Raw genomic sequence first — 57,127 nt, 5'->3', positions numbered from 1 at the left:
TCCTAGCATAGAGCACTATTCACGCTCAGAAGAGAAAGAGAAACGTTACCCCTCTCATCGGTTTATGCTGGTTGTTGATATGAAAAAAGCGATGGTGTTTTCACATCGAGCAGAAGTATTGGGTCTTTATTCAAACAATCGGCTATTAGTAAAAATGATTTCTGAGCACATACATAGCGATATTTACTTGACTGAATATGAGAAATCCGAACCCGAAAAACGCTGTCGTATTGGAACCATTCATGAATTGGAAAATGATATGGTTGTCGATAATAAAAAATGGTTAGAGAATGAAATTTGAATAGCGCGAACATACGCTCAATTTACGGCGTGCCCTCACTGTTGGATGCGACGCGTTCGGGAGCGCTAAGCGGTAGGGTAATAGTGAAGCAGCTCCCACGCGCAGGCTCACTTTTCACCTCAATACGGCCGCCAAGTACGCCGGTGACAAGGTTGAAGGTAATATGTAGGCCAAGGCCCGAGCCGCCTTGGCCGAGGCGGGTGGTGAAGAAAGGATCAAAGATGCGTTTTCTCACGTCATAGCTCATGCCTGCCCCATTATCACGGACGGTGATGTGCACTAAATCGGTTGATGATTGTGTGGCATAGATTTGAATACGACCTTGCTCTTTCGATGCAAAGGCGTGAATGAGTGCGTTGTTGATCAAGTTGATCAATATTTGCGAGAGAGCCCCCGGATAGCTATTAAGCTGCATGTTGTCAGGAATATCGACATCAATTTGGTGTGGTAAACGTTGGAGCGTAGGACGTAACGACAATAGGACTTCATTGACCAGATGGTGCAAGTCGAATTCCCGTCTCAGATCGCTGGTTTGATCAACGGCAAGCTGCTTAAACGCGCGAATGAGCTCGGACGCGCGCGCCATATTGCGCTCAATAATACGTGTACCTTCATCAACGTGAGTAAGAAATTGGTTAAGGTCATCGCGGGTAATGGGCTTTTCGAGCTTGTGTACAAATTCTTGTTTTACTCCCAGAATGGAGGTCGCCGACATCAGTGCGTTGCCTATGGGGGTGTTCAGTTCGTGGGCAACCCCAGCCACGAGCGACCCTAAGGACGATAGTTTCTCGTTTTGCACTAATTCATCTTGAATCGCTTCGAGGCGAGTTAATAGTGACTTGAGTTTATCACCATAGGCATTCACTGCATGGCGCAGCTCTCCTACTTCGTTCATGTTGTCGACCGTCAACTCTTGAGTGGTTTCCCCGTCTATCAACTCCCAAATCTGTGTGGTCGTTTGCTGAATCTTATCCAGTAGATTCCGGGCAGTAATGGCGGCGATAATCCCCACAACGAGCAATAGTCCGCCAATGGCAAACATCAGGAACAGTCCCATGCTGTCAGCCGCCGCGGTCATTTTGCTTTTGGGCACGACGAGACCAATCACCCAATCGACTTGAGGATATTTAATAATATGAACGTAGGCGGCTTCGTTTAGCACGCCATCGCTCTCTATCGTAATCAGTTGGCTATCTTGGAGAGATTGACTTGCTTGCAGCGCTTCTTGCAGCCAAGGGAGTTCCTGCTCTAACTCGGTAGCCGTTCGCAGGGTATTTCGATATGGGTTAAATGTTACTGCCGATTCGGGAAAGCTTATCGCCTTGTTATTGGCGTCCAGAGCGAATACATAGCCGTCGTTTTCTTTGCCATACCGAGCCAGTATGTCGGCAATGCCATCCAGTCTCATGTCGACCGTTGCCACCCCAACAAAGCGCTCATTTTCTTTCATGGGTACGGTACAGGTAATCATCGGCTCTTTGGTAAAAGGGTCAATATAAGCGTTAGACCAACTGCAGCGATCGTTAGGCGCCTGTTTTCCTACTAGGTACCAGCTTTCATTGTGGTAGCCCTTGCCATCAGGATCGTTGTAATCATCATAGTATTCCATCTCGGGTCCTGTGCGGCCCCAAAAAAAGCTACGCCGCTCTACGCCGGGAGTGAAGGTGTTGGGCTCCGGCCAGATCCCGCCACCGGCAATGGTAGGATCGCCATGATTGTTAAAGAGTGGAGGGAAGAGGCTACGGAATAGCGCTTCGTTTTTGGGAAGGTTGGTGCTCTTTAAGGCGATCGTACTGGTTAAAAGCTCGATCTGTCCAAGCTTGGCATCGAGTAAGTCAATTAATGCATATTGGTTGAGGCTGATCCGCTCTTGTCGCTGCTCAATCAGATCAGGTTTTACTTTCCATTCCAGCACCGCAAAAATAGTCAGTAGCGCCAACACCAGAACCACTGCAAATCCGAGGTTAATCTGATGACGGATCATGAGAGCGGGTTTGGCCATTGTCGATACATCCTCTTTTCTCAGCTGACGCAGATAAAAACCAAGTACCTGCGACCAGCCCTGCCAAATCATGCTGACGGTAGTCGAGTCGTTCCTTTAGTGTAGTTGGCTGCTTAGGCTTTGTGATGATGGACGGCGTACGTAACGATACGGGTGAGCAGGTATAAAATGACGAGAATGTTAGATAGAACGATGAGATATCCATAAAGTTGGCCAGCTATTGTGGCCGATAACCTGAACGAATAGATGACCATCTGGCTGATTTAAAACCGCTTAAAGATAATTGAGAATCGTTTGCAGACAGAATTTGTATTATTATGCGTGCAGGTAGTTGTAGATAAAGGACCTGTAGTGCAAAAGGTTGAGTTTGTTCAGTTGTATTTATTAAGGATGGGTATTCCACGCGTGCTTACTCAAACGGCAACTAATCCTATTTCTCGGTTACTCTTCCCCACCGAGAAACCCTTAGTTTTTCAGTCTCCGGTGAGCGTGTTTTTTTATCACGGCCTCGTTTTAGGTTATGTGTGGGGCGCTTGGTTATGGCTCATGTTCGCCATTGTTAAGCCGGGAGAATGGACCATAATGACCTATCTTATTGCCTCAACCTTTTATGGTGTGCTGTTAGGGATGTTTCGAGCACTGAGAGTGGTTTGGGCTCATAAGCGACTGGGGAGGATAAGTTGGGAAGAGTGGTGCCAAAAACATCATGGACTCGCGAGCCAAGACCTTTAAGATCGCATGTCTGAATAAAACCCCCTTAGCTATCCATCGCTAAGGGGGAGGCAGGGTTTTCGGTATTACGAAATAAAGCGTGTGAGCTCTATTTAATATTGACGACCATCTTGCCGAAGTTGCGGCCTTCGAGTACATCAATGAGTGCTTGAGGCGCTTGCTCAAAGCCATCCACCGAGTGTTCACGGTAATGGATTTGGCCTTCGCCGACCCATTTGGCCATGTCGTGAGCGAACTCAGGATAACGGTGTGCGTAGTCATCAAAAATGATGAAACCTTTCACTGTTAGGCGCTTGACCAAGATGGTGCCCATTAGTTGCGAAAGACGATCTGGGCCTTCTGGCAGGGCAGTGCTGTTGTATTGAGATACCAAGCCACACACGGGAATGCGTGCGCCGGTGTTAAGCAGTGGCATCACCGCATCAAATACCTTGCCGCCGACGTTTTCAAAGTACACATCAATGCCTTGTGGGCAGGCTTCGGCAAGCTGCTCGGCAAAGTTATCGGCTTTGTGATCGATACAGGCGTCCACACTGAGGTGTTCACGGGCGTATTGGCATTTGTCTTCACCACCGGCAATCGCGACTACGCGGCAGCCTTTCAGCTTACCGATTTGTGCGACGGTCGCACCAACGGGGCCGGTTGCGGCAGCCACTACCAGGGTATCGCCCTCTTTGGGCTGGCCGATATCTAATAAGCCCATGTAGGCGGTGAAGCCGGGCATCCCCAAGATCCCAAGCGCGTATGAAACCGGCGCGAGATCGGGGTTAAGTTTAAGCAGGGTATCGCCATCGACGACCGAATGGGTTTCCCAACCTTTGTAGGCCAATACCCAATCACCCGTCTGGTAATCGGCGTGGTTAGATTCCAACACTTTACCCACGGTGGCACCGACCATCAGGCCATCAATCGCTACCGGCTCTGCGTACGATTTGGCATCACTCATTCGACCGCGCATGTAAGGGTCAATTGATAGGTGATGGTTTTCAATCAGTACATCCTTGTTACCCAGTGCGGGAATGGCGACTTCTTCTAAGCGAAAGTTCTCGGCAGTGGGTGCGCCAACCGGGCGTGATGCGAGAACAAAACGTTGATTTGTTAATGCTGACATGGATTCCTCCCTTGAAGATGGGAAAAGAGGCGGCTGGCTTAGTACGCCTCATCATGAAATAAAACGGAGATTACAGCGCGGCTTGAAGCACGCGGCGGCAAACGTCCGGCGTCACATCGCCATGTTCACCGAGCTGGGTCATGCCGTGTTGAGTCAGGCTTTCAATCAAGGGCTCAATCGCGGTTTCATCCAGATCGTAATCGCTCATGCGTGTTTTCACGTTCATGCGCTCGAAAAAGTCGCGTGTTTTCTCAATCGCTTGCTGCGCTTTTTCGGCTTCGCTGCCTTGGTCAATATGCCAAACACGTTCAGCAAATTGTGCGAGCTTGGCTTGTTTTTGCTCAAACTTCTCATTGAGCATTGCAGGCAGCACCACGGCAAGGGTTTGTGCGTGATCCAAACCATGTAGAGCGGTCAGTTCGTGACCCAGCATATGGGTTGACCAGTCTTGCGGTACACCCACGCCAATCAAGCCGTTAAGCGCTAAGGTGGCTGTCCACATCAAGCTCGCACGCACGTTGTAGTCTTCTGGTGTTTCCAGCGCTTGTGGGCCAAGCTCGACGAGGGTTTGTAGTAGGCCTTCGGCGAATCGGTCTTGTACCGGCGCATTGGCTGGGTAGGTCAGGTATTGCTCCACGACATGAACAAACGCATCGACCACGCCGTTACCGACTTGGCGAATCGGCAAGGTGTAGGTTTTCACCGGATCCAATACCGAGAACTGCGGGAAGACTAGCTCGCTCATAAACGGCAGTTTCGCTTGCATTGACTCACGGGTCACCACCGAGCCTTTGTTCATCTCAGAGCCGGTTGCCGGCAAGGTGAGCACGGTGCCAAATGGCAGTGCCGCTTCTACTTTACCGCCCATGCTGGTGAGAATGTCCCACGCGTCGCCGTTATATTTCGCGGCTGCTGCAACGAACTTGGTGCCATCGATCACTGAGCCGCCGCCCACGGCGAGAAGGTAGTCATAGCCTTCAGCACTCACTTTCTCGACCGCTTTCATCAAGGTTTCAAAGCGTGGGTTGGGTTCAATACCACCAAACAGGCCAAACTGACGCTGACCCAATGCTTGTTCTACTTCATCCAAGGTGCCTGTTTTTCGTGCACTTTGGCCGCCGAATAACACGAGTACTTTGGCATCGGCCGGGATGAGCCGATCCAGCTCGGCAATCTTACCTTCGCCAAAAACGATACGTGTGGGATTGTAGAACTCAAAGTTGTTCATTGCTCATCCTTCCTTTTATTGTGCTTGATGGTATCAAGCGTTTATTTAAATTAGACCGGTCGTCTAGTTAATGCCGGTTAAAAACCCGCCTTGGCGGGTTTCGGGATGATGGTGGGGTAGCAACCTGTGTTACCGCCACGCATCAACTGCTATTTATTGGTTACTGTCGTGCTGGGTAGAGCACAACATGATTAATCGATCAGTCCGAGCTTTTCTTCAGTGATGGTCATCGCTTGCGCGAGATGACTGTCGTTACGATGCAGCTTGGTCAGTAAGCTGGCGCCGAGCCACAGTTGATATAAGGTTGTCGCGGTGGTCAGCGCCGTTTGGTTATTAAACTGATCGCTGGCTTGGGCGAGCGTAGTCGCCAAGCAACCAATCAATTGATCGGTGCCATCACGCAGTGCCAGCCGCATTGGCTCGGATAAGTCCGCAACTTCTGCACTCAGCTTGACGACCAAACACGTTTGCACCGGATCCAAACTACAGTATTGTGCTTGCCAGCGACTGAAGTAGCTGTGCACACGTGCAATGGGAGAGAGCGAGCTATCTGTCAGTAAGCGATTCACATCCGCAATGTAGCAAGCAAAATAGTGGTCTAACACGGCTTGGCCGAATTGTTCTTTCGACGCAAAGTAGTGATAAAAAGACCCTTTGGGTACGCCCGCTTGTTTGAGGATGGCGCTTAGGCCAACGCCGCTAAAACCAAATTGTGCCATCACGTTCACGCCCGTCTCCAACAGGTGCTGGTGGGTCGCGTTATGACTGGTCGTTTCATGAGTGCTGCTCGATTTCATGTCGACTAGCATAATCAAGATTAGACCGGTCGTCTAGCGGTGAGGGAACATTTTTATTTTTGGTGTCGAACGGTGGCATAAATTGGGCCGGTATGCTGTGCGAAATCCCAGTTTATGTCGGATTTATTACAGTGTTCACAGTTTAAACGTCATGCAGTGGCGCAGGAGCAAAACTGTGCTTTACTCAAAATGTCAGCTGAGCTGACACACAATTTGGTAAATGATCAGCGCGCAGTGACGCGCCAAAAAGAGTTAAGTCCCCGTTGATGTCAGGAACCCATGAAGACACCTTGTTTGCCGCCAGCCAGGCATTTGAACACAAGACCATGCGGTTAGGACGCTCAACATAGTGAGCAAGCGGGGCAGTGCAACAACAAGTTTCATTGACCAACGACCAACAAAGGAATCCATCCGCGAAGCCGCTCGATTGAGCGGCTTTTTATTGTTGTGGGTTGCCGAAAGGTTCCCCAACTGTGTCGCAAGCACACTTCCTCTCCTGATAAGGTTTCCGCAACGTCGCAGTGAGTTATTCTGTTGACCAAACGTGAACAAGGTTGCTTTCTGCAAGTATTTGTAATAAGAATAGAGATAACGTGATTTTCAACACTTTACGTTTATGACTGAGGGGGCGGTTTGTCCATTCCCCATTACATAGACGTGCAATGCCCTACAAAGGTGTTCGGGCTGACAGTTGAATCATCGCGCTTCAGCGCTCATCTCGAGTGCTTATTAAGTTCCGCACTGTTCGTGCTATCGCTGAACGAGTGCAATAACCATAGCGATAAATATCGTTCATTAATCTGATAGGAGAGGTGTTCGATGCACAATAAAAGTAGACGTTTGTGGTATTACTACAAATCTAAAACGGATAAAGCACGTAGCGTTAAAACGCGCAGTTAATTTGTCCAACCGTAAGCAACAAGGCAACCATGGGGTTGCCTTTTGTGTTTTTGGTAAGGGGTAATGTCTTGAACAGAGGCTTTGCTCGATAAATGTGCAGAAAATTTGCTAAGCTGTTGTGCATTGACGAATTTTTATTCTAACCTTATTTACAGGTAGGTAGATAAAGAGACTCACGAACCCTGTCTAGGGTCGCAGGGAGGTGTTATGAATGTACTATCTTGTCAGCACGTTAAAGCGCTTATTGATCAAACCATTACCTTGATTGATGGCACAGACACGGAATATGCGATGACCCTAATCCGCATCGATGAGCATGAGGGCAACGGTGAAACCATTGATGATCAACTGGTGGAAAACTTTAGCTTAGTGTTGAAAGGCCCAGAGGATACCCGATTTCCACAAGGTAATTACTTGCTCTCGCACCCCGATCTCGGCGAGCAAATCTTGCACATGTTACCGGCGGCAGAGGATACCTACACGATTACCATTAACACCCGCGCATAGTGAATCGTTCATCCAACAAGAGGGGTCCCGCGCGCCCTCCTTTCCCGACTCTTCAATCGTCTATTACTCACTGCGCCTCGCAAAATTGATTAAATAACGACCAATCAAGGAGTTATTTGCACCTTCCCGTAGCTTAGTAGCACGAAATAAGTAGAATAGAGCCGTTAAGCTAGCAGTATGGAGGTAGCATGTTTGCCTGGCTGAGTGGCTTATTCGAAAAAGAACAACTGCAGTCAGTTGTCTGGGTTCGGGACATCATGGCCAGTAACCGCAAAGGCAGTTACGCCAAGTACAAGAACTATTACGACCGCCACGTTAATCGTATTTTAAAAAATTATCACAAGGATTTTCTCCGCTTTGAAAAGTTTGCGGCACGCAATTATAAGTACAGTGACCAATCTGTGTTTATGGCGATTAAAACCGCAAGTTATGCCTTTCAACTTGGACAGCTCAAGGTTGCAGCCTGTCTTACTGCAGCCGTGATATCAAAGTGTAATCGCGCAAAGCAAACCGATACGCAGGTTCACCCCAAGTTGTATCGTGCTGCAGTGACACTGCATAAGAAGATCTTGGAAACCGGCAAGTCATCGCGTAAGGCGTCAGACAAAGAGCCGGCTTAACGGGTCGAATTTTGCGCAGTTAATAAAAATGTCATAAACCTATTCAGCCCGCACCACGGCTGAATAGGTGATGTCTGTCACGTTTTTATCGTTAGTGTTCGATGCAATTTATGCTGGTCATTCGTTCGCCACACTGATAGAGTGCCGCCCCTCACACACCTTGTGAGCGAACTAATGCTTAAATCTACACAAAATAACGATCGACTTGTTGCCGTCTTTACTATCGGCTTTGTCGCTCTCTTCCTTGCCTTTGCCCTGTTTGACCTCGAACATTTTTCCACTGTGATTCAGTCGCTGTTTGCTGAATCTGCCAACCTTTTTGGTTACTGGTGGCAGTGGCTAATGGTGATCAATTTCGTGCTGGCGCTAGCCATTGGCGGCAGTAAATTTGGTAAGTTGAAACTGGGCGCCACCGATACCGTCTCAATGAGCCGTTTCCGCTGGGTTGCGATGATCATGTGTACTCTGCTTGCGGGCGGCGGTGTTTTTTGGTCAGCGGCTGAACCCATCTACCACTTTATGACGCCTCCTCCGGCGTTAGGTGAGATGGAAGCCGGCGCGATGCAAACGGTCGCCCCTGCGTTAAGCCAAAGCTTCTTCCACTGGGGCTTTTTAGCTTGGGCAGTGTTGGGCACCTTGGCGACCATCGTGCTGATGTATGCCCACCACCAAGCAGGCGTGCGTTTACGTCCTCGTGCGCTGTTATATCCGCTGCTCGGTGACAAGCTAGAAAATCACTGGTTAGGCTCTGTGATTGATGCGTGTTCTATCATTGCCGTTGCGGCGGGCACGATTGGTCCGATTGGCTTCCTTGCCACCCAGTTGGGTTACAGCTTGGAAAGCTTTGTCGGTATCGAGAACACCATGTCGATGCAAATGCTGATCTTGGCCGCGGTAGTGGCGATTTACTCTATTTCCGCCTTTACGGGAATGGATAAAGGTCTGCAATGGTTAAGCCGGATGAATGTGATTGGTGCGGCTGTACTGCTTGCTGTTGTGATCGTACTGGGTCCAACGGGCTTTATCTTTGAGCAGTTTGGTGCTGGCTTTAGCTATTACCTTAACAACATGCACACGCTGGCACTCAACACCGATAACGGCAGCTGGAATGCATGGTGGACCTGGTTCTTCTGGGGCTGGTTCATTGGTTTTGCACCCATGATGGCCATCTTTATTGCACGCATCTCGAAAGGCCGTTCTATTCGTGAACTGATCTTTGCCGTTGCGATTTGTGCACCGATTGCGACTAACTTCTGGTTCTCAGTACTGGGTGGTACGGGTATTTTCTATGAGTTGCAGTCTCCGGGCAGCATTTCCGGTCCGATGGCGGACGCGGGTTTGCCGGCGATCTTGATTGCGTCGCTATCACAATTGCCGTACAGCGTGGTATTGATCCCAGCCTTTATGCTGTTGACCACCACCTTTGTGGCGACCACAGGTGACTCCATGGCGTATTCCATTGCGATGGCTGTCTCTGGTGACAATCAACCGACACGCGCGCATCGCCTATTCTGGGCGATTGTCATGGGCGTGGTAGCCGGAGTGCTCTTGCTGGCCGGTGAAGGTGGCTTGAATGCGTTGCAGTCGTTCATTGTGATCACAGCTGTGCCTGTCTCTTTCTTGATTGCGTTTACTTTCATTACCGGCCCAATCGCGGTGATGCGAATGCAAAAAGAGAAAGAAGCGAATCTTGCGCTAGAGCCTGCGACAGCAAGCTAAGCGTGGGATACGCCATCGATAAAAAAGCGCCGATTATCGGCGCTTTTTTGCGTTTAGGAGTGGTGATGCTCTGTTACTTCGGTTGCCATTGTCCGCTAGTGACCAGTTTATCCATCACCTTGTCGACCGCGACTTGTGCTTTGGCGACAATTTCATCGACTTCGTTGGGTGTCACCACTAAAGGTGGCGCAAAGCCGAGAATATCGCCGTGTGGCATCGCACGGGCAATTAAGCCTTGCTCCAAGCACGCGGCAGCAACTTGTGGTCCCACTTTCAGGTTGGGATCAAAGTGGCTACGATTGGCGCGATCGGGCGAGAACTCAAGCGCATGGAGCAAACCAATTCCGCGGCTATCGCCAATCAATGGGTGATCCGCAAAAGCGGCTTGCATCTTCATTTGCAGGTACTCACCCGTGGTTGCAGCATTTTGGGTAAGGTTTTCGCGCTCGATGATGTCTAAGTTACATAGCGCGGCGGCCGCGCCCAGTGGGTGGCCTGAATAGGTGTACCCGTGACCAATGGCTCCCCATGCATCGGTACCGTCTTCCAGCACATCCCACACCTTGTGACCGATCATCACCCCAGATAGGGGTTGATAAGCGGAGGTTAAGCCTTTGGCAACGGTGATCAGATCAGGCTTCATATCATAGTAAATCGAGCCAAAGTCACTGCCAATACGGCCAAAGCCGCATACCACTTCATCGGCGATCAGCAGAACGTCGTACTTATCTAGGACCTTGCGAATCGCGGTCCAGTAACCTTCTGGTGGCGGCACGATGCCTCCGGTGCCAAGCACGGGTTCGGCAATCATCGCGGCGACGGTATCAGGGCCTTCCGCAAGGATCATTTTCTCGAGTTCATCGGCACAATGTTGTGCAAACTCAGGCTCTGTCATGCCGCTGTCTTCACGACGATAATAGTAGGGTGCCATGGTGTGCTTGATACGCTCTATGGGCAAATCAAAATGCGCATGGAACAAAGGAAGCCCTGTTAACGACCCGGATGCGATACTGGAGCCGTGATAGCCGCGATCGCGAGAAATGATTTTCTTTTTCTCGGGTTTGCCGCGAGCGTTGTTGTAGTACCACACCAGCTTGATTTGTGATTCATTGGCATCACTGCCCGACATGCCGTAATACACCTTGCTCATGCCCGGCGCCATCTTGATGAGTCGCTCAGACAAGGTCACCAGTGCTTCGTTGGTGTGGCCCACATAGGTGTGATAGTAAGCGAGCTTTTTGGCTTGCTCATAAATGGCATCGGCCATTTCTTCGCGGCCGTAACCAATGTTCACGCAATACAAGCCCGCAAACCCGTCAATCAGCTCAATACCTTCTGAATCGGTGATGCGAATCCCTTTACCTGTCTCAATCACTCGGCCAGGCATTTCGCCGTGGGCGTACTGCTTCAAGTGTGTTGATGCGTGGAAGACGGTATTTCTGTCTTTTTCCAACAAAGCTTTCGTTTCTGGACGCATGATCAGTCTCCTTATCCTTACGCAAACCTCAATTAGCTGCCGCTCACGGTGGGCAGGCCACCCAAACAGTAGTATTTAATTTCACTAAACTCGTCGATGCCGTAACGGCTCCCTTCACGGCCTAAGCCTGATTGTTTGACGCCGCCAAAGGGAATAGGGTGTCCGGTCATCTTCACTGAATTAACGCTGACCATGCCGACTTCAAGACCGCGCAGACAGCGCCAAATATCACGAATGTCATTACCGTAGACATAGGCGGCTAAGCCGTATTCAGTGTCGTTGCCCATGGCAATGGCCTGGTCGAGATCATCATAGGCAATGACCACGGCCACAGGGCAAAAGGTTTCTTCTTGATACACCAACATATCGGGTGTCACTTTGGTGACTAGGGTGGGTGCAAAGAAGTTTTCGCCGAGATTTGGGTTAAGCTTGCCGCCAACCACGGTGGCGCCTTTGGCGATGGCGTCATCCACTAAGGCTTGCGCTTTATCCACCGCGCGAGAGGAAATCAATGGACCAATATCCGTGCTGGGTAACAAGCCGTTACCCACTTCAAGTTCGTCCATTAATGCCGCAAAGGCATCGACAAAGGCTTGGTACTTGTCACTTGGCACCAAGATTTTGTTCGCGGCGAGGCAGTCTTGTCCTGAGGTTTGAAATTTCGCATCGATGGCGGCACGTGCCGCTTGCTGAATATCCATGTCTGGCAGGACGATAAAGGGCGCATTACCGCCAAGCTCCATGGCGCATTTTTTCACTGTGTGAGCGCTTTGCTCGAGCAGCAGACGGCCGACACGGGTTGAGCCGGTAAAGCTCATCGCTTTGACTTTGTCGCTTTGACAAAGCTGAGTTGAAACCATGGGGGCATCACCCATGATCACGTTAAATACACCGGCTGGGATCCCTGCGCGTTCCGCAAGCTCGGCTAATGCGAGGGCGGAGAAGGGCGTTTCTTCCGCAGGTTTAACGATCACGCTGCAGCCAATAGCGAGTGCCGCTGCCGCCTTGCGCGTGATCATTGCGCTGGGAAAATTCCACGGGGTGATCAAAGCGGCAACGCCAATGGGTTCACGTAAGGTCGCAAGGTGAGCGTTGGGAATATGGCTTGGCATAGTGTCGCCGTAAACACGTTTTGCTTCTTCTGCAAACCAACGTATAAAAGACGCACCATAGGCAATTTCGCCTTCGGCTTCGCGAAGTGTTTTGCCTTGCTCGAGCACCATCAAATGCGCGAGATCGTGTTGGTTGTCCATCACTAAGTCATGCCATTGCATTAAGCGTTCCGCGCGGGTTTCGGCCGACTCCGCACGCCACAGATGAAATGCCGCTTGCGCATCGTCTATGGCTTGATTGACTTGTGCAGCGCTCAGTGAGGCGGTATAGCCCAGAATTTCTCCCGTGGCTGGATTCAACACGGGCGTATCGGCGTCGCCATTCACCCACTTGCCATTGCAGTAGGCGAGCTGTCGAAATAAACGCTGATCGTCGAGATACGCGAGTACATCTGAACTTGCTTTACCGGCCACGTCGTGACGCAGAGCATTGGCGGCGGTACCTGTGTAGTTAAGATCGCGTGATTGGAATACGGTCATACTCCCTCCTCATCGTAAAGCAGCGACGCTGCCTATCAGCGCTTGCCTACATTTACTGTATGCAAAGTGCACGCGACAGGTTTTCTGTTAGAACTGGCGATCGGCAAAATTTTTTCTGAAACGAGGGAAAGGCAGAAGAAAATTTTCTGGTGATAACAAAAACACCGATTGAGCGCGATAAATGGCGATATATAAGGTGTCGGTATTTGAAAAATTAGGCGCACCAACCGCAGGGTGCGCCCAACTAAACAGTGATTATTGGTTTACATCGAGGGTGACGCCGCTAAAGGGCCGATATCCCCGAATGCCCATAAATACCTCATCGCCCGCGTTGACATCAAGGCTGCAGGTTTCATTATTACCACTGGTGTAAGGGCGACAGCTAAACTGGTTGAGATCTGGCTTGGTGCCCTTTTCAACGTATAAATCCGCATCGCCGGTTCCGCCATATATACGAATGGTGGCAGTGCCCGCTTGCGGTGCAGTGTATAAGAAGTATTGCCAACTGCTGCGATCGCCACTCAGATCAGTTTTAGGGTAGTCATTGTCACTACCCACCGTGAAGTTTTTACTCGCAGAGCTGGTGAGGCCTTGATCGTCGGTCACGGTGAGAGTGACGGAATAGGTGCCCACGGCGCCGTACTGATGCGACGCTGTCATACCGGTGCCTTGGTAACCATCACCGAAATCCCATTGATAGCTCACGATTTGTCCGTCTGTGTCGCTTGCGCCGCTGGCATCAAACTCACAACCAAGCACAGTACATTGACCGTTGAAGACCGCCATAGGCGCGCCACCGGCTTGATGATCCCCTTGTGGCGGGACATTATTAAACTCACCGGCGACTTGCGGCCAGATTTTATCAATCCGTACCCCTTGGTTCTCACAGCCACCGAAGTGGTGGAGGGCTATCACGTTGCGGCTGCTGCTTGCCAGCACCGGAGAACCTGATGAACCGCCTGTGGTGTCACAGAAGTAACCCGCATCTGTATTTGTGCCTCTGCCATTGGTCGCTGCGACATCAATCTGGCAAATCCCACCATTGTTTTGGTCACTTTCAATGGCAAGTTCTTTCGGGTTTCCGGCGCCGTGCTGAGGAATAAAGATGGTTTCGCCAACTTGTGGCATGCGTACATCAAGGCCCATATAACCAAACTGAGCAATTCGTGCGAAGTCATTGACGCTGAACAGGGTGTAGTCGAGGGTATAATCGGTTTTGAGTAGCTGATCCCCTGTGACTTTAACGATGTCATTGATGGTGCCGCTGCCACAACTTGGACGCTGATAATTAAACCATATTTCCGTGCTCGTCAGCTCAGACTGGCTTTCAACACAGTGATTGTTGGTGAACATGTGATTATCTGGTCCTACGCGCCAGCCAGTACACAGGCCACTACCATTCATAAGCAAGCGTGCGACAGGGCGACTGCGCTCATACTCCTCTGGATGGCTATCTTGCCAACATGCCACATCTTTACGCTCGTTGATTCCGCACGTAGATAGCGTTCCTACGTCTTGAGCTGCCGCCATCAGATTTTCCGGATCACCCGCTTGGTAACGATCGACACTCAGCGCATGCTGAGGTTGCCATTGGGTACCTGTGGGAAGGACGAGCGTCACAATTGCGGTGTCGCCGTGGACGGACATGGCCGAAAACTGTGTCACACCGTCGTCACCCTGAGTGGGATTAAATGTGCGCTTGCCATTGGCTTGATTGCTATAGCGGTAGCTCTCAGTCCCATCGGCGCTTGTCACATCGACATAAGCGCCATCAGGCAGTGAAAACTGTGCGAAGTGTGCCTTGACGAAGGCGGCGTCTGCTTGATGTATTTTTATGCTGTTTTGATACGTTTCACCGAGAGCTGTAGCACGAAATGTTTTTGGAGGCGCTAAATCGGCTTGGAGACTGTACTGGCTTGCGATGTTAATGGGAGCGGGAGTTGGAAGTGTGTCTGCCGCTGATACGGGGAGCGCCATGCCGCTAAGAAGCGCAACGCTGACGGATAGCATAACTGACTTATTCATTATTATCCTCTATCTACAGTGAGTGAGTAAGACATTAATGTCTTCCCGATAGAGGCTAGTTAAGCCGGCGTGAGTCGTGTAATCGCCATGTCTAGAATGATAGACTTATCAAGCAATCATGAAACAGTTGCTTTTATGTTGCTAAAAAGTTAAATGTTAGTCCGGAGAAATCCCAACAAATTATACATTTATCAATAGTTATTAGCGGCGATATCGGGTGTTTCGAGTGGTAATGTCAATGCAGGGCGTTTGACTTGCTTGGTGACGATATAGGTGTAGTACTGTTTTATGCCTAAGTTGTCAGTCAACCAGTTGTCGATAAGCCGTTGGTAGTAGTCAATATCGGTCACGCCAAGCCGAACGATGTAGTCTATCCCCCCGCCTGTGGCCCAGCACTCTTTTACATCTTCACAGGCTTGCATGGCGCGCTCAAAGCGTTGAAAGCTGTCGACATCGTGCTGACCAAGCGTGATTTCCACTAACACGGTATTTAACTTAACCACCGCATCAGGGTTAATTCGTGCGCCATAACCTTCAATGATCCCTGCTTGCTCAAGGCGTTTGACGCGTTCCCAACAAGGGCTGACCGATAAATTAATCGCTTGGGCAAGGTTAGATTTGGTGATCCTTCCATCTTTCTGGAGGATTTGAAGGATTTTTATATCAAATTTGTCCAACTTCATGGCGCCTCCGCTAAACAGGCTCAGCAATAACGGCAAAGGTATCGCCTATGTAAATACGACCGAGGTGGCGCTTAGCCAGCAAAATGCCATCACGCTCGGCATAGTAAGGGACGGGCTCTGTTCCTGTCCGTTCGATGTTATGTACTTTGCCGATTAAATCGCCACGCTTGATGGGATCGCCGAGGTGTACACAGAATTCAATGATGCCGGCATGTTCACTTTGGACGTAACAATGCTTGTCAGGCAACTCCAGTGCGATGGGAGGCACAGGGGGATGACGATAGTCATCTTGCAATACGCCAGAAAAGACCAAGAAATTATGAATACCACGCTGGGTGATTGCGATTGATTCCGGTGTACTGGTGCCACCGCCGCCTAACTCGGTGGTGACGAAAATCTTGCCTTGTTGCTCTACTGCGGTATCGTACATGCTAGTGGCGTCCATTTCGGTGGTCTGTACTTGATAAGGTGCACCGAACAAGCGCGCGCCCTCTGCACAGGCTTCCGCTTGTTGTAGATTTTCTAAACGGTGAGACGCGGCATAGGGAATAAGATCTAAGGTTTTTCCACCCGAATGAATATCAAGTGCCGTATCACACTGTGGGATCAAATAGCGAGTGAAGTAATCCGCGATCTGCTCGGTGACGCTGCCAGTGGGGGAGCCGGGAAACGCGCGATTCATATTGCCTTGATCCCAAGGTGACGTGCGTGTGCCTGCCATCACGGCCGGCGCGTTCATCATGGGTAAGATAATCACTCTCCCTTTAATATCACTTGGCATCAGTTGATGACAGGTATTGAGCAGCGCGGTGATCCCTTCATATTCATCCCCATGATTACCGCCGGTCAGCAGTGCGGTTTTTCCCTCGCCGTTTTTGATCACGGTAATGGGGATGGTGACACAGCCCCAAGCCGACTGGTCGTGCGAGTGAGGCAGTTTAAGAAAGCCGTGTTGCACGCCATCGGCATGGAAATCGACGGTGGCTTCAATCGCGGTAGGTTCCATAACCTCTCCTTGTGATGTGTCTTGGCATGTTATACGGCTTGTCGCAGTAAAGTTTGATGTTAAATCATTACGTTATCAGTGTAGCCAAAAATACCCACTTGGCTGAATAGAAAAGGGCACAATGGCTGTGCCCTGATTGATTTTATCGATAGATGCCGCTAATGCTTGATAAAAAGCTGACGGGGCAAATCACACAGTGTTTGCGCACCATCTCGGGTGATCACAATGCTCTCTGTGGTTTCCATCCCCCAATCTTTCATCCACAATCCTGGCATAAAGTGGAACGTCATTCCCTCACGCAAAATGGTTTGATCGCTGGGGCGTAAGCTCATGGTGCGCTCTCCCCAGTCGGGTGGGTAGCTCAGCCCAATCGGGTATCCACACCGTGCGCCTTCTCGGTCAAACCCATAGCGCAACAACGCATCATTGAGCGCATTGGCAATGTCGCCACAGGTGTTACCGGGCTTGGCGACGGCGAGTCCAGCTTCAATACCGGCTTGCAAGGCTTCATCTGCACGTAGGAACTCATAGCCAGGTTCGCCCAAGAAAATGGTACGAGAGAGCGGACAATGATAACGCCGATGCACCCCGGCAATTTCAAAAAAGGTGCCTTCACCCCGTTTAAACGGACGATCATCCCATGTGAGATGAGGGGCGGCGGCATCACCACCAGAGGGTAGCATGGGGACGATGGCTGAGTAGTCACCGAAGTGACCGTCATGACCGACCACCGCATGCTTATTGATCTCGGCCACCAGTAGGTGTTTGGGTAAGCCGGGCTCAATCATTTCAAAGGCCACACGATGCATGTTTTCTACAATGCGTGCGGCGGTGTGCATATAGGTCAGTTCTTGATCGGATTTCACCGCGCGACACCAGTTGACCAACCCAGTCGCATCGACCAAGGTTGCCATCGGGAGGTTTTCTTTTAATGATTCAAACGCGGTGGCACTGAAATAATAGTTGTCTTTCTCAACACCAATGCGTCCGCGATCCCAGTAACGCTCAGCGAGTACATAGTTAGACAAGTACTCCATAGGGTGGAGCGGGGGATTCATTACGTAGTGGTCAGGGTAATAGGTGATACATTCAGCATTCATATAAACAGTGCGTAATGCACCGTTAGCGTCTTGAATGCGACCAAACCAAAGAGGGTCGCCTGTCGCGCCGATCACAACACATTGAGGTACATAAAACGACCAGCCATCATAGCCTGTTAACCATGCCATGTTAGAAGGGTCATGGACCAACAAGGTATCGATCTCATGCTCTTCCATCGCATAGCGAACCTTCGCTAAACGGGCGCTGTATTCTTCGTATGAAAACTTCAATACAACGTCGCTCATACGCATGACTCCTGTCCAATACCACGACTGTGGCGCTACTAAAACGTACTACTGACCGGTAATCGAACTTGGATCAAAGGCGATTACCGGTACAGAAAGGTGCCGTTTTTCGGTCTTGTTATCGAACAAACGGAGGAGGCTCGCTTGTGTGCACAGCTGTACATCTATGATTTTCATTGTCTAACTTATCGACAATGGCGCACTACTCTCTACAGCAGGATAAGATTTTGTTTCGCCTCTAGTTAAGAGTTACACCATAGAGTGAAATATCGTCAAGTTTTGTTGGAAACAATTTTGTCACTAATGTGACAACTGTTATTAACAGTGCAAACGCGGAGGGAGAGAAAATAACGAAAAGCGGGTATGGCCATAAGGTGGAAGCCGGCCCAGCGCCTTTTCAAAGCACTGAACCAGTCTTAGGCAGCAGATTGCACTAATAGCACCCAACCTGCTGATTGGGTGCTTAAAATGGTGCTTATTGTTTTTTCAGCACGTACATGTCGGCTAAATCGCCGTCGATACGCTCACCGTTCATATCGAGCATGATGATTTGGTTCTCTGCAACAAAGAACTGATTGGGCGTGTCGGTTAGACCTTGGAGGGTGACGATGGTACCCATGTCGCCCCAAGTGAAGGTCCCTTCCTCTTTTAATGCCTCACCTTCTTTACCTAGATAGGTTTTGGTCAGTACATAGGTGTTATCGTCATTCAGCGTCAGGCTGGTTTCGATGCCTTCACAATCTGCACAGGGGACGACACCTTGATACGTGCCATTCCAATCCAGTGACAGTTTTGCATTGTGGTGATCAACCATCTCGTTGACAGCATCGCCTGCTGCATCAACTGCATTCTCGGCGCTATCCATCGCTTGCTCTGCGCCAGCTTGAACATTTTCTACCGCATTTTCAACTTGCGTCTCGGTTGCAGGTTTGTCATTGGCCTGTTGCTCACAGCCCACTAAAACAGCAACAAGAGCGAGTGGTGCTAGTACAAATGCTTTTTTCATGGTGACCTCTTTTGCATGTTCGATACATGATTACTTTAAACGTGATGAGGGCGTTGCCCTTAATGGATGTACTCATTGTAGCGGCAGACAGGAGGGTGGTGTCATTGTTAAGCTAGGCTTAAGTCAATGTTATTCGATGAAAGTAAAGAAACCGTCAACTGATCAAAACTGGGATTTACTTCGTTAGTAACAAGGTTGCCGAATAGCAAAGCGGTCAATGAACGCGTCAAACAACAAGGAGCGATGATGCAACAACACAAAATTTTGATGGTGCTGACATCTCACGATGCCATGGGCGAGACGGGACACAAGACAGGCTTTTGGCTTGAAGAGTTCACCACCCCTTACTACGCGTTTAAAGATGCAGGGGCAACCGTTGTGGTCGCGAGCCCTAAAGGCGGAACGGCGCCGATTGACCCAAACAGCGAAGCGGAAGATGCGCAATCAGACTCCACTCGACGCTTTGATGGCGATGCGGAGCTGCAAGATATGATTAATAACACCGTTAAGCTGAGCGATGTGAATGCGTACGAGTACGACGCGATTTTCTATCCCGGTGGGCACGGTCCATTGTGGGACTTAGCGGAAGATTCGACCTCCCGTCAGCTGATTGAGACTTTCTACTATCACGGCAAACCCGTTGGTGCGGTATGCCATGGCCCGGCCGTGTTCCGCCATACACGTTCAGATCGTGACGAGCCACTGGTGAAAGGCAAACGGGTTACTGGTTTTACCAATAGCGAAGAAGCTGCCGTTGGCTTAACCGAGGTAGTCCCCTTTTTAGTCGAAGATATGCTCAAAGAAAACGGCGGTCTTTATGAGAAAGCGGATGACTTTACCTCGTATGTGGTTACTGATGGCAACTTAGTGACAGGGCAAAATCCGGTGTCGTCTGAAGCGTGCGTCAATGCGGTGTTGGCGTTGCTGAAATAAAATACATAGACTAATTGGTTGAAAAGGCGCGTATAACGCGCCTTTTTTAACAAAACAAAAACATAATGTATAACTATCAAGGCTGGCTGTATGACTAAATTAGTTTATAACTTTTTGTTTTTATTGATAAAAATTGAGTTATTTTTTGGGTAGAAATAATGAATTAGGACTATTTTTATAGGGTGTAAAGATAAAGCACTCTTTTGTTAGATATAAATTTAATTATTCTTCAAAAAGATGAGAAAAAATAAGAAACGTTAGTGGGCGGATATTTATTTAATAGTTTCAAAAGAGGGGGATGATAAGCTTCTTTTGAAATTATCAAGGAGAGCCCAAATGATACGTGCATTAGCAATATTCTTGTTTCTATTTAGCACTCAAGCGATGGCGGTAAATGTATTACTTGTCCATAGCTATCATAAAGAAAATGAGTGGGATAACAGCTTTGCTGCTGTGATACAAAATCAACTAGATAGTAAAGCGAATCTTTACCAATTTGAGCTTGATACCAAACGTATCGACGAGGGTCTGTACGCTCAGCAAGCCCAGAAAGCACTCGAATTTTATCATGAAGTGAAGCCGCTCATTGTCATTTTAAGTGATGACAATGCATTTGATTATATGATGCCATTGCTTCAAGACCAAGACATATCAATTGTTTTTATGGGAGTGAATAAAAACCCACGAAAAGCACTCTCGGATCATACGGGCTTAGCAAGAGTGACTGGTGTATTAGAACGCCCGCTTCTGGTTAGAAATATAATTGAGATGTCTCATGTGATTGGTAAAGAGCCTTTCTTAGTTAAAGTGATGTTGGATGGAGGGGCGACCGCTAAGATTATTGAAAAAGACTTAAGAGAGTCTTGCAAGCATTTTCATGGGAAGATTATATTAGACATTGTTCATCACGATACATTTTCAGGTTGGAAGGAAGAAGTTTTATCTTCAAGCAGCTATGATGCGATCTTTTTAGGACTCTACCAAAGGGTTAAAGATAACAATCAGCCCGTTTCCGAAAAAGAAGTGATGCAATGGACGAATCTAAATGCTCCTAAACCTCTGTTTGGATTTTGGGACTTTACCGTCGGAAAGGGGCGAGCTGCGGGTGGTTTGGTGGTCTCTGGTCCAGAGCAAGGGATGCGAGCAGTTAGCTATGTTAATCGTATCATTGCTGGCGAGTCAGCGCTCTACTTACCGTTAGTGTATGGCGGACAGGGTAAACACGTTTGTAGCCTGTCTGAGTTTGCTCGTTGGGGAATGAAGGTACCTGAGCATTGCCAATTGGGTGAGTAGCATAGACTAATCTTGTCCGCGAAAAATCAATAAGGTGGTGAGAATTGGTACGCGATTAACTAGGATGATAAAAGTGTTTATCCGTTAATGGCTCACCACCTAACATGAAAATACTCATCATTGAAGATGACCACGACCTCAGCTTAGCGATTTCAGAATACTTAGAGCTGCATAATATCGACTGTGATTTTGCTTATAACGGCGAAACGGGGATCCAGCTTGCCAGCCAGCAGACGTTTGATTGTGTGATACTCGATAATATGCTGCCTAACGTTCAGGGTATGGCGGTTTGTCGCGAGCTGCGTGAGCAGGGTATCGATACCCCGGTGTTAATGCTGACCGCGTGCGGCGCGGACGCCGACCAGCTTGAGGGTTTTCGCGCCGGCGTGGATGATTATGTGGTCAAACCTTGCACCATGCCCTTGTTACTCGCACGTTTACAGGCCTTGCATCGGCGTCATCAACCGGTGCGAGAGTGTATTACCATCGCTGATCTGACGATTTATCCCAAAGAGCATATCGCGTCGCGCGGTGATACGCCGCTTAAGTTGACCCCTACCGGTTGGAACATTCTGTTGCTACTCGCGCGCCGCTCACCCACTGTGGTGTCCAAAAGCGATATTGAGGAGGCGATTTGGGCCAGCGATGATGTGCGCCAAGGAACCATTAACGTGCACCTTCACCATTTGCGTAAAGTGGTTGATAAGCCCTTTGCTAAAACGCTGATCCACACCCATGTCGGTATTGGTTTGTCCCTTTCTGAGGCCGCGCCGGTATGAGCCAAAGCCCTGTTCGAAGCCTTGCGGCACAATCGCGTCGCCAGCTTTTGTTGATGGCGGTGGCGATCTTTATCGGGTTGTTGGCACTTGTCACCGTGTTTAGCTTTTATCAAATCAGTCAGGCAGGCAAAAACTACATGCGGCTCGATGCTATCAAGCTAGAGCAGAAGCTGGCCGCCGATCCTAACTATCCATTACCCCAAAGTGACACTGTCAGTGCGTATCGAGATTGGCAGGCTATCCCGACATCGGTGCGTGATTTATTCTCTTCAGAGCCGATACAACCGGATGATCCAATTGAAATTCAGCGCATCAATGACAGTGGAACGCGTGAGTATGGCTACTTGTTGTACTCCGATCAGCACCTATCCCAAGGCCTGTACTTGGTCGAGTTTGAAGCGGCAGAAAAAATCGAAGCATTAGCTGCCATGATTGTCGAGCATTCTTTGGCCGATGCCAGTGTGTTAATTGCCGCTTTTATGCTGGTGCTTGTCACCGTGATTGGGCTTTTGTTTAACAATGCATTGAAGCCACTCAAAGAGTTGGTGGCATGGTCGGCGCGGGTAAAAACACACCCTGATCAAGCTATCGATGTGCGCTTTTCGGTACGTGAGGTTAACCAAATCGCCGACCACTTGATGGCCTCGCTGCAACAGGTTCGTGAACATAACCAACGGGAGCAACAGTTTTTAAAGCATGCCAGCCATGAACTGCGTACGCCGTTGGCGATTATGCAAGCATCCTTGGATACTTTGTCACTGCGCATCGATGACAAGGATGCCAGTTATCCGGCCTTGCAGCGCGCCTCGCGTGCCAACGCCAATATGATGGCACTGTCTGAATCACTGCTTTGGTTGGCACGGCAACATCCAGATAAGGTTCGCCAATCAAAGGTCGACCTTGGCTCTCTCTGCGCAACCTTGGTGGATGAGTTGGCGTATCTTGCAGCGCATAAGCCAGTGACTGTCCATATCGATAATCACAGTGATCCTCTTTCTATTGAGAGGGAATTGTTTCGTATTGCGAGTACGAACCTGATTCGCAATGCGCTCACCTACAGTGCGCCCGGCGCGATTGAGATTAAGATCACCAACGGGCAGTTTTCGATTGCCAACCCTATTGATTCAGACGTGGATGAGAATCAGATCGGATTTGGTCTAGGCCTGCAGCTTGTTGAGCGCATTGCCGGACAGCTCAACTGGCATTTTGAATTTCAGTGCGACGCTCAGATGGCGAGGGCGGTTATCAATTGGGAAGCCGCGCACAAAATGACGGGAGAGTCTTAAGGTTTTCTTAATACCGGTTGTTTCAAGATAAGGGCGAACTCTCAGTTACTATTTCGCCATTATGGAGAATCGCCGGTGAAGCCATTTGTCACACTTATCTGTTTCGTTTTGACCTCGGTGCCCTTGTCCGGGCATGCGCAAACCGACAGTATGTTCGCGGATAATTATCTGACCGTCGGCCTGGTCGGCTATACCGAGCCGTCGATATATCTCGGTGGTGAAGATGACCAAGACATTGAGCTGGTGGTTGAGGCGCAATGGGAGGGGATTTTTTATCGCAACGATACCCTAGGTGTGTATCTCGCCGAGGGCGACAGCTGGTATGTGTCGGCGGGCGTGGGCGACGATGTGTTTGGCGATCACGCCCGCGGTGACAGCAAAACCCTCAAAGATATGAAAAGTCTCGATACGGTGTATACCGCTAATCTAACCACCGGCTGGATAACGTCGGTGGGCTATTTTGAGCTCGGCTACCATCATGATATCTCGGATAATCATAACAGTGGCGCGGTGGTGGGCCGCTATGGCGCGCCGATGGAACAAGGCCCGTGGGTACTTGATCCTCAAGTGTCACTGACTTGTGTGGGTCGCGCGGTGAGTCGTTATTATGTCGGTGTGTCAGCCCAAGACGCCAAAGCTGGCCGACCTACTTATCAACCTGATCAAACTTGCAAATTCCAATCCGACCTCAATCTCTATTACAGGCTTGGCCGCGCGCATCATCTGTTGTTGGGGGTGAGCTATCGCCACTATGGCGATGAAGTGTCAGACAGCCCGATTGTTGATAGAGACGATTTGTGGTCGTTCAATACCGGCTATTTATACACCTTTTAGTGATAATGGGGTGGAAGGAGAAAGGGTATGAAGTGGCTAAAGCGAGGTTTGATAGCGCTGGTGCTGATAGGCACGTTTTTGGTCATAGTCATGGATGACCCAAACGCGGGGCTGACGCGTCAATCCATTCACTTTAACGCCGGCGATAATCAGCTCGCAGGTGAATTAATTTTACCTTTAGGTTCTGAGATCCCGAATCAGTGTGTGGTGTTTGTGCATGGCTCTGGTGACGTGCCGACCGATGCGTTTGGTTATTACCTCCCACTCTGGCGAGTGTTAGCGGCGAATGGGTGGTGTGCGTTGTCTTGGAATAAGCCGGGAGTGGGTGAGTCGAGCGGGGATTGGCGGTCACAATCGATGCAAGATCGGGCCGATGAAGTCGCGGCGGCGATTCGCTATTTGCGCCAAACCTTGGGGCTAAAGGATGGCAAACTGGGGTTGATGGGCTTTAGCCAAGCCGGTTGGGTGATCCCGAAGGTGGCACACCAAGCCGAAAACATCGATTTTCTGATCAGTGTCGGTGGAGCAGTCAACTGGATGGCGCAATCCGAGTATTCTGGACGTCAACGGCGATTAGCCGCCGGATACAGTGAATCCGCTATTGAGGAAGAGCAAGCTGCCGAGGCGACAGTGGATGCCTTGATCCAATCCGGCGCGTCGTATCAACAGTACCTAAACCACGTAAAACAGGATGACAACGCCCCCATGAGCGAAGCTTTTTGGCAATTTGTACAACGTAATTGGGCCTCGGATGTGACTGCTGATTTAATCGATCTCGACGTGCCCACGTTAGCGTTGTTTGGTGCGCGGGATGCTTATGTCGACTCAGATAAAACCGCTTCTACGTATCACCAGCTGCTCGCTAACGCGCCGCTGCCGTTTTATCACGTGCGTGTGTTTGAAAATGCCGACCACAGCCTACTGCGCACCGATAATATCGCCAACGCGCACAGTGAGCGTCACCGTTGGTTAACGCTGGCCCGGATTTGGTGGCAAGGGGAGGCAGCGTTTGCAGATGGCGTGATGCCATGCTTAACGTCTTGGCTAGCGCAGTTTAAGAGCGGGCGGCCAACACAGCCTAATATCTGCGCGCCTGAGCAGCCAAGCGATGTAAAGCCAGTACTAAACGCGGATACGACGCAGGGGTAACGTTTCAATTTGCGGTGAATTGGGGTTTAATGCAGGCATTGACGCTAACGCTAAGAGAACCAGCATGCAAATATGGGTAGACGCGGACGCTTGTCCGGTCGCGATGCGCGAGATGATAGTGCGCGCGGCACACCGAACGCACATTCAAGCCACCTTTATTGCCAACCAGTTTATTCGCTTGCCACCGTCGCCTTACGCCAGTTCACGTCAGGTCGAGAAGGGCTTTGATGTGGCGGACAACCAAATTGTTGCCGAGGCAGAGGCGGGCGATTTGGTGATCACCCAAGACATTCCGCTGGCGGATGAAGTGATTGAAAAGGGCGTGACGGTGATTAACACCCGCGGCGAATTGCTGACCAAAGAAAACATCCGCGCCCGGCTTAATATCCGTGATTTTATGGAAACCATGCGCAGTAGCGGTGTGCACACAGGTGGGCCTGCTCCGCTTGGTCCGCAGCAAAAACAAGCTTTTGCCAACCAGCTTGATAAATGGCTGGTTAAAGCCCAGCGTTATCATGCTGCGCGAGCAAAATCGTCTGATTAAACCTACGAGCTTATCCTCTCATCACTCAATTTTTTCTGCTGACTAAATAGCAACCGGTGCCCACTCGCGATTGGCGAAGTGGGCAATCAGCGCATCCAGCAGCGCACGCACCGCTGGTGGCTGGTTGCGACGCGACGGATACAAGGCGTAGATATCCATTGCCTTGGGTTGCCAATCGGGGAGCACGACCTCCAACTGACCTCGCGCAATGGCACTATGAGCCAGATACACCGGCTGCATGCTCACGCCCATGCCCTGAATGGCAGCACTGAGTAAGGTGGTCGCCTCGTTAGCTGAGAGCTTACCTTGCACTTCAACCGCGGCGTGTTCCTCGCCTTTGTCTAAATGCCAAATCGGTCGATCAAACTGCTTGTAACTGAGACAGCTATGCGCGGTGAGATCTTCCGGGGAGCGGATCGGTGCATGGGCCGCCAAATAATCCGGTGCCGCGACTAAGACGGAATCACACGCGGCGATCGGACGACCAATAAGAGAAGGGTCGGGGTTGGATGCAATGCGGATGGCTATATCAATCCGTTCCGCAATCAAATCGACCGCCTTATCTTGCACTTCAATATCTACATCGACCCCGGGGTGAGAGTCCATAAAGGGCTTTACCGCGGGGATCAGTTGCGCAAAACCAAACGACATACTGGTGGCCACCCGCACTTTTCCGGTCAAGCCCGCGTCTTGTTGCCATTGCTGTGTCAGGGCATTGGCTTGCTCAACCCATTGCTCCAGTTGCGGCAAGCTTTGCTCGCCGGCGGAAGTTAATGAAACCTTACGCGTGGTGCGTTGTAATAAGCGCACGCCCAACCAGTCTTCCAGCGCTTCGACATGGCGAGTCACCATGGGGCGCGACATCTCCAGACGCTCGGCAGTGGCGGTAAAACTTTGCGTTAGGGCGACATCCACCATGACTCTTGCCGCAGTAAGTTTATCCATGAGTGTGCTCCGAGGTTGGCTATAAACAATATCGATCGTGTGATGCATGGCGACGACGTATCAATATGATCGAAATATGAAACAATGATGCAAATTATTAGCTATATATCCGAACAAGTCGAGCCCGTAAACTGCACAGCATCTCAACACCGAATGCAAACAACGGAGCACGACGATGAAATTGATAAAAACCCTAGCCGCCTCTTTATTACTGACTGGCAGCGCAATGGCAGCCAATAATGCTGAACCCTTGAACTTGGACGTATATAACGCGGATGGTAACAGCTTCCACGTAAACTCAACCTTGGTGTATGGCGAAACCGAAGCCATGGTGGTTGACACGGGCTTTACTAAAGCAGACGCGCTACGTATTGCCGCTAAAGTGCTGGACTCTGGGAAAGCGCTGACCACTATCTTTATTAGCCAAGCAGACCCAGATTACTATTTTGGCGCGGAAGTGCTGCACGGCATGTTCCCTGACGCAAAAGTGATCACCACACCGGCAGTGCGCGCCACCATTGCAGAAAAACTGGATGGAAAAATGGCATTTTGGGCACCAAAAATGGGTGACAATGCCCCGCAAAACCCTGTAGTCCCTGCTGCTTATACCCGTTCATCATTGACACTGGACGGTCGTAAAATTGAAATTCGCGGCGCGAAAGGCGAGTTGGCGCATCGTCCGTATCTTTGGATCCCAGCCAACAAGGCGATCCTGGGTAACGTCGCCGTGTATGGCAATGTACACCTTTGGATGGCAGACGCACAATCTGATCAAGCACGTGAAGGTTGGGCTGCACAATTAGAAGAAATGGCAGCACTAAAGCCTAAAGTCGTGATCCCAGGACACATGACCGCGGGCACGGCACTGAACGCTGACACCATTACTTTTGCCCAGCAGTATTTGCAAGACTTTGCCGAGGCGAAAGCAAACAGCAAAGACAGTGCTGAGCTGATTAAAACCATGCAAGCGAAATATCCGAAAGCGGGTTTGCCGATGGCTTTGGAAATTGGTGCCAAAGTACATATGGGAGAGATGGAATGGTAAACGTCCACTATATTTTTGACCCAATGTGTGGCTGGTGCTTTGGCGCTGCCACCTTGATTGAAAGCTTGAGCAACACCCCTGAGATTAACTTGCAGCTTCATCCAGGTGGCATGCGTGAGCGTGCGCCGATTGAAGACAGCTTTCGTCAACACATCTTGGCGGCAGATCAGACCATTGCCGATCAAACCGGACAGACATTTGGTCAAGCCTATCTAGACCGCGTGGCAAGCGACCAGCCAGTAATTTTGGACTCCTTTATTACCGCGCAAGCCATCCTCGCAGCTCAGCAGCTTGATGGTCAGGGTGCAGAGATGCTGAAACGCATCCAGTGTGGCCATTATCAGCAAGGTCGCTCCGTCTATGAAGCTGACACGCTCGCAGAGCTTGCCAGTGAGATGGGGATAGAGGCAGGGGCTTGGCAACAGGCGATGAATCGCGCCGAAAATGATGTGATGCCTGCGGTGAATCAAACCCGTCAATTGATGGCAGCGCATGGCTTACGCGGTTTTCCATCCATGCTGGTGGAGCAAAACGGTCAATGGCAAGCCATCACAGTGAGCCAATACTATCGCCGCCCAGATGCATGGCAGGCGCTCTGGCAAACACTGACTCAGGCATAAAGCAAACAAAACCGGCGAGCATGAAGCTCGCCGTTTTTTGTCACGATCATTGTTTGTACATTATCACTTGGGTGCAGTCTGCGGTACCGGCTTTTTAGGCTCAAAGCCTTCGATAATGTGACGTTCAAGTGGGTGCCCGAGACGTGCTTCAATCATGCGCAAGTTTTTGGTGTTATCTTTTGAGACCAATGAAATCGCTTCGCCTTGAGCACTTGCGCGACCGGTACGGCCAATTCGGTGGACGTACTCGTCGGCCGGGAAGGGCAGATCGTAATTGACCACGCGCTCAAGCGACTCAATATCAATGCCACGCGCGGCGACGCCGGTGGCAATTAAAAATTGGATGTCACCGTTTTTAAAGTCTTCCAGCAATTGGGTCCGCACGGCTTGGTTGCGTCCACTGTGAAAGGCCTCCGCAGCAATGCCCCGTTTTTCCAACTGGGTGGCGAGTTTGGCGGCGCCGTGTTTGGTTTCGATAAAAATCAACGCTTGCGTCCAGCCATTCTCTTTAATTAAATGGCTAAGTAGTGCGGATTTCTTATCTTTATCGACTGGAATACACCATTGAGTAATGTTGTCTTTCGAGGCATCTCGTGCGGCAATGCTGATTTCTTTGCCTTCATCGCCAATGGTCGCTTTGGCTAGATCGCGCACTTTATTAGATAGCGTGGCCGAAAACAGTAAGCACTGCGTGCTTGCCGGCAATCGGTCTAGAATATGTTGAATCGCATCAATAAAGCCCATATCCAGCATACGATCCGCTTCGTCGAGAACCAGCACTTCCACTTCATCTAAATAGACGGCACGTTGGCTGAGTAAATCCCGTAGACGTCCCGGGGTGGCGACCAAAATATCGACGCCGTCGATCAAGGCTTGCTTTTGTGCCTGCTCGTCCATGCCGCCAACCATCGCCAAGGTCTTTAGCTCAGTAAACTGGCTGTCTTGACGTGCGCTCTCAGCCACTTGCAGGGCGAGTTCACGAGTGGGAGCGATGACGAGAGCGCGCGCGCGCTTTTTACGTCCTGCTTCACCGGCAGATAATTTATCGATGATAGGCCAGATAAAACTCGAGGTTTTTCCGGTGCCCGTTTGTGCCGCGGCAATCAGATCATGCCCTTGTTGGATGATTGGAATCGCTTTGGCTTGAATAGATGTTGGCGTGGTAAAGCCTCGTTGGGCTATGGCTTGGCAAAGTGGGTCACTTAAACCCAGTTTTTTAAATGGCATGGCAAACTCAACAAACAATGAACGCGCGTCCACCCTAAAAAGGGTGAATACGCTGAATGGCGTGGAGTCTAGCACGAACCCCACATCCACACGACGTAAAATCTGTTGGTGTCCTAGGTAAGGTTTGTTCTAGGCCGCGTACTTTCTCAGCTCATGCGGGTAAATACGCATGCCGTTTAATGTATTCTCATACACAGCTTGCTCTCTAAGGTAAGACCACGCATGAGGCTCTGTCCCTGTTTGCGCCGCTAACCGGTCGATAACAGCATCAATGTGTCGGCCTGCATAGTCTTTATGAGGAGTAAATAGATCCTTAATCGCTGATAACATAACACGCTCCTTATGTGTAACTAAATTACATGCTGGTATGTTTAGAGCGTAGCTCGCGTTTTATTTGTGATCAATATTAAATTTTAAATCTATCCAAAATAGTATTGTTGTAATTATTTTTCATTTTTGCGGTATTCTCTGTGGTCTCGGTAGTTAAATATCATACGCCAAGCTATCTTTGGCCAAAAATGGCCAATTAAGGCGGTGCGGCTCGGTGTCTGTGCCGTTGAAAAAGTATCCGCGGTGCGGCATCGCATACACGGTATCGCCCTTTTGATACGCTGCGGCTTGCCACGCATGATGGGTCAAGGTGGCCTCCCACAGTTGTTCACTCTCCCAGCTTTGTGGAGCGAGTGAAACCCGCACCTCGGCACCGACTGGATTGATAGAGACCACACGCATGGGCAGCGAGAGTTGGCTATTGGGTTTATCGGCCAGGGTTAACTCATGGCTGCGCACATACAAACTGCCTGACTGTTGGGTGTGCGTGTTTAGTGTGGGTTGAATAAAGGCATTGCCGTTTTGCCAGACGCCTTGTTGATAGGCGCCGGAAAAAACGTTCACGTTTCCTAAAAAATCAAACACAAAGCGACTTTTCGGCGCGGCATAAAGGTCGACCGGACTGTCGACTTGTTCAATTTGCCCATTACTCATCACCACCACGCGATCCGATAGCTCCAGTGCTTCGTCTTGGTCGTGAGTGACAAACACACTGGTAAAAGCCATTTCATCGTGCAGTCGGCGTAACCATTGACGCAGCTCTTTGCGCACTTGTGCATCTAACGCACCGAACGGTTCGTCGAGCAATAAGATCTCCGGCTGGGTCGCTAACGCTCGCGCCAGCGCGATACGTTGCTTTTGCCCGCCTGATAATTGTTCGGGATACCGCTGGCCCAGGTGGCCTAACTGCACGACCTCAAGCAGTTGGTTCACCCGTTGCGTAATCGTGGCTGGGGAGGGGCGCTCGCGACGTGGCATCACTTGTAAGCCAAAGGCGATGTTCTCTGCCACCGTCATGTGTTTAAACAAGGCGTAGTTTTGAAAAACAAACCCGACACGGCGATCCCGCACATGGACGCGGGTGACATCGCGCTCGCCAAATAGGATCTGGCCGCTGTTACTGCTTTCTAATCCGGCAATAATGCGCAATAACGTGGTTTTACCGGAGCCTGAGGGCCCAAGCAGTCCCATCATCTCGCCTTGCTCTATGGTAAGTGATAACGGCGATAACGCTTGGAACTGGCCAAAGTGTTTAGTGATGTTGTTCAGTTGAATACGCATGGCTTACGGCTCACTTTGGTTCGTTTGTAAGGTTAAGCGGGCAGGCGTTGACGCACTGCTTTCATCCATCGGCGCGGTACTGGCGTGCACACGATACTGACGCCATTCCACCAAGGCTTTCAATGCCAAGGTAGCGAGTGCCATAAAGGCAAGTAATGACGCACAGGCGAACGCCGCTTGGGTTTGGTAGTCCTCATAGAGCAGCTGTACCTGCAAAGGCAGGGTATTGGTTTGACCGCGAATGCTGCCTGACACCACAGCGACCGCACCAAACTCGCCGATGGCACGGGCATTAGTCAAAATGACCCCGTAGATGAGGGCCCACTTAATATTGGGCAAGGTGACGCGGCGAAAAAGCTGCCACCATGATGCGCCTAACACCACCGCCGCTTCTTCCTCGGCTTGCCCTTGCTGTTGCATGAGCGGGATCAGCTCGCGGGCGACAAAAGGGCAGGTAACAAAAATAGTGACCAACACAATGCCGGGTAGGGCAAACATTACTTGAAGATCATGCTCAAATAGCCACGCACCTAGCCAGCCGTTACTGCCATAAAGCAGCAAATAGAGTAAGCCTGCGACCACGGGCGACACGGCAAACGGGATATCAATCAAGGTGGTGATCAGTTTTCGCCCCGGAAATTGGAAGCGGGTAACGGCCCATGCCAACATCACACCAAATACGAGGTTGATGGGCACCGTAAGAACGGCCACCAACAATGTAAGGCCAATCGCGTGGCGGGTATCCGGTGCGAGTAAATGCTGAAAATAACTTGTGATGCCATCGGCGAAGGCAATAGAAAAGATGCTTACCAGTGGCACAACCAACACCAGCGCCACGAGCAGCAGCATAAGCGCGATTAAACTGCGCCTGATCCATGGGGTATCACCGATTCTCACCGAGTTTGTGCTCATAAAGTGTCCTTACCGCCCGTGAATACGTTTTAGATAACGGCCTTGCCAAAGGTTAATGGCAAACAATAACGACAGCGATGCCATCAAGATCACCGAGGCAATGGCACTCGCCGCTGGGAAATCAAACTCTTGCAAGCGAACAAAGATCATCAGCGACGTGATCTCGCTGACGTAGGGCATATTGCCAGCAATAAAAATCACCGCGCCGAACTCGCCCAAGCTGCGGGTAAACGATAAGGCCACACCGACTAACAACGCTGGCTTGATGGTCGGCAGAATAATCCGCCAAAATACCGCAACGTCGCTCGCCCCGAGCACAGTACCGGCCTCTTCTTCCTCTTGAGAAATTTCCTCCAACACGGGTTGGACGGTACGCACCACAAACGGCAAGCTGGTAAACATCATGGCAATCACGATCCCAAGCGGCGTGTAAGCAACTTGAATACCGGCGTTGGCAAGCACACTGCCTATCCAGCCGTTATCGGCGTACAGGGTGGCGAGCGTGACACCGGCAACGGCGGTGGGCAGGGCAAACGGCAAATCAACCAGCGCATCGACCAAGCGTTTGCCCGCAAAATCGTATCGCACCAGCACCCACGCAAAGAGCAAGCCAATCACACCATTTAGTAGTGAGGCAATCAGCGCCGCACCGGCTGTGACTTTATAACTGGCAACAATGCGTGGGTCAGTGATGGCAAACCAGTATTCTTGCCAACTCATTTGGCTGGTTTGCATGATAAGGCCGCTGGCCGGTAACAGCAGGATTAAGCTGATGAACAGCAAAGACACGCCCAAACTGATGCCAAACCCGGGCAGCACGCGCTGCTGACGTGCTGCCCAAGGTGTGGATTGGCGTTGATACGATAGCGATGGCATAGCGTCTCAATACCTAGAAAGAATTAACGGCGTTGCAGTTGGTCGAGTTTTCCGCCACCGGCAAAGTGCGTTTTCATGGCCTGCTCCCAACTCCCTGCGATGGCTTCTACGGTCAGCAGTTCGACTTCAGGGAAACGATCGGCATTGTCTTTGACCACGTCAGGGTGATGGACGCGGTAGTTAAAATCGGCCAGTAAGCGTTGTGCTTTTTCGCTGTAAAGGTAAGACAAATACTCGGTTGCCAACTCAGTGGTGCCGTTGCGTTTGGCGTTACGCTCAACCACGGCGACGGGGAACTCAGCTAAAATCGAGGTTTTAGGCACCACAATATCGTATTTATCACTGCCATATTGCTGGCGGATATTGTTGACTTCTGATTCAAAGGTGACCAGCACATCGCCAATGCCACGTTCAACAAATGAGGTGGTTGCGCCGCGGCCGCCGGTATCAAACACCGCCACATTGGCGAGAAGCTGTTTCAAAAATTGGTCTTGCTGCTCGGTGTTATCTTTGCCGAATGCCTTTTGTGCATAACCGAGTGCGGCAAGGTAGGTATAACGGGCGTTACCAGAGGTTTTTGGGTTGGGGAAGACAGAGGCAACGTCGTCCTTGGCTAAATCATCCCAATTTTCAATGTTCTTTGGGTTGCCCTTGCGCACCAAAAACGCGGTGGTGGAGTAGTACGGCGAGCTACTGTTGGGGAAATTCTCTTTCCAGTTTTTATCGATCAACTTGCCGCGATCGTACAATACCTGCACATCCGTGACTTGGTTGAAGGTGACCACATCCGCTTGCAGCCCTTGCATGATGGCGCGCGCCTGCGCTGAGGAGCCACCGTGCGATTGCTTAATGGTCACCGACTCTCCGGTTTTTTCTTGCCAGTGCGCTGCAAACAGCGGATTGTAATCAGCAAAAAGCTCACGTGCGATATCGTAAGATGAATTCAAGAGGGTTTGCTCGGCGGCAGATACCGGCGCCGCGCTGGTGGCAAGCAAGGCCGAAAGAGCCAGAGTTTTGAATACCTTCATTGTTAAATCCTTGATGGCCGTTTGTTGCTGTTATCAGCAAAGAAAGTTGGGATAGGTCACAGAATAAAAGCAATTGAAGGGAATAAAAAACAGTTTAAATATAACCATTTTGTATATGTTAGTGAAAAAATGTCTGCGTGTCGTATCAAGCCTCCTTGTAGGATGTGGCGATAGACAGTGTCTTACGCGGTGTTGAGAGCATCCATCAGGCAGGCAATTCATGAAACATGAAGAGGTAAACAACGTGGCTGATTTCCCCACCCTTGAAGACTATGTGGGTCAGACCCCTTTGGTGCGCTTGCAGCGGTTAGCCGCAGAGACAGGCAGCACTGTTTTAGTCAAACTCGAGGGCAATAATCCGGCCGGTTCGGTGAAAGATAGACCCGCACTCAATATGATCGTGCAGGCAGAAGCGCGGGGTGATATCGAACCCGGCGATACCTTGATTGAAGCGACCAGTGGCAACACAGGGATCGCGTTGGCGATGGCGGCGGCGATTAAAGGTTATCGACTGATTTTAATCATGCCTGAAAACGCCACACAGGAGCGCAAAGATGCCATGCGAGCCTATGGCAGTGAGTTGATCCTCGTCTCTCAAGCGGCGGGGATGGAGGGCGCTCGCGATTTAGCTTTATCCATGCAAGCACAGGGCAAGGGCAAAGTGTTAGATCAGTTCAATAACCCGGATAACTGGCGGGCGCATTTAACGGGTACGGGGCCAGAAATTTGGCAACAAAGCCAGCAACAAATCACCCACTTTATCGCCAGCATGGGCACCACAGGTACCATTGTGGGAACCTCAAAGTATCTAAAAACGCAAAATTCCGCGATTAAAACCATTGGTTTACAACCGACAGAGGGGAGCGCGATTCCTGGTATTCGCCGCTGGCCAGCTGAATATCTCCCCGGCATTTATACCGACGAGCACATTGATGCAGTGATGGATATTTCCGAGCAAGATGCGAAAGAGACCGCGCGCGCCCTCGCCAGAGAAGAAGGTATTTGTGCGGGGGTTAGCTCGGGTGGTGCCGTGTTTGCTGCCCTGCAAGTCGCCAAAGCCGAACCCGGCTCTGTAGTGGTGGCTATTATTTGCGATCGCGGCGATCGTTATTTGTCGTCTGGGTTGTTTTCGTAGAACACCTTCCCGCCAGCATAAAAAAGGTGACCCATGTGGGGTCACCCAGTTGAATTTGAACACAGTGTTCGCACTACGCTGTGGCGAATTTGTAGGTGCGATAGCCACCAATCAAGTTGCGGGCTTTAAAGCCATGATTGACCAGTTGGCGATAGGCGACATTGCCTCTGAGTCCGACTTGGCAGTACACCACAATTTCTTTGTCTTTTGGCAGCTCATTAATGCGTCCGCGCAGCTCGTCGACCGGAATATGCACATCGCCTTCAATGTACTGGCCGTTTTCGCGCTCGGGCGCATTGCGCACATCGAGTAGCACTTGAGCGTCGGTGAGGTTGTCTACCTCATCAAAGTGGATCGGCGTCGCGTCACCTTTAAGAATATTGGTGGCCACAAAGGCTGCTTGGTTAATCACATCTTTGGCACTGCCATACGGCGGCGCATAAGTGAGCTCGAGATGTTGTAGCTGCTCAACGGTCATGCCAGCACGTTGTGCCACGGCCATGACATCAATGCGCTTATCAATGCCGTCTTTACCCACCGCTTGTGCGCCTAAAATCGCGCCGGTATCCGGGGCAAACAGCAGCTTAAATGAGACGATTTCCGCACCGGGATAATAACCGGCATGACTGGCGGCGTGAACATAGACCTTTTGATAGTCGATATCAGCGTGCTTGAGTTGTTTCTCGTTTTGGCCCACCGAGGCGACGGCGAGATCGAACACTTTACAGATGGCGGTGCCTTGGGTGCCAAGATAATGCTCAGTGCTTCCTAGCATGTTGTCAGCGGCCATCCGCCCTTGACGGTTCGCAGGTCCTGCCAGTGGCACTAACGTCGGTTTATGGGTCACAAAGTCGATTTCTTCGACTGCATCGCCGACCGCGTAAATATCGGGATCTTGGGTCTGCAGAGTGCTGTTGACCACAATGCCGCCTTTTTCACCAATGGCAAGGCCCGCTTGTTGCGCCAGCGTGACTTCAGGCTTAACGCCAACCGCCATGATCAACAATTCAGTATGCAGCGTGTCGCCATTATTTAGCGTGAGGTTCAGTGAACCTTCTAAGTGTTGCGGCTCACTGGGCTCGCCGGCATCATCACTGGCGACATGCGTGGTAGGAATAAACTCGGCGGACTCCAGTGCTGTGCCTAGGCGTAAATCCACTCCTTGATCGCGAATGGTTTGATGAACAAATCCCGCCATTTCTCGGTCAACTGGCGTCATTACCTGATCGGCCATCTCCAATAGGGTGGTTTTAATCCCGCGTTGATGCAGCGCTTCCATCATCTCAAGGCCAATAAATCCTCCGCCAACGACAGTCGCATGGCTGGGGTTATTCATATCAATGGTATGCAAAATCGCATCCATATCTGGAATATTGCGGAGCGAGTGGGTCAGCGGGTTATCTAAGCCAGGAATGGGCGGCATGATGGGGGCCGCACCTGGGCTTAACAACAACTTGTCGTAGCTTTCTTGATAATTGCTACCATCGGTACGAGTGACGGTAACGGTTTTGTCCTCGCGATTAATCGCAGTGACCGTACTGTTGATGCGCACATCCACATTAAAGCGGGCGCGAAAACTGTCTGGGGTTTGCAGCAAGAGTTTACTGCGATCGGTAATATCTCCGCCGATATGATAAGGCAAACCACAGTTCGCGAACGAGACGTACGGGCCACGTTCGAACATGATGATTTCGGCTTGTTCACTTAAACGACGGGCGCGAGCGGCGGCAGAGGCGCCACCAGCGACGCCGCCAATAATTACGATTTTGGTCATTATGACTCCATCAAGCGTTGCTTAGTCCAAGTTTTTTCAGGAAAAAGGCAGCCGGACAAATCCCTGTAAACGCACTTTGGATCAGGTTTACGCCAATGAAGACGGTTAGCCAAATAAATTGGCTGTGAACTGTGAGGGTAAGCACGACAGAAAGTAGCACCATCATGCCAGCGATTACGCGTACGCCATTATCAATTGTCATAGCAAGACTCCTTTGCATCCTCTATACGATTACCCGACAGACCGAACCGCTTTGGCTCGAACGCCTTCAGTATTTGTCGGCACTCGGATCACTCTAGAAGTTGTATTTAGAAAAGTCTAATAATAATTTATCTAAATTAGAATTGACTAAATAAAATGCCACGCTAAGCTATGAGTATTGGCGAGAAAGGAGTGGGTGATGGCAGAGTCAACGGTGCCGTTTGAGGCAGAAAGCGTACCGGATATGGACATCAGTGCCATGCGTGAGCAAGCGTCTTTGGTGGCGACCATGTTGAAAGTGATGGCCCATCCTGAGCGATTAATTGTGCTGTGCCAGCTTTTGGCCGGAGAGCGCTCCGTGGGGCAATTGCTGCAAGGGTCGTCGCTCAGTCAGTCGGCGTTTTCTCAGCATCTTAGCGTGTTAAAGCGGCATCAGCTGGTTAAGGTGCGCAAGTCATCCCAGCAGGTGTTTTATCAGCTCAATGACCCCCATGTCGCGGCGATTATCGCCACCTTACAGCGGCTTTATTGTGCCTGATGTGTCTGAATCTGAGAGATCAGCATACATTCATTGCCCGTCGATGCGCTAAGTTAATTAACATTCAGCCATTTTACCTATCGTTTTCTTGTCGTTACTGACATCAGCCAAAGGATCGAATATGCGAGATGCCCAGCCACAAGGTCAGCTGATCACCCGAGTGATGAACAGCTTCTTCCCGCCCATTCTCATTGTGCTCGCGCTGTTGGTGGGCGCGGCGGCACTGTGGCTCACTCCCAAAGAAGAAGATCCGCAAATTGTGGTGCCAATGGCAGATGTGGTGGTACAAGCGCCCGGTTTGAGTGCCACGCAAGTGGCAAAGCAGGTGACGCAGCCGCTCGAGAAAAAAGTCAGTCAAATTGATGGGGTGGAGTATGTTTATTCCACCACCCAAGCAGGCTCCGCGTTGGTTACGGTGCGCTTTTACGTGGGTGAAGATCGCGAGGCAGCCTTGGTGAAGCTTTATAACAAGCTGTACGCCAATCAAGATGCGATCCCAGCTGCTGTGAGCGCATGGGCAATCAAGCCGGTGGAAATTGATGATGTGCCGATTGTGATTGCGGCACTGCGTAGCGAAAACCCTGACCAGCTCGACCATTATGCGCTGCGCCGTATTGCCGAGCAGGCCACCTTGGATCTCAAAGCCCTTCCCGAAACCAATGCGGTGAAGGTGGTAGGTGGTGTGCCGCGTCAGGTGTTGGTCACGCTCGATCCTGCCGCCATGGCTAGCTATCAGATCAGCGTGTCTGATCTCACCAATGCCTTTTCGCTAAGCCATCAAAAGCGTGATATTGGCGATATTCAGCATCAGGGTGAGCGCTATGTATTAAAAACCGGCCAGTGGTATCAAAGCCTTGAGGACATCCGCCATTTAGTGGTGGCGGTGGTCAATGGCAAGCCTGTGTATCTGCAGGATGTGGCCGAGTTATCGGACGGCGCGCAAGAGCCCACCACAGATACCTGGATCCAATCGACCGATGATAGCCAGCCGCATCCAGCGGTGTTTCTCTCGGTGGCCAAGCAAAAAGGCTCGAACGCGGTGAGCGTGGCCGAGGATGTCACCGCCACGCTCAATCATCTGGTCGCCACACAATTTCCCGAGGGCGTGAGCGTTGAGATTATTCGCAATTACGGTCAAACCGCCGATGCCAAAGTAAAAAACTTGGTGTCCAGCCTCGGTATTGCGGTGCTCACCGTGGTGGTCTTTGTTGGCTTGTTCTTAAACTGGCGCAGTGCCTTAGTGGTAGCGATTGCGATCCCAATCAGTTATGGCGCGGCATTAGGGCTGGATTTAGCCTTTGGCTATTCGATTAACCGCGTCACCCTGTTTGCGTTAATTTTGGCGCTGGGACTGATTGTCGACGATCCGATAGCCAGTATCGACAACATTGAACGGCACCTGACCCATGATAATAAGCCGCGTGGACGCACGATTGTGCTGGCGATGTTGGAAATCAAACGCGCATTGATCATGTCGACGGTGGCGATTGTGATTGTGTTTACCCCGATGTTTTTTATCACCGGCATGATGGGGCCGTATATGGCGCCCCTTGCATTCAATGTGCCGGTCAGTGTGGTGATCAGTACCTTGGTGGCGTTTTTAGTCACACCTTGGCTTGCCAAAAAAATTGTCCGCGCTTCCAATAAAGGTGATGACTATCGCATAGAGACCACGCCGCTGTACCGTGGCTACCGACGCGTGTTGCTGCCATTGCTCGAAAGTAATCGTCGCGCCAAAGCGTTTTTATGGCTAGTGGGCGTGTTGTTTGTCATCGCTGCTCTGCTGCCTGCTTTGCGCTTCGTGCCACTCAAACTCTTGCCGTATGACAATAAAAACGAGTTTCAGGTAGTACTGGATTTGCCGGAAACCGCCAATCATGTTGATACCTCCAACGTGCTGCGAGAAATGAACCGTTATCTACAAACGCAAGCCGAGGTGGTGTCGGTATCCGGCTTTTCCGGGCTCGCCTCACCGATGGATTTTAATGGCATGGTGCGCCATTACTTTACTCGCCAAGCGCCTTACCAGGGTGAACTGCGTGTGGTGCTGGTGGATAAGCACCGGCGCACGTTGCAATCGCATGGCTTGGTCACCCGCATGCGTGATGAATTAGAAGCCATCGCAGCAAAATATGATGCCGAGGTGCAATTAGTGGAAATGCCGCCGGGGCCGCCGGTGCTGGCAACCATTGTCGCGGAAGTGTATGGCTCACCAAGCACGCCTTATTCAACCCTGCAAGCGCAAGCGACGCAGGTGGCCGAGCGATTAAAGCGTGAAGCCTTGGTGTCAGAAGTGAGCACCAGTATTCAAGGGCCTCTTTCGAGCTGGCAGTTTGTGGTGGACCAAGAAAAAGCCGCCTTGTCGGGTATTGCCGTGGCCGATATTAACCAAGCGCTCAGGGCCGCGAACCAAGGGGTCACGCTGGCCCATTTAGCGGATGCCGATGAAATGGATCCCTTGCCCGTGAGGCTGCGACTTGCGCCAGATTCCCGTGATCAGCTTGATGCGCTGCTTGCACTGCACGTGCGCGGTCGGGCTGGGGTGGCTAAACAATCGATTCAAGGTGCCTTGGTGGATGCGCCGCAGCCGCTGGTCGCCTTGAGTGAGATCGGTCATTTTGAGCGGCAACCGGTTGATCAGCCTATCTATCATAAAAATTTGCGCCCGGTAGTGTATGTGTACGCCGAACCCACTGGACGCGTGCCGGGCGAGGTGGTCGCCGATGTGATGGCCGACTTTAATCAACCTGAATCGGATAGTGCTCGCCCGCTATCAGCGCGTAGTTATCTGGATAATGGCGCGGGTGATGGCTGGCAAGTTGATGAGAATATCGAGGTGGTATGGAGTGGTGAAGGAGAGTGGAAGATCACCATTGATGTCTTCCGTGATCTGGGGATTGCCTATGGCGCAGCACTGCTGGGCGTCTTTATAGTGATGCTGATACAAACTGGGCTACCGGCGGTATCGGGCATTATTATGCTCGCGATCCCGCTGACCGTGATTGGCATCATGCCGGGTTTTTGGTTGCTCAATGGCTTAAGCGGTGAGATCAACGGCTACCCAAATCCGGCGCTATTCACCGCCACCGCGATGATTGGCATGATTGCATTGGCAGGGATTGTGGTGCGTAACTCACTGGTGCTGATTGAATTTATTCAACAGTCACTTGCACAAGGCATGGCGCTGAGTGAAGCCCTAGTACAAGCAGGCGCGGTGCGAATGCGGCCTATTCTGCTCACCGCCGGCACCACCTTATTGGGGAATGTGATTATCACCCTCGACCCTATTTTCAATGGCTTAGCGTGGGCAATTATTTTCGGCATTGCCGCGTCTACCGTGTTTACCTTGCTGGTTGTGCCTGTGGTATACAACCTTGCGTATCAACATCACCCGACCCATGGCTTATCAGTAGAAGGAGAGGATGCATGAAGGCAAAAAAAGGCTTACTCGCACTGGTGCTAGGCACTGGGTTATTGGTGTTATTTTTGGCGATGGCTGGCGCCTTTACCGAGAAAGTGGCGTCAGAGTCGCCCCCAAAATCTGTCGCAAGCGATATGAAAACGCTAACACTGGAAGCGGTCGAGCAGCCGCAAACGCGTACCTTCTCGGGTAAGCTAGTGGCACGACAAAACGCCACGCTGGCAGCGCGGATGACGGCCACCGTCGCGGAAGTGTTGGTTGATGTCGGTGACCGCGTTGAGCAAGGCGATGTATTACTGCGTTTAGATAATGCCGACCTCAGTGCCAAAGTTCGCCAAGTGCAACAAGCCTTGGCCTCGGCGCAATCGCAACTGAATACCGCGCGCAGTGACTACCGACGAATGGAGACCTTGTTAGCGAAAAAGCTGGTGCCTCAATCTCAGTTTGATGAAGCGGAAAATCGCTTAAAAACGGCGCAGTCTGATTATCGCCGCGCTCTTGCTGCGGTGGACGAGGCAGAAACCCAATTTGGTTTTAGTCTGGTGCGAGCGCCTTTCTCAGGCGTGATCACGGAAAAGATCATCAACCAAGGTGATACGGCAACACCGGGCGCGGCGATGTTATCCCTGTATAACCCTGCCAGTATTGAAGCGATGGTGAATATGGCTGAGTCTGTTTTGCCTTTTGTGGCGATTGGCCAATCGTTAACGGTTGAATTGCCCACCTATGATAAAACGTTGACAGGTATGGTGCGCACGATGACGCCCGCCGCCGATACGAGCTCACGCAGTTATCGTGTCGTGGTGACACTGCCGCATTCGGATCCTAACGATAGCTTGCTGCCGGGCATGTTTGCAAAAGTGACCGTGTCACAAAAAGCAGAGTCTGAGCTTTACTTACCGAGCAATGCGTATTATCAAATTGGACAACTTAACTATGTGAAGGTGCTCGACGCGGGTAAGGCCAAGACTCGGCTGGTATCGCTCACACAGCAAGGACGTGTACGTAAGGGGTTAAAGCCTGGCGAGGTAGTTATATTGAATCCGTAAAAAATGCAGTGATTAAGGTCGCGTTATCGAGAATATCATCAATACTTAGAGTGAGGTTTCCTAATAGGAGTTCACTATGAAAATTGCGATACTTTCTGCAACTGCCCTTGTTGGCACGCTCGTCGCTAGTCCAGCATTAGCGCTTGATACTTCCTCTATCAGCGCCTGCGGTGATGGAGCTGGCTGGCCACCTTTCCACTATAAAAAAGGTGATAATATCGAGGGGTATGATGTTGACGTTCTGAACAATATCTTCGGTAAAGAAGGCGTTAACGTATCGGTTGAAATGCCTCCTTGGAAACGTTGCGTATTAGAAACGAAAGCAGGCAATTATGATATAGCGTTGAGCGCATCGTACAATGAAGAGCGTGATCGGGATTATCTACTTACCGACTACTACTATACTCTTCAACCCAGTTACATCTACTCAACTCGCCAAAATCCTAATGGCCTGAATATAAGCTCAGTAGAAGATTTAAATGGGTTGAGAATGTGTGGCCTTCTTGGCTATAACTACACAGGCTTTGGTGTTGACGACAGTAAAGTCAGAAAATCAGCAAAAAGCTTTGATCAATTAGTGCAAAAAACCGAAGCAGGCCGTTGTGATGTATTCTTGGCGCGTTATGAGATATTGGCTGGATTTAAAGTTGCGCAAGGCACTGATTATCTCGCTGGCGGAATGCAAGTAGAGCCAATTCCTGGAAACAGTGGTGATAAATTCCACATGATGATTTCTAGAGAGCACCCAGAAGCGAATGCTATCAAAGCAATGCTTGATGAAGGTGTGAAAGAAATGCGTGAATCAGGCCAACTGCAAGAGATATTGGATAAGTACTTAAATTAGTCTACCAATAGATATTTAAAGATACATTTACCAAGATAAAAAAGAGGTGTGGCCACCTCTTTTTTATTCTTATTTCAGAGCTTGCTCAATTTATCTTTTCTTTCGTGGGACGTTCACGTTTTCCCAATGTCTTGACGCGATACATATCATGGTCAGCGGTAGCCATGACTTCGTATAGGCTTTGTGGTGACTCATGATCGTATAGCGCGTGACCGATACTTAATGACGGATAGAGTTTATAGGTTTGCCATGCACATGCACGGGATTCTACCGAGGTCTTGATGCTGTTGATAATACTATTTACATCGCCGGGTCGAGCATCTCTTAGTACGGCAATAAATTCATCGCCCCCCATTCTCGCGACAATATCTGAGGCTCGAACACTCTGACGCAGGCGTAAGGCCACGTGGGCGAGTAAAGCATCTCCGGCTTCGTGGCCGTATACGTCGTTAGTCAACTTAAAGTCATTTAAATCGATATTCAGCAGTACGAATGACTCCTTTCGTTCAGTCGTGAGCTTTTCTAACAAATCAATGGCAAAACGACGATTAGGCAGTGTGGTTAGTTGGTCTTGGAACGCTTGCTCCTTCGCCTTTAAAAAGCTGCGATAAAATAGGCCGATCATACCGTAAGTTGCTAAGACAAAGGAAATACAGATGGCATAAACGAATACACTTAATTGTTTGACTTGAGGTGTTTGTGCAATCGTATATTGCGCAGCCAAAGTCCATTCGCCATTGGGGAGACTAATGGGGACCACAAAGTCGGCATTGAAAAAAGTGTCTTGCGAGCCATAAAAGTAATCTAGCGTTTCTGTATTCTTTATGGCAACGGAGGCCCCTGCGAGATTAAAGAGGCCCGACTCTTCAAACAGTTTGTTGTAATTGATCACGACACTGACGCCACCCCAGTAAGAACTTTTATCAATGGGAGATAAAAAAATGGGGAAGCGCGCGATAATCGCCTGTCCACCTTGCACAAGGTCCACCGGGCCTGCAATATAAACGTCTGCGAGGTTTCTTGCCCGAAGTACCGTTCGATACTGTTCCGGCCGAGCGCGGAAATCGAGCCCTATCGCTGCTTCATTTCCCTTTAGTGGATAGACGTGGCTAATCACATCATTGGGTGCGAGCCCAACGTTTCTCACATAACTGGCTTTGGTGAGGAGTTTACCGGCAACGTCATCCCAACTTGCCATGGCGAATTCGGGGTCAATCGCAACAACGGTCGCAAGGCTATCGGCGAGGTAAGTGTCTCTAAATATCGCCGCTTCAATACGGGAGCGAATGAGTGTGGCCTTACGGTTGATGTCTTCTTGCTCCTCTTTAATCACTTGTTCAATGATATAATTATGCGTGCTGACAATGGCCAGCCCAGCAAGCAGTGCAAAGCCTAATGAAAACACTAAAAACCATCGATTGAATTGTCGCTTAAAAAGCATCGCACACCCTACAAATAAAAAAGAAGGGGCTGGTGCATCCCTTCTTTTAGTGTATCCGATATTTTTACTTTCGATCACTTAATGCCATATTTTTCAACGATTTTATCGAATGTCCCGTTGGCTTTTATTGCTTCGAGTCCTTTGTTATAGGCATTAATAAATAGCGCACCGTCTGGATTCGCTTTACCGGAGGTGACGTGAAGCGGTTTCGATGACAGGGGCTTATTCGTAAACGCAAACGCATTTGCGCCCATACCTTCTTCTTTCATCACGGACAGCGCGACAACCTTGTCTTCTAAGGTGAGATCGATACGATTAGCGAGTAATTTCTTCAAATTTGTGACTAGGTTATTCGCTTCTGGCTTATCAAAACTGTCTGAGGCAAGAAACGCATCGCCATACCCATAGTCGCGGATGATACCAACCGTTTTTCCGTCTAGCCCACTAAGGTCGGAAAATTGGAAGCTGTCACCGGCGCGCTTGATAAATGTCAGCTCATTGGTGAGATAAGAATCGCTGTAGTGTAAAAAATCAGTGCGAGCTTCGGTGTACCAAGTGGCCGGCAGCAAATCGATGGTGCCTTTACTTACCGAATCTAGCGCGCGTGCCCAAGGCATGTTTTTGAACTCAACGTCATAGCCTTGCGTTTTCATCGCTTCGGTTAATAACTCAACCGAGATACCGGGCATGGAGGCATCAGACGTTACAAACGGCGGCCAAGGGTCTTGGGCGGCTGTTAATGTGCGCGCCATCACCCCTGGTACCATCAAAAGAAACAGTAAGCCAACTGTAAATATCTTTTTCATTGTCGCTCCTTGTGATGTACCAGATTGTTATGTTTTAAATTTACCCATCTGTCCTTTAATGTTTTCACTCAGCTCCAGCACTTTGTCTGTTCGAGCCGCGTTATCTTGCGCACCTTCGGTCACATAATTCGTGGCGTCTGACGCTTCGTTGATCGCTTGACTGACTTCATCAATGGCTTGACGTTGTTCGTCAGTTGCTTGCGAGATTTGTCCACTACGCTCGGAAATATCGGTGATGGTTTCGCGCACTTGGCTGACCGACTCTTGCGACTCAGAGACGCGACCGGCAGTGCTCTCTAGGATGCTACCGATACGTTTGATCTCTTTCTCCACTGACTCAGTCGCTTCGCTCAATGATTTGATGTTGGATTGAATTTGCTCGGTCGATTCACTGGTTTTGACTGAGAGACTGCGCACTTCATCGGCAACCACTGCGAATCCGCGACCCTGCTCGCCGGCGCGCGCTGCCTCAATGGCGGCGTTGAGCGCGAGTAGGTTGGTTTGCTCGGAAATATCATTAATCACGTTCACCACATCGGAGATCTTCTCGCCTTCCTCTAGCAGCTTGTGCATCTCGGCGTTGACGTTCTCCATCTCAGAACGCATGTTGATAATTTCAGACGCAGAGCTTTCGATGGTGTGATACACCTGATTGACCAAATCAGTTGCCCCCTGCGCGTGGCTTGCAGCGTCGTTCGCGGTATCAGCAACGGTTGCAATCGACTGATTCATTTCAGTCGCTGCTGCTGCAACAGTAGAAAGGCTTTGTTTTTGTTGCTCGAGGCGCTCGGCGTTTGTCCGTGCCATCTGTCCGCTTTGTGCTGCGACTTCAGCCAAATTGATAGAAGCTTGCGTCACTTCGTTGACGATCTCGCGCAAAGACGCGGTAAAGTGGTTGATGTGCTCAGTGATCTTCGCGAATTCTTTATATTTTGGTTCCGGGATCACTTTGGAGAGATCGCCATCGCCACTGGCCAGTTCGCGGACGCGTTCGGTGAGGTCGTTAAGTGGTTTCACCACGGTCGCGGTCAGGGCTAAGATCAAAAACACAATCATCACCGCATCAAGTACAAGCAGCTCGATAATATTGCGATACAGGGTATCGGCGAGGGCCGCTTCTAAGCGGTCAGTGTTATAAAATACCTGTACCGTACCGACTTTGTTAGTCTCCCCGTACTCGGTGAAAGACAGTTCACTCTCTTCTTTAGGCATGGCTTCATAGTATGCCTGCTGATCGGCGCCAATATCGACGGGAGGACGCTTTTCTCCATCTTCTGAGGGAGGTCCGAGGCGTAAAAATAAGATGGCTTCGCCTTGGTTATCTAACACCCGAACGCCTTTAATGTCGGGAGCTTTTAACTCGGCGGAGATCGAGAGCTTGGCCGCTTCAAGGTCAAAATCCCAAATTGCTTTGGGCAAGCTCAGCTTCATACGATTGGTTGCGTTGTCCACTGTGGCGACAAGTGCGCTATTGAGTTCCTGCTTGGTGTCTTGGTAATCAATGTAGCTGGAGATCCCCAACACGACCGAAACAGCAATAACTACTTGCGTTACAAATATTGCTTTCAGACTTTTAAACATAGCGTTCATCTTCCATCTATTTCCACGCCCAGTGGTACAGCAGTGCTTTCCCACTTAACTTTGGTGCAGCGCCTCCTAGTTGCCTAGGTGGCTTTGCATAATCTGTTCGATATCAATTTTTTTCAGGCCTTCATTGACGATGTCACGCCATTTTCGTCCCTCTTCATTGTCGGCAAAGGCAATGTAGAGTTTTTTGTCGACAAGAAGCTTCTTGTTCATCTGTAGCTTGTCTTTCACAGCACTCAGTGCAGGGTCATTTTCTTTAAGATAAGCCAGCACGTTGGCGTCGATGACCGCAAGTGGAAGACGTTCGCGACCGACTTTCTGTAAATTCTGCGTGTCATTCGTCACAGCAGATGATTTAAGCGTGCCATTGGCAATCCGCGCATCCAGCTCTGGTGTGTTCACATAGCCTCGCACCACGCCTATCGTGTGTGAAGCCAGATCATCCAATGAGGACCATTCAATCGGTTGATTGGTGTTTTCGACAAAACCAAGGGGTCCAGTTCCTATCGGGTCGGAAAAGAGTAACTCGTCAGTCTCGTAGTAATATTCGGGAAAATACCCCGCATATTGGGTATCGTTTTTGACCAAGTACACGGTGCGAGACCAAGGATAAAACTCAACATTGAGTTCGTGTCCCATTGCTTCAACTGCGGCCCTAACAACTGCAACCGATGCGCCTTGTTCAGGCAGGCTATTRCCCGAGTAGGGCGGCCACTCAAGGGATGGCATGGTGAGGACGTCGGCGCGTGCGCTAGCAGATACCATAATGCAAAGCGATAATGCCATGGTGAACAAATGCTTGAGCATAGTCCCTCCGATTTTTGAGTCCTTACTTCAGCATAGACGACAAACAAAACGCTGAGAGAAATGATCGACATTCAGCGTTTTGGCTTGGTTATGTGCGAAATAAAACTGATCTTAAAATTATGTTTTTATTTGCGTTATTTGAGTTTTTTATGGAAAAAGAAAGATAGCGCTTGGTGTGCAAAAAGCTAAGCACGTTATGAACTGTCTATGAAGTTAGCGTTTTTCGGGTAAATGGTGGACAAAAAAGCGCCGCTACGGAAAGCGGCGCTGAGGACGGTGAGTAATTAGTTGCGAACTAAGCTCACACCCGAGTAGTTAGAGTAGCCGCGAACCATCACATGGTATATTTCGTCATCTTTTGCGTTGACAGTGCATGATTCTTCATTGCCATAGTCAAAAGGACGGCAGTCCCAATCGCTTGTGGTGGGGGCGCTACCAGCTTTTACATATAAGTCGGCATCGCCTGTACCACCACTCATGGTGACTTTTACCGAACGGTTGCTATCAACAGTGAAAGTGAAGAGCTCAGAAGAACCACGACTACCACTCAAACCGGTTTTTGGTTCGTTAGGGAGTAACACAGAACCTGAGTTGTCGTCAGAACAGGCAGAGGTATTAACGCCCACGGTATTAAAGGCTGCAACCACATCGGCTTCGTTGTAGTTGAGATCTTTTGCGGCCTTAACGACACCACAACCACCCTCATCAAAGGTACTATTGGCTGTCCAGTAAAGCTGGTTGGCAACGGTGAAGACTTCAAAACCTTTGCGGACATCCCAGTTTGGCTTATTCGCAAGGAGATAGAAGGCACGGTTAAAGACACCACTTGAATAGTGCACGTTCATGCCTGAGTAGTATTGATCGACATGGTCAATGGATTTGCCATCGCGCGAAGGCTGTTCAAAGTAACGCAAACCGCCCGATCCCTTGAAGATATCCGCACCGACAATCCAGTCTACGTCGCCATGCATGTAGAACTCAGCCGCTTCACCGGCGATATCAGAGAACGCCTCGTTAATACCACCCGACATGTTACGGTATACCAATCCAGAGTTTTGCTCTGTGAAACCGTGACTGACTTCGTGGGCGCTAACGTTGATATCAACCAATGGATAAAACGTTGATTGACCATCACCGAACGTCATTGAGCTACCATTCCAGAAGGCATTTTCATAACCCTTGCTGTAATGGACTCGCATCGTCAACTGGAAGGTCAATGGCGCCGTGTTCATCCAATCTTTGTACATATTGAAAACGACATGACCAAAGTAATGCGCGTCATTCAGCGGGGAGTATGCGCCGTTAGTGTATTTTGTATCGTTGTAGTTGGTGCCATCTGGACATGGGTATGTAAATGCGTTGGTGCCTGATGTGCCGTGGTTCAGGTTAACCGTTTTGACGTTGTCGGTTTCCATGGTACACACATCGTCCACTTTATCGACGGGGAAGTCATCATAGTCCGTGCCGTACAAATATTGGCCCGTTTTTTCATTTCCCCCCGGACCAGTACCACCGGCAGCTGCATGATTGATCCCATCCCACTGGCTAATGATTTCACCGGTTTCCGCGTCAACCATATAGAAAGGACGCTTAGGCTCTTCGGCGGCGACGAAGAAATCCACGATATACACGAGCTGTGCTTTTTGGTTTTCATCGAGTTGAACGACCAGTCTGGTGTTCTCATTTTCAAAGGGAGCCGAGGTGAGGGTGGTCTGGCTCTGTGTGAAGTGTACCTTCGCAGCCCCTAAGGCATCTTGGCTATTCAATGCAGGCGCGACTGTCATGATGTCTTCAGTAAGGCCTTGTGCCATAGTGCCGTAAACATCGCTGCGTTTTCCGGCTTTTTCAGTAGCAACCACATTGGTATCTAGTACAGGAACGCCTTGGTAGGTTTGCTGATAGCGAACTTTGACTTTACCGTTAGGCAGCGTGACGCGTTTTACTTCTTTAAAACCTAGCGGGTTGGCTGAGGAGCCCATTGGGGCGTATACACCGATTGGTTGGTCGAGAACCTGACTCAGAACGGTGTCATCGGTCACATTAATTAGCTCTGCGCTAAGTGCGGGTGTGCTTGCAAAAACCCCTGTGGTGACTAACCAAGTCAACTTGGATAATTTCATTTTTATTGCCCTATTTTTTGTTGAAAGATTCCTTTCTCCCCAACGGCTTAATAGGAAGACGAGCGTGCTGCTCGTCGATCAAACGTGGCTTATAGATAACAATATTTACAAGGCTTTTTATTTTTTGTTTGTATAGATTTTGTTACAAAAAGCCTGTATTTGATTGGATTTTTGAGAGGTGTGTCTTGTTTTATGATTCTGATTTATATAGATATTATTATCTATTAATAATTAAGTGACAAAAAAATCGTACAGAATAAATGACTGTTTTATTTTGAGAGGTTATCCGCAAGTTTTATGAATGTTGTTGTTATGTAAAATAAAGATAAAGGCCACAAATTAAGTGGCCTTTATGTCAGTATTGGAAATGTGAAGTGCACGCATTAATGCGATTATGGATTGGTGATACGACGCCATAGACACACTTTATTCCCGGTTTGCGTTTGAGTAAGCCACGTATAACGACAGTCGTTATCGTAGCTATAGCGGCCCGTTTGTATACGATAACTGCCTAATACCGCATCTTGCATGGAGACGAAACGACCATTTTTGAGTAACGAGAAATGTAAGTGAGGTCCGGTCGAGGAGCCTCCTTGGCACAACGCCACAGAACGCTGGCTGGCGTAGGTGCCGAGTTTGGTATTTTTGCCCACCCACTGATTGTTGCGCACTTGAATGCCGTCCATGTGATAGTAATTGGTTGCCCAACCATTATCGTTAGTGACCCGCACTTGGCAGCGCGATAGTACGGTGACATAACCATCGTGGGCGGCAGTCACACTGTAAGTTGTGCCTCCCCATTGCGGCCAATCATAAGAGACATCAATAGAAGAAAGCGGAAAACCGGATCCTGAATGGGCATGTGGGCCATTTGGGATCCAGGCGTAGCCTTGTCGCCACGGCCATTGCATAAACCCTGCAGGTGGCGCAACTAAGCTGCGTGATGAGATGGCATGTTGCCCTAGGGGTTTTTGGTCACCAAACCATGCTTGGTAACGTGTCTGCCATGTCTGCCAGTCACTCGGAGAGTGGAGAGTGCTGACAAGAGTCTGTGTGGCATGTCCCAGCGTGGCATCAGAGGTCTGCGTGTTGGGCTGATAAAGCAAAGCGGACAACGTGGATGCGGTTTGCTCGATGGCCTGTAGCAACTTCAGTTCGCTGATCCGATCGAGGGCGATATCCTGCTCTAACTCCGGCGCATTAGTGATGAGGGTGGTGATCAATATACGTGGATCAATCCCTGACGCACCGCTCCAATGCATAATCGCCTCGCTCACCGGTTGCCAGTGTGGCAATTGCTCGGCGAGAAAATCATCAATGTTAAATGGGTGACGGCGCGGTTGAAAGAGCAAATCGGTTTCGGTGACAAGCTGGTCCGGCACCCCGACGTCCTCTAAGACAGCAGCCGGACGCATGGGTGTATGGTTTGCGATCAAAGTGTGTGCGTGCGCAGCGCTAGTGCTCACCATCAAGCAGGCGAGTACGAGACGAGATAAACGAAACATGACTAGCTCTCCTTTCATTTAATGAACGGTAATATTGGCATGGTATGTATATTTATCTGGTCACTTGATCGTTGTTGCGAGTGTGTAGAAAGCTTGCGTGTAATTGTTTGCACGTAGCACATGAAGGCTGTGATGCAGGCCGATAAATAGCCTGCATCACAGCAAAATAACTAGGGTGTCCGTTTGTGGTTGGGTGGTGAGTTTTTAGCCATCGGTGCGGTGTTTTGTGGCCAGAACAAACAAGCGGGATGTTGCTTAATCTGGGTAAATACAGCGGTCCGTACGGACTTGATATCAAGCTCACAACTGCGTGAGCGAAGTGCCACAAATAAGGCCAATCCGAAGCTCACCCACAGGTTGATAAACCCAATCATCAGCACAAAGAACAGGCTAGAAAGAAAGGCCAACACACCGTGAAAATCGCTCACATGCGCGTAACCAATATTGGCGGAAGAGAAGGCGACATGGCGAATATCCAAGGGAATATCGACTAAGTAACCCACATAACTGGTCATGCCGAGCAAAAAGCCAAAGATCAGGTTGCCACCCAAAGCGCCGTAATTATCGTGAATATAAAAGGCGACCTTCTCACGCCGTGACTCAGGCACGATGCGCATGAGTGGATGGGCGACAAGGCGATCTTTCAATTCAATGTAGTCGGCGCGATTATCGAGAATGCCCGTAATGATCCCAGATAGAAACAGCCACACACCAGCAATCGCGGCGTAAAGCCATGCCATGCCACTGAAAGGCATAATAGACTGTTTTTGATAGTCAATTTGCTCGGGTGACAACAACGCATCGCTGAAAAAATGCATAAACGCCCAACTGACCAGCACACTACAGCTAATGGCTGCGACAATATTGCCCCACACGGCGAACCACTGGGAACGATTTACATCGATCAACAAGCGGGCTAGCTTTTTACTTCGGGTTCGCCCTTGCTTATTCTTCTCAACATGGGCAGCAAAATTCGCCGCTGTCATGGCCGGTTGCTTGGTCGCAATCGTAAAATGCAGCACATGCACCAGCATAAAACCGACACCGTAATTTAAACTGACCAGAAAGGCGCTTTTAAACGGTGAAAGTTGCAGCGTATCAATGTAGATTTTTACCCACGCAAGCAAGGCTATAATCACGCCCGCGCCGCACGCGCCCTTCAGAATATTGAGATAGTCCTTTTTCGTTTTGGCAATATAGTGCTCACCATGATTGCTTTTGTTTTGCGTCACGCTTTGCGAGAAAGTGCGAGTGCTTTTGCGATAGATGGCACGCACGCTGTTACGCTCCGTGACCGAGGTCAGCAATTGTTGCCACAAATTCAGTACACAGCGCGCCTTTTGATGCGGATGACGAAAGTCAAGGATTTGAAATAAGAGCACCATGCGGTTGAGGGTTTGATCTAAACGCTCAAGCATGTGTGATGCGTGTGTTGAGAAGCCAAATTGGCTGATCCCACGGGTGCGGATCCGTTTTACTTGAAGCTGGCACTGTTCAATCATTACCCAGAAGTGCGCGGTATCCACCGAATCAATCTCACCCTCCTTGATGGTCGCCACCAATTGACTGGTTTCGCGCTGCAGGGCAATAAACGGCGAGTCCACTTCGTTTAAACGGCGATCAATCCGCAGTAGCTCAGGATCGAGTTCTTCCGCCGCAACCCAAATCGCTAACATTTCTAGCGAATAACAAAGCTCACTTTTAATGTATTCGCCGGTTGTGCGAATGGCTTCAGGGGATGCACTTTTCACCAGCAAGCGATAGAGCTTAAACCAGCATTTAGACGAAATAGCATTCACCCAAACCTTGTCTTCGCCACCGACGAAATAGCTTAATAAGTCGTTGATATCGTTGCAGCGTTTGGGTGGCGGATTGATCTTATTATAAAGGCGACGAAAGATTTCCGTCACCAATCCATTTTTAGAAAATATGCCCAATTGGACAAAAGCTGGAGACAGCTTAATGGTTTTGGCTTCATTGCAAATACTGTTCGCAAACAACGATGCCTGAGAGGGGGAATTGGCGAGGGCAAGGACAAGCTGCTCAAGGCGCAATTCTGCGAGTTCGGGCTCACCTTCACGAAGATAAGTAAAAAATACATTAAGACGCTCTGTGTCTGTTTCACACAGAGAAAACCCGTCTATCACTTTAAAAGCCGGTGTTATTGCAGGCATAGATTTTCTTATCAGTCGATAATAAACGCGCGCGTAGTCTACAAGAGCGAGAAAGCAGGGGGAAGCAAAAGCGCTCATTGGCAGTATGGCACAATGCAATCACGTCCTTTATTTTTAGCCATCGCGACATAATGCTGTCTACTTATTGATACCTTAAACACAATGTGTGCCTATACTCATCACATTATTAGTCATGCGAGTCAAAAAAAGGAGACACGGATGAATAAGTATGGTGCAGAGTTTTTTGGCACATTTTGGTTAGTTTTGGGCGGGTGTGGTAGTGCGGTATTGGCTGCTGCGTTTCCAGAAGTGGGGATTGGGTTGCTCGGCGTATCGCTCGCCTTTGGTCTTACTGTATTAACCATGGCGTTTGCCATTGGCCATATTTCTGGCTGCCACCTTAATCCAGCGGTGTCCATTGGCTTATGGGCGGGAGGGCGTTTTCCCGCTAATCAACTGCTCCCTTACATTATTGCCCAAGTTTTAGGGGGGTTAGCGGCTGGTGGCGTGTTGTACCTGATTGCGAGTGGACAAGCCGGATTTGATGTCTCGAATGGATTTGCCGCGAATGGTTATGGTGCGCATTCACCGGGCCAGTATAGCTTAACCTCGGCGCTGATCTCGGAAGTGGTGATGACCATGATGTTTTTAGTGGTGATCCTCGGTGCCACCGACCAACGCGCCCCTCAAGGTTTTGCACCGATTGCCATTGGGCTGTGTTTGACGTTGATCCACCTTATTAGTATTCCCGTGACTAACACCTCGGTGAACCCGGCCCGTAGTACAGGGGTAGCGCTTTACGTGGGCGATTGGGCCACTGCACAATTGTGGTTATTCTGGGTTGCCCCCATCGCTGGCGCGATATTGGGCGCTTTCGTATACCGCTTTATCGGTAACGAGAAGGAGTCATGAGTTTGGACCGACGCTCGACGGCGAGCAAAACAAGGCCTTACGACTGAAAAGATGTCGCCAGCCAGCCGGCGACACCTAAGCCATTTATATGAAAAGCATTTATTGGGGATTACGCGCACTGGCAGGACGAGGTGGCCAGGCTTGCTCAGGCGGTGCAAAGGATGGCTTGCCTAACACCGGCGAAGAGAGCACGTAGATCCCGTGATTAGTGAACAGCCAAAATAAGTTACGGTCATATTCCACATAGACACTGTGTGACAAATTCCCCATCGCATAACTGGCAACTTCATCTTCCTTGAACGGCGGCACGAAGTACGCCGCAATCGCAGGTTGTTGTGGGTCACGAACATCGAATACCTGCAGGCCAGCGTTATAAAAATTATAAGGAAGAATACCTTGGCGGCCGATACCGGGCTGGGTGTAAGCACCGGTACGTTTTGGGCCGAAGCTGCCGCGACGTTGACAAAAATCCGTAAAAGCAGCCTCTTTCGGTGGGATTGGACGTGGTAACACGCCGACTTTTTTCGGCTGCGCGGGATCCGACACATCAATAATATGCACGTCTTTATAGGGTTCAAAACACTCTTCATTAAGTGGATAACCGCTAAAGTAGACGAGGCCTGTTTGTTCGACTTGGGATACATCGATAAAGTCGCCCTCTGTCCCCGCTACGCTGGGCTCAAAGTCAAGGTGACTCACCACTTGCATCTGCTCTGGATTGGAAATATCGACCACATAGAAACCAAGCCCGCCCATCGCGGCATAGCCATATTTCCCGCCTTCTTCGACCGGTGTCGGAATAAACAGCGACATACGAGCGCCCATCCAAGAGGTACGATTCCCTGCGCGAGGGTTATTGAGATACGCTTTTTGATGCGCAGGTTGGTTAAGAATTTGCCCCGGCACTGCCAATTGATCCATAAATATTGGGTTGGCCGGATCAGACATATCCCACGATTGATAACCCGCGGAATATAAATCATTGCCATATTCGGTTAATGCATAACTGGCATCGGGTGCGGCCGCAACAATCATGGTCTTTCCCCCAAACCAAGTGGGAATATCGCGCACGCCCGACCCTTGTTGTTCACCCACCTTAGCGTCTGGGTGGTTAATATCGGTGCTTCGCTCTGCGATTAATGTCCATTGGTCCGGAAGTGGGCCATGCATGTCATACACCTTAAATCCTTTTAAATGCTTGGCATGACGGATTTGTGCGACTTTTTCCGGCTGGGTGAATTTATCTTTCAATAGCCCGAAGCGACGGATCTCAAAGGCCTGCACCATCACATAATTCTGTCGAGCCTCGCTCCACTGTATGCTGGCCGCGCCAAACATATCACCAGTGGGATAGGGGTTCACTTCTTCCCCTTGAGGCCCATTTGGCCCCCATTGCTTACCGCGGGTATACAACAACTTCAGATCTTTTGGGTTTGTAATATCAAAGATCTTTAGATCGCGCCGCACATACTGATACAGATACCGCCTGCCATCAAAATCGACAATATTTTGCCACGTGTGGAAGGGCTCAACCGTGATGGGGTAATAGGCCTCTACCGTCATGTTTTTGCTATACGTTTTGTCATCCCAATAATCGAGTAACCCATCAAATGGCTTGGGTGTGTAGGCATGGTAGGTTCGCTGAGGATGAATAAACTGACCCGTTTTAGGGTCCATGCCATAGCTGGTAGGGTCTGGATTGTCGGGCTTGTGGTTTCCTGTTAGCGCGACAACCTTTTTAAGCCAAGGATCATGAATAGTATCTTGAGTGCCTTCAGCGCTTGCTGCCGATAGCGCAACAGTGGTGGATAAAAGTGCGAAAAGGGATCGCCATCCCTGCTTGTATATGGCGTGATGTCGCATAACAACGTCTCCGTGTTGTGTGGGAAAATAGACCAATACTCGCCATATATTAAATTGGTTTCATAAAGTTACTGCGATAACCCCCTGATCCTATTGTTTTTGTAGGCAAAGCCATGTCAGCCATTGCGCCGCACAAAACCTGCCGCCGCTAACATTTTGGACAATTAAGCACGAAAAAATCAGCACGGCTTTGATAAGCTAACCTGACAACGCTGACGGAAAACGTGAGTTAGGTACCGAGAACTGATCGGCGGTAGCGTGGGAAATACTAGATGGATAACCAGCTTATCGGTGGAAGCACGCCAATTGAGTGCACGCTTTGTCGGCGCTCATTCACACTATCCCAGAACGCGAAAACAGAAAGTAAGCATAATCAATAGATTAGAGAATTGGGTGTGGTGATAGTATGAACGCATTACCAGAGATAGGCGGCATGCACACTTTCTCGGAAAAGAGACAGGCCGGAATGACGAAAAATTGGTATAATAACATAAGCTTAGATAAGATAAGTTGCGTATAACGATTTTGAGAAATCGAGCATGCGCACTAATACAATGTTAATGGTCACTACTAATGATATCTGAATCTCAATACTGGAAAGATGACCTAGCAAAGAATGTTGAATTCATTCATAAGAAGCTATTTCAAACCGTATGGAGAGATGCTTCATACGCAAATTTAGAAAAACGGATAATGCTTTCTTGTTATATCGTCAGGAAGTTATCGGAATCTAATAAAATTACAAAAGAGCTATTTACTGAGCCAGTAAATATTTATAGCAAAAGAGCTATTTACTGAGCCAGTAAATATTTATAG

The 57,127-nt window shown here is 49.8% G+C and carries 47 protein-coding genes and 1 pseudogene; 20 read left to right on the top strand and 28 right to left on the bottom strand.

The features are described 5' to 3' along the window. Positions 1-301 (top strand): annotated as a pseudogene (locus BZG82_RS08540) (TrmB family transcriptional regulator); the annotation flags it as partial. Between the two features lie 22 nt (positions 302-323). Here BZG82_RS08540 and BZG82_RS08535 read toward each other — a convergent pair. Then, positions 324-2,303: an ATP-binding protein gene (locus BZG82_RS08535; RefSeq protein ID WP_158075989.1), complete on the bottom strand. Its 1,980-nt coding sequence runs from the start codon at positions 2,301-2,303 to the stop codon at positions 324-326. Positions 2,304-2,654: 351 nt separating this feature from the next. On the opposite strand from BZG82_RS08535, the gene BZG82_RS08530 reads away from it, so the two are divergent. Next, complete coding sequence (locus tag BZG82_RS08530) at positions 2,655-3,035, top strand: DUF6404 family protein (RefSeq protein WP_077480503.1); 381 nt, start codon at positions 2,655-2,657, stop codon at positions 3,033-3,035. Positions 3,036-3,123: 88 nt separating this feature from the next. Here BZG82_RS08530 and BZG82_RS08525 read toward each other — a convergent pair whose 3' ends face one another. The 3 genes from BZG82_RS08525 to BZG82_RS08515 form a co-directional block, all read right to left on the bottom strand. Further along, entirely contained in the window at positions 3,124-4,146 is a 1,023-nt protein-coding gene (locus BZG82_RS08525; protein WP_077765610.1) for an NADP-dependent oxidoreductase, read from the bottom strand. 70 nt (positions 4,147-4,216) lie between these two features. Further along, positions 4,217-5,374, bottom strand: a complete 1,158-nt coding sequence (locus tag BZG82_RS08520) for an iron-containing alcohol dehydrogenase (protein ID WP_077765609.1) — start codon at positions 5,372-5,374, stop codon at positions 4,217-4,219. 191 nt (positions 5,375-5,565) lie between these two features. Beyond that, positions 5,566-6,171 (bottom strand): TetR/AcrR family transcriptional regulator, encoded by a 606-nt coding sequence (locus BZG82_RS08515; RefSeq protein WP_077765608.1) that lies wholly within the window; start codon positions 6,169-6,171, stop codon positions 5,566-5,568. A 1,107-nt stretch (positions 6,172-7,278) separates the two neighbouring features. Between BZG82_RS08515 and BZG82_RS08510 the strand changes: the two genes are divergently transcribed. The 3 genes from BZG82_RS08510 to BZG82_RS08500 all read left to right on the top strand — a co-directional run bounded on the left by BZG82_RS08510 (position 7,279) and on the right by BZG82_RS08500 (position 9,917). Beyond that, on the top strand, positions 7,279-7,578 hold the full coding sequence (locus BZG82_RS08510; protein ID WP_069587868.1) for a DUF6916 family protein: 300 nt from the start codon (positions 7,279-7,281) through the stop codon (positions 7,576-7,578). Between the two features lie 188 nt (positions 7,579-7,766). Then, complete coding sequence (locus tag BZG82_RS08505; protein ID WP_077480495.1) at positions 7,767-8,198, top strand: hypothetical protein; 432 nt, start codon at positions 7,767-7,769, stop codon at positions 8,196-8,198. Positions 8,199-8,372: 174 nt separating this feature from the next. Further along, the gene (locus BZG82_RS08500; RefSeq protein WP_069587865.1) at positions 8,373-9,917 is read left to right on the top strand and encodes a BCCT family transporter; all 1,545 of its coding nucleotides are present in this window, start codon (positions 8,373-8,375) and stop codon (positions 9,915-9,917) included. Positions 9,918-9,990: 73 nt separating this feature from the next. Here the strand turns inward: BZG82_RS08500 and BZG82_RS08495 are convergent, their stop codons facing one another. The 7 genes from BZG82_RS08495 to BZG82_RS08465 all read right to left on the bottom strand — a co-directional run bounded on the left by BZG82_RS08495 (position 9,991) and on the right by BZG82_RS08465 (position 19,052). After that, positions 9,991-11,394 carry an aspartate aminotransferase family protein gene (locus BZG82_RS08495; RefSeq protein WP_077765607.1) on the bottom strand — a complete coding sequence of 468 codons (1,404 nt, stop codon included), beginning with the start codon at positions 11,392-11,394 and terminating at the stop codon, positions 9,991-9,993. Between the two features lie 32 nt (positions 11,395-11,426). Beyond that, positions 11,427-12,986 carry an NAD-dependent succinate-semialdehyde dehydrogenase gene (locus BZG82_RS08490; protein ID WP_077765606.1) on the bottom strand — a complete coding sequence of 520 codons (1,560 nt, stop codon included), beginning with the start codon at positions 12,984-12,986 and terminating at the stop codon, positions 11,427-11,429. Between the two features lie 255 nt (positions 12,987-13,241). Further along, positions 13,242-15,011 (bottom strand): PKD domain-containing protein, encoded by a 1,770-nt coding sequence (locus tag BZG82_RS08485; protein ID WP_131826229.1) that lies wholly within the window; start codon positions 15,009-15,011, stop codon positions 13,242-13,244. Between the two features lie 191 nt (positions 15,012-15,202). Continuing rightward, a complete protein-coding gene (locus BZG82_RS08480; protein WP_077480488.1) occupies positions 15,203-15,694 on the bottom strand; it encodes an Lrp/AsnC family transcriptional regulator in 492 nt (163 codons plus the stop codon). Between the two features lie 10 nt (positions 15,695-15,704). Continuing rightward, complete coding sequence (doeB, locus tag BZG82_RS08475) at positions 15,705-16,700, bottom strand: N(2)-acetyl-L-2,4-diaminobutanoate deacetylase DoeB (RefSeq protein WP_077765604.1); 996 nt, start codon at positions 16,698-16,700, stop codon at positions 15,705-15,707. 158 nt (positions 16,701-16,858) lie between these two features. Further along, a complete protein-coding gene (gene doeA / locus BZG82_RS08470) occupies positions 16,859-18,046 on the bottom strand; it encodes an ectoine hydrolase DoeA (RefSeq protein ID WP_077663399.1) in 1,188 nt (395 codons plus the stop codon). A gap of 475 nt (positions 18,047-18,521) precedes the next feature. Then, positions 18,522-19,052: a copper resistance protein NlpE gene (locus BZG82_RS08465; RefSeq protein ID WP_077482114.1), complete on the bottom strand. Its 531-nt coding sequence runs from the start codon at positions 19,050-19,052 to the stop codon at positions 18,522-18,524. 246 nt (positions 19,053-19,298) lie between these two features. On the opposite strand from BZG82_RS08465, the gene BZG82_RS08460 reads away from it, so the two are divergent. From BZG82_RS08460 to BZG82_RS08430, 7 genes are all read left to right on the top strand, one after another. Next, positions 19,299-19,985: a type 1 glutamine amidotransferase domain-containing protein gene (locus BZG82_RS08460; RefSeq protein ID WP_077765603.1), complete on the top strand. Its 687-nt coding sequence runs from the start codon at positions 19,299-19,301 to the stop codon at positions 19,983-19,985. A gap of 336 nt (positions 19,986-20,321) precedes the next feature. Continuing rightward, complete coding sequence (locus tag BZG82_RS08455; RefSeq protein WP_077765602.1) at positions 20,322-21,278, top strand: ABC transporter substrate-binding protein; 957 nt, start codon at positions 20,322-20,324, stop codon at positions 21,276-21,278. A gap of 104 nt (positions 21,279-21,382) precedes the next feature. Further along, the gene (locus BZG82_RS08450) at positions 21,383-22,057 is read left to right on the top strand and encodes a response regulator transcription factor (protein WP_077765601.1); all 675 of its coding nucleotides are present in this window, start codon (positions 21,383-21,385) and stop codon (positions 22,055-22,057) included. Then, a complete protein-coding gene (locus BZG82_RS08445; protein WP_077765600.1) occupies positions 22,054-23,343 on the top strand; it encodes a sensor histidine kinase in 1,290 nt (429 codons plus the stop codon). Before BZG82_RS08450 ends, BZG82_RS08445 begins: the two co-directional genes overlap by 4 nt. Before the next feature lie 75 nt (positions 23,344-23,418). Further along, entirely contained in the window at positions 23,419-24,177 is a 759-nt protein-coding gene (locus BZG82_RS08440; protein ID WP_077765599.1) for a MipA/OmpV family protein, read from the top strand. Between the two features lie 27 nt (positions 24,178-24,204). Next, positions 24,205-25,326, top strand: a complete 1,122-nt coding sequence (locus tag BZG82_RS08435; RefSeq protein ID WP_077765598.1) for an alpha/beta hydrolase family protein — start codon at positions 24,205-24,207, stop codon at positions 25,324-25,326. A gap of 64 nt (positions 25,327-25,390) precedes the next feature. Next, a complete protein-coding gene (locus BZG82_RS08430; RefSeq protein WP_069587832.1) occupies positions 25,391-25,870 on the top strand; it encodes a YaiI/YqxD family protein in 480 nt (159 codons plus the stop codon). Positions 25,871-25,912: 42 nt separating this feature from the next. Here BZG82_RS08430 and BZG82_RS08425 read toward each other — a convergent pair whose 3' ends face one another. Continuing rightward, positions 25,913-26,815, bottom strand: a complete 903-nt coding sequence (locus BZG82_RS08425; protein WP_077765597.1) for a LysR family transcriptional regulator — start codon at positions 26,813-26,815, stop codon at positions 25,913-25,915. A 175-nt stretch (positions 26,816-26,990) separates the two neighbouring features. Between BZG82_RS08425 and BZG82_RS08420 the strand changes: the two genes are divergently transcribed. Together BZG82_RS08420 and BZG82_RS08415 are read left to right on the top strand one after the other, a co-directional pair. After that, the gene (locus BZG82_RS08420; protein ID WP_077765596.1) at positions 26,991-27,860 is read left to right on the top strand and encodes an MBL fold metallo-hydrolase; all 870 of its coding nucleotides are present in this window, start codon (positions 26,991-26,993) and stop codon (positions 27,858-27,860) included. Next, positions 27,854-28,480: a DsbA family protein gene (locus tag BZG82_RS08415; RefSeq protein ID WP_077765595.1), complete on the top strand. Its 627-nt coding sequence runs from the start codon at positions 27,854-27,856 to the stop codon at positions 28,478-28,480. Before BZG82_RS08420 ends, BZG82_RS08415 begins: the two co-directional genes overlap by 7 nt. A gap of 63 nt (positions 28,481-28,543) precedes the next feature. Here the strand turns inward: BZG82_RS08415 and BZG82_RS08410 are convergent, their stop codons facing one another. The 6 genes from BZG82_RS08410 to cysP all read right to left on the bottom strand — a co-directional run bounded on the left by BZG82_RS08410 (position 28,544) and on the right by cysP (position 34,134). Next, positions 28,544-29,707: a DEAD/DEAH box helicase gene (locus tag BZG82_RS08410; RefSeq protein ID WP_077765594.1), complete on the bottom strand. Its 1,164-nt coding sequence runs from the start codon at positions 29,705-29,707 to the stop codon at positions 28,544-28,546. Between the two features lie 129 nt (positions 29,708-29,836). Then, positions 29,837-30,037 carry a hypothetical protein gene (locus BZG82_RS08405; protein WP_077765593.1) on the bottom strand — a complete coding sequence of 67 codons (201 nt, stop codon included), beginning with the start codon at positions 30,035-30,037 and terminating at the stop codon, positions 29,837-29,839. A gap of 153 nt (positions 30,038-30,190) precedes the next feature. Beyond that, the gene (locus tag BZG82_RS08400) at positions 30,191-31,318 is read right to left on the bottom strand and encodes a sulfate/molybdate ABC transporter ATP-binding protein (RefSeq protein ID WP_077765592.1); all 1,128 of its coding nucleotides are present in this window, start codon (positions 31,316-31,318) and stop codon (positions 30,191-30,193) included. A 3-nt stretch (positions 31,319-31,321) separates the two neighbouring features. Beyond that, positions 31,322-32,230 carry a sulfate ABC transporter permease subunit CysW gene (gene cysW, locus BZG82_RS08395; RefSeq protein WP_077765591.1) on the bottom strand — a complete coding sequence of 303 codons (909 nt, stop codon included), beginning with the start codon at positions 32,228-32,230 and terminating at the stop codon, positions 31,322-31,324. A 9-nt stretch (positions 32,231-32,239) separates the two neighbouring features. Then, a complete protein-coding gene (cysT, locus tag BZG82_RS08390; RefSeq protein WP_077765590.1) occupies positions 32,240-33,106 on the bottom strand; it encodes a sulfate ABC transporter permease subunit CysT in 867 nt (288 codons plus the stop codon). 23 nt (positions 33,107-33,129) lie between these two features. Continuing rightward, on the bottom strand, positions 33,130-34,134 hold the full coding sequence (gene cysP, locus BZG82_RS08385) for a thiosulfate ABC transporter substrate-binding protein CysP (protein ID WP_077765589.1): 1,005 nt from the start codon (positions 34,132-34,134) through the stop codon (positions 33,130-33,132). A gap of 244 nt (positions 34,135-34,378) precedes the next feature. Here cysP and cysM point away from each other — a divergent pair, with 244 nt between their 5' ends. Continuing rightward, complete coding sequence (gene cysM / locus BZG82_RS08380; protein ID WP_077765612.1) at positions 34,379-35,269, top strand: cysteine synthase CysM; 891 nt, start codon at positions 34,379-34,381, stop codon at positions 35,267-35,269. A 73-nt stretch (positions 35,270-35,342) separates the two neighbouring features. On the opposite strand, the gene BZG82_RS08375 is transcribed toward cysM, so the two are convergent. Next, positions 35,343-37,043: an FAD-dependent oxidoreductase gene (locus tag BZG82_RS08375; RefSeq protein ID WP_077765588.1), complete on the bottom strand. Its 1,701-nt coding sequence runs from the start codon at positions 37,041-37,043 to the stop codon at positions 35,343-35,345. 10 nt (positions 37,044-37,053) lie between these two features. Then, positions 37,054-37,245, bottom strand: a complete 192-nt coding sequence (locus tag BZG82_RS08370) for a YgaP family membrane protein (RefSeq protein ID WP_069586663.1) — start codon at positions 37,243-37,245, stop codon at positions 37,054-37,056. A gap of 198 nt (positions 37,246-37,443) precedes the next feature. Between BZG82_RS08370 and BZG82_RS08365 the strand changes: the two genes are divergently transcribed. From BZG82_RS08365 to BZG82_RS08350, 4 genes are all read left to right on the top strand, one after another. Continuing rightward, positions 37,444-37,782, top strand: a complete 339-nt coding sequence (locus BZG82_RS08365) for an ArsR/SmtB family transcription factor (protein ID WP_231637480.1) — start codon at positions 37,444-37,446, stop codon at positions 37,780-37,782. Positions 37,783-37,903: 121 nt separating this feature from the next. Next, positions 37,904-41,212 (top strand): efflux RND transporter permease subunit, encoded by a 3,309-nt coding sequence (locus BZG82_RS08360; protein WP_077765587.1) that lies wholly within the window; start codon positions 37,904-37,906, stop codon positions 41,210-41,212. Continuing rightward, positions 41,209-42,252 (top strand): efflux RND transporter periplasmic adaptor subunit, encoded by a 1,044-nt coding sequence (locus BZG82_RS08355; RefSeq protein WP_077765586.1) that lies wholly within the window; start codon positions 41,209-41,211, stop codon positions 42,250-42,252. The genes BZG82_RS08360 and BZG82_RS08355 overlap by 4 nt, the downstream gene beginning before the upstream one ends. Positions 42,253-42,328: 76 nt before the next feature. After that, the gene (locus BZG82_RS08350) at positions 42,329-43,096 is read left to right on the top strand and encodes a substrate-binding periplasmic protein (protein WP_077480827.1); all 768 of its coding nucleotides are present in this window, start codon (positions 42,329-42,331) and stop codon (positions 43,094-43,096) included. Positions 43,097-43,181: 85 nt separating this feature from the next. Here the strand turns inward: BZG82_RS08350 and BZG82_RS08345 are convergent, their stop codons facing one another. The 7 genes from BZG82_RS08345 to BZG82_RS08315 all read right to left on the bottom strand — a co-directional run bounded on the left by BZG82_RS08345 (position 43,182) and on the right by BZG82_RS08315 (position 53,536). Then, entirely contained in the window at positions 43,182-44,537 is a 1,356-nt protein-coding gene (locus BZG82_RS08345; RefSeq protein ID WP_077765585.1) for a diguanylate cyclase, read from the bottom strand. Between the two features lie 74 nt (positions 44,538-44,611). Then, positions 44,612-45,343 (bottom strand): substrate-binding periplasmic protein, encoded by a 732-nt coding sequence (locus tag BZG82_RS08340; protein WP_077765584.1) that lies wholly within the window; start codon positions 45,341-45,343, stop codon positions 44,612-44,614. A gap of 27 nt (positions 45,344-45,370) precedes the next feature. Beyond that, positions 45,371-46,924 (bottom strand): methyl-accepting chemotaxis protein, encoded by a 1,554-nt coding sequence (locus tag BZG82_RS08335; protein WP_077480821.1) that lies wholly within the window; start codon positions 46,922-46,924, stop codon positions 45,371-45,373. A gap of 75 nt (positions 46,925-46,999) precedes the next feature. Then, the gene (locus BZG82_RS08330) at positions 47,000-47,737 is read right to left on the bottom strand and encodes a substrate-binding periplasmic protein (protein WP_077480819.1); all 738 of its coding nucleotides are present in this window, start codon (positions 47,735-47,737) and stop codon (positions 47,000-47,002) included. 284 nt (positions 47,738-48,021) lie between these two features. Next, positions 48,022-49,857, bottom strand: a complete 1,836-nt coding sequence (locus BZG82_RS08325) for a M4 family metallopeptidase (RefSeq protein ID WP_077765583.1) — start codon at positions 49,855-49,857, stop codon at positions 48,022-48,024. Positions 49,858-50,249: 392 nt separating this feature from the next. After that, positions 50,250-51,362 carry a M23 family metallopeptidase gene (locus tag BZG82_RS16685; RefSeq protein ID WP_077481351.1) on the bottom strand — a complete coding sequence of 371 codons (1,113 nt, stop codon included), beginning with the start codon at positions 51,360-51,362 and terminating at the stop codon, positions 50,250-50,252. Positions 51,363-51,532: 170 nt separating this feature from the next. Continuing rightward, a complete protein-coding gene (locus BZG82_RS08315; protein WP_158011470.1) occupies positions 51,533-53,536 on the bottom strand; it encodes a recombinase in 2,004 nt (667 codons plus the stop codon). Between the two features lie 219 nt (positions 53,537-53,755). Here BZG82_RS08315 and aqpZ point away from each other — a divergent pair, with 219 nt between their 5' ends. Next, positions 53,756-54,448, top strand: a complete 693-nt coding sequence (gene aqpZ / locus BZG82_RS08310; protein WP_077481355.1) for an aquaporin Z — start codon at positions 53,756-53,758, stop codon at positions 54,446-54,448. Positions 54,449-54,547: 99 nt separating this feature from the next. Here the strand turns inward: aqpZ and BZG82_RS08305 are convergent, their stop codons facing one another. Continuing rightward, complete coding sequence (locus tag BZG82_RS08305) at positions 54,548-56,311, bottom strand: hypothetical protein (RefSeq protein WP_077481357.1); 1,764 nt, start codon at positions 56,309-56,311, stop codon at positions 54,548-54,550. Between the last annotated feature and the right edge of the window lie 816 nt (positions 56,312-57,127).

The organism is Salinivibrio sp. PR5, from assembly GCF_001996085.1.
In the GTDB taxonomy this organism is placed as follows: domain Bacteria; phylum Pseudomonadota; class Gammaproteobacteria; order Enterobacterales; family Vibrionaceae; genus Salinivibrio; species Salinivibrio proteolyticus.
This window is presented reverse-complemented; position numbering and strand designations above follow the sequence as displayed.

Excerpts from the sequence above, each read along its gene's own strand:
- BZG82_RS08535 (WP_158075989.1), bottom strand. The coding sequence starts at position 2,303 with ATGGCCAAACCCGCTCTCATGATCCGTCATCAGATTAACCTCGGATTT.
- BZG82_RS08525 (WP_077765610.1), bottom strand. The coding sequence starts at position 4,146 with ATGTCAGCATTAACAAATCAACGTTTTGTTCTCGCATCACGCCCGGTT.
- BZG82_RS08520 (WP_077765609.1), bottom strand. The coding sequence starts at position 5,374 with ATGAACAACTTTGAGTTCTACAATCCCACACGTATCGTTTTTGGCGAA.
- BZG82_RS08515 (WP_077765608.1), bottom strand. The coding sequence starts at position 6,171 with ATGAAATCGAGCAGCACTCATGAAACGACCAGTCATAACGCGACCCAC.
- BZG82_RS08510 (WP_069587868.1), top strand. The coding sequence starts at position 7,279 with ATGAATGTACTATCTTGTCAGCACGTTAAAGCGCTTATTGATCAAACC.
- BZG82_RS08505 (WP_077480495.1), top strand. The coding sequence starts at position 7,767 with ATGTTTGCCTGGCTGAGTGGCTTATTCGAAAAAGAACAACTGCAGTCA.
- BZG82_RS08500 (WP_069587865.1), top strand. The coding sequence starts at position 8,373 with ATGCTTAAATCTACACAAAATAACGATCGACTTGTTGCCGTCTTTACT.
- BZG82_RS08495 (WP_077765607.1), bottom strand. The coding sequence starts at position 11,394 with ATGCGTCCAGAAACGAAAGCTTTGTTGGAAAAAGACAGAAATACCGTC.
- BZG82_RS08490 (WP_077765606.1), bottom strand. The coding sequence starts at position 12,986 with ATGACCGTATTCCAATCACGCGATCTTAACTACACAGGTACCGCCGCC.
- BZG82_RS08485 (WP_131826229.1), bottom strand. The coding sequence starts at position 15,011 with ATGAATAAGTCAGTTATGCTATCCGTCAGCGTTGCGCTTCTTAGCGGC.
- BZG82_RS08480 (WP_077480488.1), bottom strand. The coding sequence starts at position 15,694 with ATGAAGTTGGACAAATTTGATATAAAAATCCTTCAAATCCTCCAGAAA.
- doeB (WP_077765604.1), bottom strand. The coding sequence starts at position 16,700 with ATGGAACCTACCGCGATTGAAGCCACCGTCGATTTCCATGCCGATGGC.
- doeA (WP_077663399.1), bottom strand. The coding sequence starts at position 18,046 with ATGAGCGACGTTGTATTGAAGTTTTCATACGAAGAATACAGCGCCCGT.
- BZG82_RS08465 (WP_077482114.1), bottom strand. The coding sequence starts at position 19,052 with ATGAAAAAAGCATTTGTACTAGCACCACTCGCTCTTGTTGCTGTTTTA.
- BZG82_RS08460 (WP_077765603.1), top strand. The coding sequence starts at position 19,299 with ATGCAACAACACAAAATTTTGATGGTGCTGACATCTCACGATGCCATG.
- BZG82_RS08455 (WP_077765602.1), top strand. The coding sequence starts at position 20,322 with ATGATACGTGCATTAGCAATATTCTTGTTTCTATTTAGCACTCAAGCG.
- BZG82_RS08450 (WP_077765601.1), top strand. The coding sequence starts at position 21,383 with ATGAAAATACTCATCATTGAAGATGACCACGACCTCAGCTTAGCGATT.
- BZG82_RS08445 (WP_077765600.1), top strand. The coding sequence starts at position 22,054 with ATGAGCCAAAGCCCTGTTCGAAGCCTTGCGGCACAATCGCGTCGCCAG.
- BZG82_RS08435 (WP_077765598.1), top strand. The coding sequence starts at position 24,205 with ATGAAGTGGCTAAAGCGAGGTTTGATAGCGCTGGTGCTGATAGGCACG.
- BZG82_RS08430 (WP_069587832.1), top strand. The coding sequence starts at position 25,391 with ATGCAAATATGGGTAGACGCGGACGCTTGTCCGGTCGCGATGCGCGAG.
- BZG82_RS08425 (WP_077765597.1), bottom strand. The coding sequence starts at position 26,815 with ATGGATAAACTTACTGCGGCAAGAGTCATGGTGGATGTCGCCCTAACG.
- BZG82_RS08420 (WP_077765596.1), top strand. The coding sequence starts at position 26,991 with ATGAAATTGATAAAAACCCTAGCCGCCTCTTTATTACTGACTGGCAGC.
- BZG82_RS08415 (WP_077765595.1), top strand. The coding sequence starts at position 27,854 with ATGGTAAACGTCCACTATATTTTTGACCCAATGTGTGGCTGGTGCTTT.
- BZG82_RS08410 (WP_077765594.1), bottom strand. The coding sequence starts at position 29,707 with ATGCCATTTAAAAAACTGGGTTTAAGTGACCCACTTTGCCAAGCCATA.
- BZG82_RS08405 (WP_077765593.1), bottom strand. The coding sequence starts at position 30,037 with ATGTTATCAGCGATTAAGGATCTATTTACTCCTCATAAAGACTATGCA.
- BZG82_RS08400 (WP_077765592.1), bottom strand. The coding sequence starts at position 31,318 with ATGCGTATTCAACTGAACAACATCACTAAACACTTTGGCCAGTTCCAA.
- cysW (WP_077765591.1), bottom strand. The coding sequence starts at position 32,230 with ATGAGCACAAACTCGGTGAGAATCGGTGATACCCCATGGATCAGGCGC.
- cysT (WP_077765590.1), bottom strand. The coding sequence starts at position 33,106 with ATGCCATCGCTATCGTATCAACGCCAATCCACACCTTGGGCAGCACGT.
- cysP (WP_077765589.1), bottom strand. The coding sequence starts at position 34,134 with ATGAAGGTATTCAAAACTCTGGCTCTTTCGGCCTTGCTTGCCACCAGC.
- BZG82_RS08375 (WP_077765588.1), bottom strand. The coding sequence starts at position 37,043 with ATGACCAAAATCGTAATTATTGGCGGCGTCGCTGGTGGCGCCTCTGCC.
- BZG82_RS08370 (WP_069586663.1), bottom strand. The coding sequence starts at position 37,245 with ATGACAATTGATAATGGCGTACGCGTAATCGCTGGCATGATGGTGCTA.
- BZG82_RS08365 (WP_231637480.1), top strand. The coding sequence starts at position 37,444 with ATGGCAGAGTCAACGGTGCCGTTTGAGGCAGAAAGCGTACCGGATATG.
- BZG82_RS08360 (WP_077765587.1), top strand. The coding sequence starts at position 37,904 with ATGCGAGATGCCCAGCCACAAGGTCAGCTGATCACCCGAGTGATGAAC.
- BZG82_RS08355 (WP_077765586.1), top strand. The coding sequence starts at position 41,209 with ATGAAGGCAAAAAAAGGCTTACTCGCACTGGTGCTAGGCACTGGGTTA.
- BZG82_RS08350 (WP_077480827.1), top strand. The coding sequence starts at position 42,329 with ATGAAAATTGCGATACTTTCTGCAACTGCCCTTGTTGGCACGCTCGTC.
- BZG82_RS08345 (WP_077765585.1), bottom strand. The coding sequence starts at position 44,537 with ATGCTTTTTAAGCGACAATTCAATCGATGGTTTTTAGTGTTTTCATTA.
- BZG82_RS08340 (WP_077765584.1), bottom strand. The coding sequence starts at position 45,343 with ATGAAAAAGATATTTACAGTTGGCTTACTGTTTCTTTTGATGGTACCA.
- BZG82_RS08335 (WP_077480821.1), bottom strand. The coding sequence starts at position 46,924 with ATGTTTAAAAGTCTGAAAGCAATATTTGTAACGCAAGTAGTTATTGCT.
- BZG82_RS08325 (WP_077765583.1), bottom strand. The coding sequence starts at position 49,857 with ATGAAATTATCCAAGTTGACTTGGTTAGTCACCACAGGGGTTTTTGCA.
- BZG82_RS16685 (WP_077481351.1), bottom strand. The coding sequence starts at position 51,362 with ATGTTTCGTTTATCTCGTCTCGTACTCGCCTGCTTGATGGTGAGCACT.
- BZG82_RS08315 (WP_158011470.1), bottom strand. The coding sequence starts at position 53,536 with ATGCCTGCAATAACACCGGCTTTTAAAGTGATAGACGGGTTTTCTCTG.
- aqpZ (WP_077481355.1), top strand. The coding sequence starts at position 53,756 with ATGAATAAGTATGGTGCAGAGTTTTTTGGCACATTTTGGTTAGTTTTG.
- BZG82_RS08305 (WP_077481357.1), bottom strand. The coding sequence starts at position 56,311 with ATGCGACATCACGCCATATACAAGCAGGGATGGCGATCCCTTTTCGCA.